Raw genomic sequence first — 57,671 nt, forward strand, 5'->3', positions numbered from 1 at the left:
TTACCCGTTTCCCACAAATAAGTGTCTGGTGAACTAATAAAAGACTTCTGACCTGCATAGCGTGTTTGGCCACGGTCAAGCGGATGTTGGTTCCTTAAAATATCGGCTTCGAAGGTAACTTTAGTCATGTCTGAGGCCTGCCGGTTTTAAAGTTATACGCTATAAACGAACACCAGAACTGGCACAAATACATCGTGATTTTAATATTGCATCAAGTTCATTAGCTCCAGTCCCAATAGAACCAGATTTAACAAAAACAAAGTTAATTGCTGATGCAATAATTATTGAGAGAGATGAGCCAACTATGCAACCTGCACAACATATTAATGAAGTAAAGTTGAAGTCTTGATTTTGAAAATACGGAACTTATCTCATGGATAAAATTTGAAGTGAGATAAAATAATTTGAAGCGATGATTCTTTGTAGAAAGAATATGGCGTCCCTACGGGGATTCGAACCCCGGTTACCGCCGTGAAAGGGCGATGTCCTAGGCCTCTAGACGATAGGGACGTTGAGGATGGCGGTATCTTAAGAAGCCGCCACCAAACTGTCAAGGAGGTAAGGTGACAGTTTGTTCAAAATATAGCAAAACAGTTCAGCAGTCTTCTGGGTATCGTATAAAGCAGAGTGTGCTTCTTTACCATCGAACTCAATTCCAGCTTGAATACATGCTTTTGCAAGCACTGTTTGTCCAAACATTACTGCACTTAAAGTAACTGTATCCATGACTGAAAAACTATGGAACGGGTTTTGGTTTTTTGTACCTGAGCGAGCAATCGCTGCTTGTAAAAAGCCAAGGTCAAAATGCGCGTTATGGCCTACGAGTACTGCATGAGTACAATGTTGCTGTTTACGAACTTCATTGACCGATTTAAAAATACGACGTAAAGCGGTTCGCTCATCTTCAGCCATTGCAATACGCATTGGGTTGAATGGATCAATACCAATAAAGTCGAGCGAACGACGATCGAGGTTAGCCCCTTCAAAAGGGTTAATATGTGCATGAAATGCAGGACCAGGGACAAATTGTCCCTGAGCATCATACACAATTGGAATGCACGCGATTTCTAGCAATGCATCTGTCTGGGCATTAAAACCTGCCGTTTCAACATCGACAACAACAGGTAAGAAGCCACGAAAACGTTGGCCAATGACCGGGACAGAATTTTCTTGTGTCACACTTTTCTCCATTGCAGCGTTTTCCCGGCATGCAGCGGGATGATTTTTTGATTATCTAAATAATCAAAAGATTCGGGAACGAGATTATCTTCTTTAACCAAAGTAATGGTAGAAGTATTACGTGGTAGACCGTAGAAGTCTGCACCAAAATGGCTAGCAAAACCTTCTAGGCGCTCTAATTTACCGACTTGATCAAACGCTTGTGCATAAAGCTCAATTGCGTTTGGTGCACTATAACAGCCTGCACAGCCACAAGCATTCTCTTTTGCATTTTGTGCATGAGGTGCGCTGTCTGTACCTAAGAAAAACTTAGGATTACCGCTTGTTGCAACTTCAAGTAAAGTTGTTTGATGCGTTTGACGTTTTAAAATTGGTAAACAGTAGAAATGCGGTTTAATACCACCGACCAACATATCATTACGGTTAAATAATAAATGTTGTGGAGTGATTGTTGCCGCCACATTACGGTCTTGTTCTAAAACAAAGTGTGCTGCATCACTAGTCGTGATGTGCTCAAGCACAACCTTAAGTTTAGGGAACTGTTTCAATAAAGGTGATAATACCTCATCTAGGAAGCGTTTTTCACGATCAAAAATATCTACATGATTGTGAGTCACTTCACCATGAAGTAATAACGGAACTTGGTGCTCTTCTAATTGCTCAATAACTGCATAAACTTTGCGAATATCACTCACACCATTGTCAGAGTTTGTGGTCGCACCAGCAGGATAAAGCTTAATCGCATTGACATGTTCTGATTCTTTAATTTTACGCACTTCATCTGGTGAAGTGTGGTCAGTAAAATAAAGCACCATACGAGGGTCAAAATTATTGCCTTCCGGAACATGAGCAAGAATGCGCTCGCGATAAGCTAAAGCTTCTTCTACTGTTTTTACTGGCGGTACAAGGTTAGGCATACAGATCGCGCGGGCGAATTGTTTAGCCAAATCTGGAACAGTACGTTTTAATGCTAAACCATCACGTAAATGTGCATGCCAATCATCTGGCTGGAGCAGGGTAATAGAGTTCAAGGCAGTTCAAACTTCGAAATAAAACAAATGATAATCGATAAAGTGTGAAAATGGTAACGAGAATTACGGACAAATGGCAAAATAAAGCGCAGGGAGCTTTAAAAAATAATGTTATATTTTGTTAACGCGAAATATGTAGGAATCGACTAGTGGCGAATAGGGGAAATGTCCATCAATTACTCAAATCGAAAGAAGAAATCGAGTATTTGGTCACACTACATACCCATCGTTACGCCAATATGCCTTTACCAAAGCAGCTAGAAAAAAAATTCTGGTGTTTAAACCTTGATCGTACTCGGCAAAACATCTCTAAGTTTCTAGCAAGTGGAGTACTTACTTATTTAATTTTTATTTTACTGGCCCTTCCAACTGACTACTTGGTAATTGGTGAAACATATATTACTTTAGACTTTATTCATTGTTTGTTGAGTGCAATGAATATTGCACTTGCACTCTTATTATTTTGGATTTTTGCCAAATTTAAAAAACTCTCTAATCACTTTTATTTCGCTGCCTGTGGCATTGTTTTCTTCTCAATTATTACAAGTGCCATGTTGTTGCTCAGTGTCGAAAATATGGCACTTAAAAATCAGTCGATGTTGCTTCTTTCATTTTTATATATGCTTGGTTTTATTCTAAGTGGCATCAAACCATTACATATGCTGTACGTTGGCTTATCAGCAGCAATATTGGTTTTTGTTTTTCTTAATTTATTGAATGTAAATTGTGATTATATTGCCCTCGGTCGGGCCTTGTTCGGCACTTGTATTTTAGGTTTCTCAATTAGCACTATGCTCATCTCAAGAGAGCGAAGTCTTTTTTTAAATAACCAACTTGCTGAAATTAATGAGCAGATTTTACGGATTGAAGCATCTGAACTTCTGCATTTAAGTCAGCAAGATGCGCTTACTCAAATTTCAAACCGTCGTACCTTTGACGAAATGTTTGACTTCTTCTATTACCGTGCAAATCAAGAGAAACGTCCGTTAGCTGTTTTATTTATTGATATCGATTTTTTTAAAAACTATAACGATTTTTATGGACATCAGATGGGGGATAAAGTCATCTCTAGTATTGCGGCAGCAATTAAAAACTCGATTCGTCATGTCGATTTTGTTGCGCGTTATGGTGGTGAAGAGTTCGTTGTACTTTTACCTGAAACACCGGCACAGGGTGCATATGCAGTGGCTGCAAATATTTATAAAGCAATTGAACGGCAAGCCATTCCTCATGCTGCTTCGTTAGTGTCAAAGTATGTCACGATCAGTTTAGGATTTACCGTATATACAGGTGGATTAAAGATGGGACAAGATAAATTGATTCATGCCGCAGATCAGGCTTTATATAGAGCAAAGCAGCTTGGCCGTAATCAAATTTATTATCAGCCTCTACAAGTTGCAGAAATTGCTTAGCTTGAAATTAGACTTAAAAAAGCCACCTATAGAGGTGGCTTTTTTGACGTTATAAGAAAATTATTTTTTCTTATTGTCTAATTGAGGAATCGCAGAACCTTGACCGATTGAAAGCAAACCAGCATCTGTATAGATACCAAGTTTTGCACGTGTATCGGTAATGTCGAGGTTACGCATAGTCAACTGACCAATACGATCCATTGGCGTAAACATTGAATCGCCTTTTTCCATTGTTAAACGTTCAGCTTCATACGTTAAGTTTGGAGATTCAGTGTTCATGATGGTGTAGTCATTACCACGACGAAGTTCAAGGGTCACTTCACCAGTAATCGCTTTAGCAACCCAACGCTGTGCAGTTTCACGAAGCATAAGCGCTTGAGAGTCGAACCAACGACCTTGATAAAGTAAACGACCTAAACGTAAACCATTAATGCGGTATTGTTCGATCGTATCTTCGTTATGAATACCAGTAACCAAACGCTCGTAAGCAATATGAAGAAGAGCCATACCCGGTGCTTCATAAATACCGCGAGATTTCGCTTCGATAATACGGTTTTCGATTTGGTCAGACATACCTAAACCATGACGACCACCAATACGGTTTGCTTCAAGAATAAGCTCAACTGGATTGTTAAAAGTTTGACCATTTAACGCAACAGGAACACCTTCTTCAAAACGTACAGTTACTTCTTCAGGTTTAATTTCAACTTCTTCTTTCCAGAAAGCAACGCCCATAATTGGATCAACGATTTTGATACCTGCATTTAGGTATTCAAGATCTTTTGCTTCGTGAGTTGCGCCCAACATGTTTGAGTCAGTTGAGTACGCTTTTTCTTTTGACATTTTGTAGTCAAAACCGTTGTCGATGAGGAACTGTGACATTTCTGCACGGCCACCAAGCTCATCAATAAAGTTTTGATCTAACCAAGGCTTATAAATTTTAAGATTTGGGTTAGTTAACAAACCATAACGATAGAAACGTTCAATATCGTTACCTTTATAAGTTGAACCGTCACCCCAGATGTTTACGTCATCTTCTTTCATAGCAGTAACGAGCATAGTACCTGTTACTGCACGACCGAGTGGAGTCGTATTGAAATAAGGAACACCACCTGTACTGATATGGAATGCACCACACTGAATTGCAGCAATACCTTCAAGTGCCAATTGTAAGCGGCAGTCAATTAAGCGAGCTTTTACAGCGCCGTATTGTTCTGCTTTCTTTGGAATTGCATCGTAGTCATCTTCATCTGGCTGGCCTAAGTTTGCAGTGTATGCATAAGGCTCAGCGCCTTTTTGTTTCATCCACAATAAAGCAGCTGAAGTGTCTAAGCCTCCGGAGAAGGCAATCCCAACTTTTTTGCCTACTGGTACATGCTGCAAGATCGTTGCATTATCAGTCATTGCTAGTCCTAACTATTTCGAAATAGGCACCCTAATACTTCGGTGACCAAGAGAATTTATTCGCTCAGTACTATATCACTTTTCAAATCGATTTTTTTTCTGTTAGGAAAGGAATTCTTTTTTTTTAATTTGAAAAATAGATTAATATTGGAAAAATATAAAGTTTTACGATAAGTATGACAATTTAGACGAAATGCTAAAAAGGAAAAAAACAAAATATGTTGATTCATCACAATCAAATTTTATCGACATTGCATCGTATTACGGGGTTTATTGTAATTTCAGATCTTATCTATGCGATTTACAATATATTTGTGCATACGCCCAAATACTTTATTGGTAGTATTTTAGGGCTTATTGCAGCAATCGCTACACAGTTCTTATGCGCTAGAAGTGTTAAGACTGGAACTACAAGCAGCCGTATCGGTTCAATTGTGATATCTATCTTAATGCTTAATATGTTCCCTATAGGAACTGTAATTGCTGTTGTGATGCTATTTTTCTCTTTATTTAAATGGGAAAAAGATTCAACGTTTCAATTACCCATAAAAAATTAGATGAAGGGACACAAGCTCGAATAATTGACAATTTCAACACGTAAAAAAATATGTGTGGTCATCCTAACATTTTAAAAAAGTATTAAAGTACTATGCAACAAGTTGCAAAAAATTATTGGGACGCAGCATGACAAGTTACGCCAATTTATTAAAACCATTACATTTAGGCTTTACCACTATTAAAAATCGTGTGGTGATGGGTTCCATGCATACGGGACTTGAAGATCGTTTTTATAATTACCCAAAACTTGCAGCTTATTTTGAAGAGCGTGCAAAAGGTGGGGTTGGTCTGATCGTGACGGGAGGTATTTCTCCAAACCGTCAAGGCTGGTTGGCTCCAGCTGGCGGAACGATGAATAGCTTATTTGACATTCCGCAGCACCGTTTAGTGACTCATGCTGTCCATAAGCATGGCTCAAAAATCTTAATGCAAATTTTACATGCGGGCAGATATGGTTACCAACCGTTTGTAGTGTCTTCAAGTGCTATAAAGTCACCAATTTCACCATTTAAGCCACGTCAACTTTCTGAAAAAAATATTCTCAGCACCATTGAAGACTATGCACAGTGCGCTGATATTGCCAAAAAAGCAGGCTACGACGGCGTTGAAATTATGGGGTCGGAAGGATATCTGATTAACCAGTTTTTAAGTCGCCATGTAAACCAGCGTACTGACCGTTGGGGCGGTGAAATTGAAAACCGTATGCGTTTTCCGGTTGAAATTGTTAAAGCGATCCGCGCAAAAGTTGGTGAAAAATTTATTATCTGTTTCCGTTTATCGCTACTCGACCTTGTGCATGACGGTAACACCATGCAAGAAGTAGTCACTGTTGCTAAAGCTTTAGAAAAGGCGGGTGTCACTTTATTAAATACGGGTATTGGTTGGCATGAAGCACGTGTGCCAACTATTGTAACGTCTGTACCTCGTGCAGCGTTTGTCGATTACACGGCTCATGTAAAACAGCATATTTCAATTCCGGTAATTGCATCTAACCGTATTAATATGCCTGAAACTGCCGAAGAAATTTTGGCAAAAGGCAAGGCAGACATGATTCAAATGGCACGCCCATTATTGGCCGATGCTTTTTGGGTAAATAAAACTGCGACCAACCGTGTTGATGAAATTAATACGTGTATTGCCTGTAACCAAGCATGTTTAGATCATGCATTTAAAAATAAACGTGTGTCTTGTTTAGTGAACCCTCGTGCAGGCCATGAAACAGAACTGGTTTATTTAAAAACTAAACAGCCTAAGCGTATAGCAGTTGTTGGTGGTGGTGTGGCAGGTATGTCTGCTGCCACTGTTGCTGCAAGCCGTGGTCATGCTGTGACCTTGTTCGAAGCCAATACAGATGTAGGTGGTCAGTTCAACTTTGCCAAGGTTGTACCAGGTAAAGAGGAATTTCACGAGACAATTCGCTACTTTAAAGTACAGCTTCAAAAAACAGGTGTAGATGTACGTTTAAACACTCGTGTAAATCGTGAACAACTTGAGCGTGAAGGTTTTGACGAAATTATTGTGGCAACGGGTGTAATACCACGTGCTTTAAAAATTGAAGGAAGTAATTCACCACAAGTTCTTTCCTATGCTCAAGTTTTACAGGGTGCAGAAGTAGGACAAAAAGTCGCAGTGATTGGAGCTGGTGGTATTGGTTTTGACGTATCAGAATTTTTACTTAAACCACCACATCAACCACAGCCTCAACCTTTAGCCGAGTGGCAGCGCGAGTGGGGTGTAGACCCAGATCCGAACTACATTTCTGAAGGAGGGATGCAACCTCCTATAGTTGAACCAGCGATACGCGAAATTTATTTACTGCAACGTAAAACAACACCACTCGGTATTGGTCTTGGTAAGACCTCGGGTTGGGTACATCGCGCCCAGCTTAAAAAGCATGGCGTACGTATGCTGCGCGGCGTGCAATATAAAGCAGTTACCGATGAAGGGCTGTGGATTGAACATAACGGTCAAGACCAGCTTTTACGTGTAGACACTGTTGTGGTGTGTGCAGGTCAAGAGTCTGTAAAAGACTTGATGCCAAAAGAAGGTGAGTCGACTATAGCGAACTACCATATTATTGGTGGTGCAAAGCTTGCAGCAGAGCTAGATGCGAAGCGTGCGATCAAAGAAGGAGCAGAATTAGCCGCTCAACTGTAAAATTGATGAAACAATATGCACTTGAACACAAAGCGATGATATTTTTCTTGAATAAAATGAATAAGCTTTGTATTCTTACGCACATGGAAGCGTGGCAGAGCGGTTTAATGCACCGGTCTTGAAAACCGACGAGGGTGTGAGTCCTCCGTGAGTTCGAATCTCACCGCTTCCGCCAAATTCGAAAAGCCCCTGTTAATAGCAGGGGCTTTTTTTATGCCTAAAATAAAAATTACAACTCTATTTAGCTTAAATATTGCTAATAAATCCTAAAAATTTCATATAAATCAAATATGTATGTTGTATTTGAAAAATGTTTATGTTTTCAATATGTTGCTGTGAGCATGACTATATATCAGAATTGAACAAGTTATTTGTAGAATATTCACTTGTTGATATATGATGATCCCATATTTAGAGGCTGTTTCAAAACATAATTCTATTGTTTAGCGAGCAAGTTCAAGGAATGAATAGTGCTGAATTCAGGCTTCTAAACCCTATATCTGGAAATTATTTCTGGCCAAATATTGCATTTCGACCCAATGGTTGGGAATGTCTCACTCTTTTGTAGGGTAGGCGTTTCCTATTTTAGGATGTACCTATGAAAAAATTATTTAGTGTATTGTTCAGCGCATCTGTACTAACACTGACTGCATGTAATAAACAACCTGCACAAACTGAAAATACTGCAACAACCAAAGACAAAACTGAGTCTGTTCGAACAATTAAACTGGTTTCAACAGGTTCAGATACGGATGTATGGAAATATGTTGCAACGCTTCCTGAGACTAAAGAAGCGGGTATTAAACTTCAAGTTACCAATTTGACTGACTATGTTGTGCTCAATACATCTGTTGCAAATGGTGAACAAGATGTAAATGCGTTCCAGTCGTTCAACTATTTGGCAGCATACAATGCTTCAAATCAAGCTAAAGTTGCTGCTGTTGCAACAACTTACTTGGAACCAATGGGTATTTATGCAGATAAAATTAAAACTGTTGATGAATTCCCACAAGGCGCGACCATTGCAATTCCAAACGATACTGCTAACGAAGCTCGTGCATTAATATTATTACAATCTGCTAAACTGATTAAACTTAAACCAAACTTTGATCCTGTAAAAGGGACTACGAACGACATTGCTGAAAACCCTAAAAATTTACAATTAAAACCAATTCAAATGACTACAGCGGTTCGTGTTAAAAACGATGTAGATGCAATTGTGCTTGGTAATACATTGGCACTTGAAGGTGGCCTCAATGTAATGAAAGATTCTATCTTCCGTGAGCCAATTGATCAGTCTACTAAACTTTATGTCAATTTATTGGGTGTAGCTGAAGCAAACAAAAATGACCCAATCTATACGAAACTTGGTGAACTTTACCACTTACCTAAAGTACAAAAATTCGTGAGTGAAAAATTTGGTGGCACAAAAGTTGAAGTGAACAAACCTGTTTCTGAATTTGCAGACATCAAATAAGTAATTTCTTAATTAGAATTATTTTTAAAAGCTAAGTCACGCTAATCGGGGCTTAGCTTTTTATTTATAATGTTGTTTTTAAGCTAACTTATAATAAAATATTTATTAACTTCATTAGAAAATTAAGTAGGGAAGATATTTAAAGTTAGTTGTTGTGTTAGTATTCATAGTCTGAGAAATTAAATTACTCATAGAGTGGTTTTTTTAAATATATAACTTTTGGAATTGGAAATTGATAATAAGGTAAAAATATGGTGCAAAGCGATATTTTTGATGCAATTAAAAATATTGATGAAGTTCGAAAAATAGATGATCTTTATTTAGTTGTAGATGGAGAGTCCAATTCTGAAGACCCAGTCGAAAGTATAATAGACCTCTTGCGAAAGTAAAAACCACCTCAATCTAAATTTCATGAGATATCAGAAATTAAATCGTTTTTCAGATTCTGAATTCCAGCGCTTGGTTGGTGTACCTCGACCAGTTTTTAGTGAAATGATCGAAGTTTTAAAAGAAGTAGAATCACTTAAAAAGAAATCTGGGCGTCCTCATACTTTAGCTATAGAGGATCAATTATTATTAACACTCAATTACTTACGGAATTACAGCACTCAATTGGAGTTGGCTGCAAATTACCATATCGCTGAAAGTAATGTGAATCGAACCATTAAAAAGGTTGAAGATGCATTGATGAAATCAAGACGGTTTACTCTGCCAAAACGAAGCATTACCACAGCAGACGAACAGTTTAACTGGGTCATTATTGATGCGACAGAATGTTCAATAGAACGTCCGAAAAAAAAATCAGAGTAAGTTCTACAGTGGTAAAAAGAAGAAACATACGCTAAAAGCACAAGTGATCTATCATCCGAACAGCAAACAAATCATAGGGCTAGATATATCGAATGGCAGTCAGCATGACATTAAATTGGCAAGAAGAACGGTTAAAAAATTCAAACATTGTAAATATGTTATGACCGATTTAGGGTACTACGGATTAGAGCAAGATGGCTTTAAATTATTGATGCCAATAAAGAAAAAGAAGAATTTACCCTTATTTGATGTTGAGAAAAAGTACAATAAAATGATTGGAAAAATACGAGTTGTGATCGAACATATTAATAGTCAATTGAAAACATTTAGAATATTAAGTGAACGCTATCGAAATAGACGGAAAAGATTCGGTTTACGCATTAACTTAATCGCTGCACTGGTAAATCGGATGAACTTGCAATAACGACTTTCGCAAGAGGTCTAATATTTGAAATTAATAAAAAGTTTTGGGTTATTACAATTAATCATAATTTTGATGAAATTGAATTAAAGGTCTTCTCTTCCTTACCAAATAAGGCAATACAACAACGATATTCAGATAATTTATCAAGTCTAAAAGGATTAGAAATTGGAACAATGTTCGCTATCGTCAATGAAAGAGGATATACAGATGGGATTAAGCTCATGCTTTACGACCATTCATTGAAAGAATCTAAGAGGAATCCATTTTTTGCTGTATTAACGATTGTTGCTTTGGCTTCTGGGTTGCAATATGAATTAAGAAAAACAGGAGTTGATACATATCTGATTTAGTTCATACATGTATCTATAAAAATTATTCAATAGACCTCTTGCGAAAGTAAAAACCACCTCAATCTAAATTTCATGAGATATCAGAAATTAAATCGTTTTTCAGATTCTGAATTCCAGCGCTTGGTTGGTGTACCTCGACCAGTTTTTAGTGAAATGATCGAAGTTTTAAAAGAAGTAGAATCACTTAAAAAGAAATCTGGGCGTCCTCATACTTTAGCTATAGAGGATCAATTATTATTAACACTCAATTACTTACGGAATTACAGCACTCAATTGGAGTTGGCTGCAAATTACCATATCGCTGAAAGTAATGTGAATCGAACCATTAAAAAGGTTGAAGATGCATTGATGAAATCAAGACGGTTTACTCTGCCAAAACGAAGCATTACCACAGCAGACGAACAGTTTAACTGGGTCATTATTGATGCGACAGAATGTTCAATAGAACGTCCGAAAAAAAAATCAGAGTAAGTTCTACAGTGGTAAAAAGAAGAAACATACGCTAAAAGCACAAGTGATCTATCATCCGAACAGCAAACAAATCATAGGGCTAGATATATCGAATGGCAGTCAGCATGACATTAAATTGGCAAGAAGAACGGTTAAAAAATTCAAACATTGTAAATATGTTATGACCGATTTAGGGTACTACGGATTAGAGCAAGATGGCTTTAAATTATTGATGCCAATAAAGAAAAAGAAGAATTTACCCTTATTTGATGTTGAGAAAAAGTACAATAAAATGATTGGAAAAATACGAGTTGTGATCGAACATATTAATAGTCAATTGAAAACATTTAGAATATTAAGTGAACGCTATCGAAATAGACGGAAAAGATTCGGTTTACGCATTAACTTAATCGCTGCACTGGTAAATCGGATGAACTTGCAATAACGACTTTCGCAAGAGGTCTAATATTAGATATATATGATAAGATATTTAATAAATATATCTGAGAATTAGGACAATCGAAAATTGTTTGAACTAAACTTATGTAAGTACATTTATGAAGAAGAAAAAAAAGAAATTATTGATGAAATTTATTTTGAAAAAATATGCGTTGATAATAATAAAGTTGTAGTAAGTAATTTTAATAATTTGCAACAGGTTGAAAAATCTTTGGAGATTTTTAATAGTTATCTCGGAAAAAATAATTATTGCTATTGTTATATAATGATTGAATCTCGGCATAAGCTCACTACAGAATTAAAAGAAAATAATATAGCAAATCGTTTAATTCTTTCTGAAAACTTTACTTTTAATGCTGAAGAACTCTCTATTGAATTTGATCCAGATTTTGATCTTATAACAAAAAACAACTTAGAAGATTTTGAAAAATTTAAAAAGAAAGAAGAGCTAATGATTCGTCTTTCAAATGAAACTATAGGTAAAAAGAGATGGCTAAATTTTACAAAGCTAGAAAAAAATTGCTGGTTAGATTTTGCTTATTTTAGAATGAACGAAAGAGGGGAACCTTTATCATTAAATATAACAGTTGATGGTAAATACCTACTGTGTGAAGAAGATGTGTATTGTTATTTTGGAGAGGAGGTTTATGGGGTATTAGGATACTTAGGTTATAACTTTAATGCATTTGCTGATGTACTGCGGGATTTGCCTTTAAAAGTTAAATGGATAAATTTTCAGTACTCTAAAGATAATTTTGAGTCGAAAGAAGATTTTTATCATTTAGATGATTTTATTGAAGTGTTAAAAAAATACTCGTCATTAGAAATTTCATATTAGTAACCCGTCAAAATTTAAAAATAAAGCAGAGATAGAGGAAAATATTATATGAGTTCTGAACTTACAGAAGAGTATATTTTTTATATTGAAATAAGTGAATTTAGTGAGTTTGATGATGATGTAACTATTTGGAGCGGATATCTTTCAGAAAATTGTGTAATCACTGATACTCAAGTTGTTTTTCATGGTTTTTTTGGTGAGGGTGAAATAAATAAAGATAAAAAAAGTAAAAAGTATAAGTATGATATCTATGGCATTAATTTATTCTTCTTAAAAGAAAATAACGAATATTTCGGGGTTTTAGGTTCTAGTATTGAATCTTTTGAAGTGAAAGATAATAAATTGATATTAAATTTATGCGAAGAGGAGACTTATTTTGATGAGTTTAAATTTGATTTAATTAAGAAATATCGAAAAAATCAGCTTAGATTACAAGATTGGTGTAATTTAAACGAAGAAGAGAAAAAGAAGTGGATAGAAGTTTCGCATTGGGTTCAACAGTACAAGCCTCTAGACCTAGTAAGTTCAATAGTTATAGATGGTAGAAATATTAAGTCATTTAATGATTTCTTATGCTGTATAGGTGAGGAAGTGAATGGATTGATGGGCTACTTTGGTTCTAGTTTTGGTGGTTTGTCGGATAGTCTCACTGGTGGCATTGGTTGTATAACTGTACCTTTGAACATTACTTGGAAGTATTTTGAAGAAACAAAGTATTCTTTTAATAACTATGATAACCCTGATGATTTTGAATACTTAATTGAACTTTTAAACGAAAAATCTACTTTAAATATTACGTAATGTTAAATAGAGGGTATTGTATATAATATGCATGCTAAAACATTAGATAATAGTTATTTGAATATTGAAAATATTTCAATAGAAAAGTTAAAAAAGCTTTTTAATGAAAATAACGCTCATAATTTAGATATATTTGAAGATGTTAATTCTCTAGTTTTTAAATTAGATAGTATCAGTCTAGCAACTGATCTATATGAAGTATTGGTCTATGTTTGTAAGATAGATATTTTATCAGTGCATAATTTAAAAATAGCATATTACAAGACCATTTTTAATATGGACTATAATATTATTGACGATTTTTTCGTTACTCTAATCGATTGATCTATAACTATATTCATCAAAATGACATCGATTAGTCATCTAAATGAAACTCTGTTGATTAAAAGTAATCCAATTTATTGGGGTAGTTTCCAGACATGCAGAAAAAAAATCTTATAAAGTTCTAAGTTTAGTATTTCTTGTTGCGAGCATGATGGCTATTACTGCCTGCAATGATAGCCAAGATCAGCAATCTACAGTAGTTTCCCCAACCCCTACAGATACCCGTGACCAGCGTTTTCTAACAGCAAAAACAAATGATGTAATTCAAGTTACGATTGCTGATTTGATCCCAACGCAGGGTGCAATTGGTTATGATCAAATTTATTATAAATTAGGGCGTTGGCAAGGTGATTTACAGCGCCCAACTTGGCAAGCAGATCCAGTCAATCAATTAGTTTATTTAAATAAAACCATTGGCAAAAAGTTTAGCGATTATTGTGAAGCGATTGGTGCAAAAGGTCGTGATGATTTTACAAGTCTGCAAGACCTACAAAAGGCCAATTTAAAACAATTGGAGACATTTAACTGTCAAGAACAGCCGGGCACTGAAACGGCTGATTTGAAAACAGTGGTTGTTGGTTATGATGGGCGCCTTTATTTGACCGATGGTCATCATACAATGACCGAATTCCGTGAGCTGCCTGATGGCGGTGGTCAACTTAAAGTATGGGTAAAAGTTGTTGGGAATTATAGCGATAGTAAAACTGCGGATGAGTTTTGGGCGAAAATGCTTGCCAATGGCCAAGCATGGTTAAGAGATGGGAAAAACCAACCAATTTCATATCAACAATTACCTAAAAACTTAGGCCTGAAATCTGCAACTAACCCTGATGGTATGCAAAATAATCCATATCGTTCACTAGTCTATTTCACACGTGATATTGGTTATAGCAAAGTTGCCAATGCAACGGACTATACTGAGTTTTTATGGGAAGATTGGTTTAATAAGCAAATTGCTAATAATCTGGTACATCCTTTAAGTTTCTATCATACCGATGCGAGTGTGTATGGCGCTGCAGATGTATTGGCAACTACTGAAATAAAAAGTGACTTAACTGTATCGGGCAGTGCAACCGGCTATCAGGCAGCGGTTGCTGATTATTCATTATTGATGGGAAGTACCAAACCAACTGATATTATTTATGGTACTTCAACTGCCGCAGATTTGGGCGCATTACAGCTTGTGAAAAATGCTGCTAAAGGTTCTGTTACTGCGACTTCAATTTCTAATCTTGCAGATTTGACCCGTGACGAAATTAAGAAAGATAAAACACCGCGTACAGGTGGAAGTATTTGGTATGCGGTAAATTACAAGTTATGTGGAAAACCTGCTACAGGAACGTGTTGGGGTTGGTAATTCACGAATATTTAATAAGAAAGGAGTGAGTAAATTCACTCCTTTTTTGTATGGGTAAATTCTTAGCATTTAGTCACAATAGAATTGATAATTTAAAAATGAAGAAGCCATATCTTGCTCTTAATTAAGCCCTAAATATTTCGTCTTACAGATGCTATTAAGATTTTCACTATTTTTATAAACCTCAAATTAACAATAACTTGTTGATTATTTAGCCTTACTTTTTTAGTGATCTAATTTAAAGCAAATGTCATTTTGTGTGCTTGACGGCAAGAAACTTGGACACTATTCTTTGCTTGCTGGCCACATTGCCAGTCGGTTTTGACGAACCGCAATCACACGAGTATCAGAATTATTCCTTCTGAGGGATAGTTTTGTGCAGCTCCTCGTCTCCCTCTCGTAGCGGTAGGATGATCTGACCCCATAAAGTTGGACAGTTAGTTAAGCAGTTTTTATAAACTGGTTTCTATATTGTACCGGGGATAAACCTTGTAGCTTCACCTTGATTCTCTCATGATTATAATAATGAATGTATTCTCGTATCGTTTTCTCTAATTCATCAATTGATTGAAATTTTTCTCCATGAAAGCATTCCGATTTTAATATTCCAAAGAAGCTTTCTATTACAGCATTATCTAAGCAATTTCCTTTACGAGACATACTTTGAATTAAACCATGTTGCTTTAATTGCTGTTGGTAATGAGCCATTTGATATTGCCATCCTTGATCTGAATGGAGAATTGGTTTCTCATGTCGCTTAAGTTTAGCTAAGGCATGAATGAGCATATCTTTCACTAACTCATAATTGAGTTTACGTTGGATCCGGAAAGTAATAATTTCCCCATTAAACAAATCTATAATTGGTGATAGATAAAGTTTTTCACCGTTAACATTAAATTCCGTCACATCAGTTGCCCATTTCTGGTTGGGATGGTTCGCTTTAAATTGCCGTTGCATAATGTTATCAGCCACCGTCCCGACACAACCACTTTTATATGAGCGATATTTCAATGCTCTGATACGTGATTTAAGTCCCATGGTTTTCATAAGGCGATATACACATTTATGGTTGATTATTATTCCTGTACTTTTCAGGGCAAGAGTAATTCTACGATAGCCATAGCATCCCTTATGCTTGTGATATATGGACTTAATCTGCTGTTTTAACTCAGTATATTTGTCATTAGAGCGTACAGCTTTCATGTGATAGAAATAAGTACTACGAGCAATCTTTGCAATACTGAGTAAGAGTTTTAATGGATAAATTTGCCTTAATTCTGAAATAACCTGAACAGTGTCTGCAGTACAAAGTGTATTTAAGTACGTTGCTTCAGTTTTAAGGCTTTTAGCTTTTTTAAAAAGGCAACCTCTGCTCGTAAAGCAGTCACTTCATCAATGAGCTCCTGTTGAGATTTATCTTTGTCTTCTTTTATAGGTTTAGTTATTTTGGTTTTATGTTGTTTAACCATATTGGTATAAATCCTCGTAGTATTAAACCCGGCAATCCCTTCTTTATGATACTGAGCGAGCCACCTTCTTAAAATTGACGTCCCGCTCAGATTTAACCGTCTTCTAACTTCTCTTACCGGTATCTTATCAAGAAGCATTTGTACAGCCTTGATTTTAAATTCGGAAGAGTAGTAGGTTTTTTTAGTTTTAACATTCAGGCCATCTTCACCTTGTGCCTTATAGTTTTCAATCCATAAGCGGATGGTTTGGAGATCAACATTAAATTCTTGTGAAAGGATTTTATATCCTTTACTTCCATCTAAATAAGCTTGAATGACTTTTAATTTTAACTCTTTTGAATGCTTCGGAATTGGCATAGGGCACACCTCATAAGTTTAAAAAGTCTAACTTATGGGGTGCAGTTCAGGACGGGAGAGGGACACCTTCGGGTGTGCTGGCCTCGTGTGACCAGTTCGTCAACCCTCTTTCGTTCTGCCACCATAATTTTAATGTTTTGGCAGAACTCCCTATAAAAAGGAGTTGGCTTTGCACATCCATTATTTCTTGGCAGCCTTTGCCAAAAGCTATAACGACACCACTTAAATCATCTTTAAACAGTTTGTTGGCCTTTAAGGTTCTCAGGCTTTAAGTCATTACGGCTCAAAAATTTGTATCAACAATAAAACTTGAGATGTGCCAAGCACAGTCTTTATGGCTTTGCTGTGCCTTTTTTTCTCCCAAAAAGGGCACAGGCTTTTTTCTCGTTTAGAAACAACAAGAATTTATAACGGTAAAACTATGTCAAATGATTTAGAAATCTCTTCCAAAAAATTACACATTATTCGAACAGCTATTGGTCTATTTACAACCTACGGGTTTCATACAGCAGGTGTAGACCTGATTACCAAAGAGTGCGACGTTCCAAAAGCTACGCTATATAACTATTTTCGCTCAAAAGAAGGTTTGATTGAAATGTGCATTGCCTTTCAAAAAAGCCTGCTTAAAGAAGAGGTGCTCGCCATTATTTACTCAAGTCATTACCGCACACCAACTGATAAAATCAAAGAAATTATAGTTTTACATGTCAATTACAACAGTCTGTATCACTTATTACTTAAAGCTTTTTTTGAAATTAAAGTGACTTACCCTCAGGCTTACCGTATGGCAATTGAGTATAGAAAATGGCTGACTAGAGAACTTTTTGATTTGGTATTTTCTCTAGAAACTCGTGATTTAAGACCAAGTGCTGACATGGTTTTAAACTTAATAGATGGCTTAATGTTTGAGTTTTTAAGTACAAATAATTTGGACGAAAGAGATAAAGTTGTGGAGCGGTTTTTGAAAGAACTTTATTAGATTAAAGTCACTTCAAAAGCACAAAGCCAAACAACTTGTTTGGCTCTTATTTTTTAACAGTTAATTCCTATCTATTCAGACTGAGCCAAGTCACGTTCACGGCAAGATAATTCATAATAATTACCTTTTGGTAGAGAACGAATTTTAAAGCCATAGTAAGTACTATCGGTTTCTATTGGAGTAATATTACATTGATTCTTTTTTGCAAATTTCTCAATCAATTTCAAATTAGAAGTTTGCTTAAATACAGCTCCCCAACCTTCACTCACACAACAGCCCACATATTCAGACATATATTCATCTGAAATGAGTACAACATTTTGTCCCATAAACTCATAAGGCTTTTTGAGTTTATATATATCGTTATAGTCTGCTCGTGAAATATTAGGTTTTTTTGCTAAAAAGCCTTTTTGTTTGAGTATTTGGAACTTTAGGAAATCCTGCGGTCCAGTACCAAGTCCTCTATAAACCGAATTATTATCTTCTGCAAAGCTATACGAGCTAAACATACTGACTAAACTTAAAAATAATATTTTTCTCATTTTAAATTTCAAAAGTTATATGAGGTCGTAATTCTTTCATATCTAATAAGTAGCGTAAAGTAAGTAGCTGATTTTGAATTTCTCTCACTGACTTCGTAGGCATACACAGCTCATTTGAGTGACTATTTATATGATTCTTATGATTAAATATTCATAAAATAATAAGTAGGTTACTTAAAAGTTTTAATTTAATTGATTAGATTTTTGCTCATAGATTAATTTAGAAGCTCATTTGATAGTCTTTTTGTATATAATATGTATTCTTTGTATTTTAGATATCTTTATAGAGTAAACATGAAAAAAATATTAATCATTACTATGGCGAGTTCTTTTGGTTTAATCGCATGTTCAACCACTGAAACATCAAGAACGATACAAAGTCCTCAAGTAACCGCAGCTACTTCTGCAATTAAATATAATGGGGTAAAAGCTCCTGTTTCTATTGGTAAGTTTGATAACCGCTCTAGTTATATGAGAGGAGTTTTCTCAGATAATGTAGACCGTTTAGGTGGCCAAGCGAAAACGATTCTTGAGACACATTTACAGCAAACTGGTTATTTCTCAGTTTTAAATCGCGACAATTTATCTGAAATTAAACAAGAAGTAGGTTATAGCAATACTGCTCAATCTATTAAAGGTGCTCGTTACGTGATTACTGGCGATGTATCTGAGTTTGGCCGTAAAGAAGTTGGTGATCAGCAACTATTTGGTATTTTAGGCCGCGGTAAACAGCAAGTTGCTTATGCAAAAGTTAATTTAAATATTATTGATGTAAAAACTTCAGAAGTTGTGCACTCAGTACAAGGTGCTGGTGAATATGCATTAGGCGCACGTGAAGTTTTAGGCTTTGGTTCTACTGCCTCTTACGATTCTACTTTAAATGGTAAAGTGCTCGATTTAGCTGTTCGTGAAGCAGTAAATAATCTTGTAACAGATATTCAAAATAACCGTTGGTCAATTCAATAATTTTGGATATGTGTTAGATGAAAAAAATTGTTTTAAGTAGTGTTCTTGCTTTGGGATTGGTGGGCTGTGCCACTGGTCCTCAATCTTTATATAATTGGGGAAGTTATCCGCATCAAACTTATTTGATGTATACCGCACCTGAAAAAGCGACACCAAGTGCACAAATCACGACATTAGAAGCTGAGATTCAAAAAACTAAAGGTAAGGGCCTAGCTGTTCCGCCGGGGTTATATGCGCATTTAGGGTTATTGTATTTACAAGAAAATAATTCTCAAAAAGCAATCGAGTATTTCCAGCTTGAACGTCAAGTCTATCCAGAGTCTACAGTTTTAATGGATCGCTTATTGCAAAAAATGAATGCGAATGGTGGGAATACAAAATCATGATTAAGAAGTTTCTAATTGCTGGTTTGGTTATTTCTAGCATTACATTTACTGGTTGTGCAGTTACTCCGGCACCGAATAAAGACATAACCGCTTATAAAGCTCACATGCCAAAGTCAATTTTGGTATTGCAACCAGTCAATGATTCACCGGATGTAAAAGCGACTTACAGTTATTGGCCAACCGTAATAGCGCCTGTAGCAGAAGCTGGCTATTATGTTTTTCCCATCTCTGTTGTAGACAACATGTTTAAAGAGAATGGTGTCACCAATGGCAGTGATGCGCAGTCTATTGCTCCTCAAAAATTACAAGAGATTTTTGGTGCAGATGCCGCTTTATACATTCGAATTAAAGAATATGGCTCTAAATATCAAGTGATCCAAAGTGTTGCTACAGTAAGTGCAGATGCAAAACTTGTGGATTTAAAAACAGGCGATGTGATTTGGACTGGTGAGAAAAAGTTATCCCAATCAAGTAGTGATAATAACTCTGGTTTACTTGGTGCTGTAGTCGGTGCTTTGGTTGAACAGATTTCTAGCAACTTTAATGATCGTGCTTATCCAATAGCAAGTATGGTAAATGCTCAACTGTTTACTCCGACTCCTTATAGTCCGGGTACAGGCTTATTATATGGCCCACGCTCACCTCAGTACCAACAAGATGGAATTGCGAAGTAAATTAAAATCTAAATTTGGGTTTTAATTTATTAGACAAGTTGCTTCATATCTTTATGATTTGGAGCGCTTTATAAAAGTTGAGTTTAAGCAGGAGAGTCAGTTGAAAATTGATTTTACCTGCTTAATTCAATTGAAATTAGTTTATTTCTTTACTTTAAAACGGTATTTGCATTTTAGGCAGCGGTAGTCCTGAAATATATTTTTATCGATCATTACACCTGCTTTTTTACCAAAAATATTACCCACTACACCGCCAGTAATACCTGCACTGATTGCACCGACAAATGTGCCTACAGTACCGCCAACAATTACACCTAATGGTCCAGCTACAGTACCAATCGCTGCTCCTATAGAAGCACCTGTTGCAGCACCACCTACGGTACCCGCTGTAGTCCCTGCAGCTGTTAATAAAACACCGCCAGTGGTTTTAAGTAGTTTGTCATGGTCACGTGTTTCAATTTCTGTAGAACCACACTTTGGGCATTGCAGCGTTTTTTCCATAAAATTTTTCCTGTCTTTCATCATTAAGCGACGCAGTGAATGGAGCAAAATCAGTAAAGTGGATAAAAGAGCTATTTATGAAGCGTCTTTTTCTGATTGATGATCGCGATATATCTGGTCAGCCACGATTTTAGCTGAACATTGACACAAATATTTATAGATCATGTAAACACTTGTACCTTAATAATCATCTCTTAAAATGTCTTAAGCACCATTTTTAAAGGGATAGCATATAACTAAAAACTACTAAGTGATGGAGAATTGATCAGACGAGATGCAGATATTTGGTCTGTTGAAATTTGCAAAGAGGTGAGACTTGTTTACAGCCGCTTAAAACAATAAAGGCTTATTCTGTTTGAATAAGCCTTTTAGGACGTTCAGAGTGATTTATCTAACCTTAACACTTTATATAAACCAAGCATTAAAGTAATCCAGATCGGAATTAAAATTACTGATTCTTTAAAGCCTTGAGTCCACATAATGTATAAAATCATGCCGATAAAAGCGAGCACGACATAGTTACTCAAAGGCGAAAATAGAGCAGGAAATTTGGCAACTTTTCCATCTAGTTTCATAGCTTGCTTAAACTTTAAATGGGTAAAGCTAATAATCGCCCAGTTCAAAACTAAAGCTGCAACAGCCATATACATAAGATGGCTTAAAGCTTCTTCTGGTACAAAGTAGTTGAGTAAAACACACCCAAAAATCAGGATAGAAGAGAAGACCACAGCAGCTGTGGGTACACCTTGTTTGCTTACTTTTGCAAAGACTTTAGGGGCATTGCCCTGTACTGCCAGCCCATACAACATTCGGCTGTTGGCATACATGCCGCTGTTATAAACTGAAAGTGCAGCAGTCAAAATAATAAAGTTAAGTAAATGTGCCGCCCAACCAATGCCAAGCTGACTAAAAATCATGACAAAAGGGCTTTTATCTAAACCACCAAGGTCCAGTTGGTTCCATGGAATAAGCGACATAATAATTGCGAGCGAGGCCACGTAAAAAACCAAAATTCGAAAAATAACTTGGTTGATCGCTTGTGGAATACTTTTTTCAGGATTTTCTGCTTCAGCAGCGGTCATTCCAATCAGTTCAATACCGCCAAATGCAAACATTAAAAAGGCGAGCATATAGAACAAACCCGAAAAGCCATGCGGGAAAAATCCGCCATGTTGCCATAGGTTTGAAAAGCTCGCTATAGAATCATTGCCGGCTGTAAGTAATAAATATAAGCCAAACACAATCATTGAAATGACTGCGGTAACTTTAATAATGGCTAACCAAAATTCAGATTCGCCATAAAATTTAACATTGCCTAAGTTCAAGCACGTGACCAGCACAAAGAAAAATAAAACCGAAACCCATGCTGGAATATGAGGCCACCAATAATGTACATATTTAGCCACGGCGGTAAGCTCAGTCATCGCAACTAAAATGTACACAACCCAATAGTTCCAGCCCGATAAAAAACCGGGAAATCTTCCCCAATACTTTTGTGCAAAATAGCTAAAAGAGCCAACTACAGGTTCTTCGACAATCATTTCACCCATTTGGCGCATAATTAAAAATGCAACCAAACCAACAATGGCATAACCCAAAATGATTGAAGGACCAGCAGACTGAATGACTTGTGCAGAGCCTAAAAAAAGTCCTGTGCCCACAGCACCACCCATAGCGATTAACTGGATGTGACGATTTTTAAGTCCACGTTTTAATTGGGAAGATGAGTTACTCAAAATACTATGCGCTGTCTAAAAAAGCTGGCGCTATTGTAATGGATTGAATAGGGATAACCTAGTTTGAAAAGCAATATTGCCTTTATATAAAAAGATTCGCACAAAACTGTACGAATCCTTTTTAGAAAATGATGTTTTTCTTAATTAGAAAGATACCATTTTGCCTGGGTTAATCATTGCACCGATGCCATACATACTTTTTGCGAGTGGAATAACGACAGGGGCAAGCGTACGGCCAAAAATAATATTTTGATGGTCAATGTTAGATAACATTTCAAAGTCATTAGATTGCCCAACAAAGTCATTTGCAATGGCTTTACCAATGCGTACCGTCTGTGCAACACCATGTCCACTCCAGCCGTGAACTGCATAAATCGGGAACTTGTTACCAAACTTACGGCTGTCGACTGCACCATTAACGGTTAAATCAGTAGTGCCACTCCAGACAAAATCCATTTCTAGATTTTTAATTTGAGGGAAAACTGTATGAATTCGATGCTCTAGGTAATTTAAAGTTTTCTCTGGCCCCCAGCATGTGCCAGTACCTTGCCCACCAAATAATAAGCGGTTGTTAAACACAGGACGGTAGTAATCAATCTGGAACTGAGTGTCATAAACCGGATGTCCAAATGGCAGAAGCTCTTTGGTATCAAACTCTAAAGGAGCGGTGGTCGCGACATAAGTGTAAAACGGAATAGTGGTATTGTTCTGCTCAGATAAAAGTTTAAACGAGGCATGGTGTACCGCTAAAACTACAGACTTTTTGGCTTTCACGACTGCATTTGCTGTGTGAACATAAATACCATCTGCCTTTTCTTCTATTGAAATAACTTCTGTTTGTTCATAAACACTACCGCCGTTTTTGCAAAAGCCATAAATTAAACCACGGTTTAGAGCCAACGGATGAATTTGTCCACCTAACTCATCAATTAAACCGCCTGTATAGTAGTCTGACTTAATAAAGTCCATGAGTTCATGTTTACCCACAATACGAGTATGGTCTTCACCTAAGTATTTTCGGGCATCGGCACCTTGGGTTAAGCCAACCAAATGTCCTTCATGAACGGCGGCAGTAATATGCCCGTATTTACGGTCAAAGTTGAGTTGGTATTTTTCAGAGATATCATCAATGAGTTGCATGGCTTCCGTAGAAGTAAAATGCCATAGCTTTTTGGCATCTTCATAACTTAATCGGTCAGCCATTTCTTGAGCTTCCCAGCGTGCTAAACCTGGGGTAAGTTGTCCGCCATTTCGCCCTGAAGCTGCACTACCAATACGGTTTTTTTCTAATAAAACGGTATCTACGCCTTGTTCAGCTAAGTGTAGGGCAGTCGATGAACCTAATAAACCACCACCAATAACCACCACATCACATTCAATATCAGCATTTAAACTGTCAAATGTATGCCAATCGGACAGGGAACTTTCATAGTAGTTTGCTGGGTTATTTACCGAAGTGCCATTAACCGTAGTTGAGTCAAATTTCGCGTGTTTTGGATTTAACCAGCTCCATTCTTTACCCACTTGTAAAGACTTACTTGGTTTATATTCCACATCTTTTAAAAGTTGAGGTTTAGAAATAATTTTCATGACGACGTTCCTTAAAAAATTAATAAGCATTACTAATTGCAATACTTTGTTTTTTAATCGTTTTATAAATGAATAAGAGAATGCCTAAAGTTAACCAGAAGCATCCAAAAATCAGTGAAGATGAGTCGAGATTGAGCCATAAACAAATAATGCTAATGACCGATAACAACGGTAAAAACAGGTTTAGAAATTTATTTTTAAAACCTGAACGTTGTTTATCTTTAATATAAAATTTCATAAAAACTGAGAAGTTTACGGCTGTAAAAGCAACGAGCGCACCAAAACTGATCAGACTAACAACTTGAGCTAAATCTAAGAAAATAGCTGACATTGAAATAAGCCCGACAAATAAAACCGAGAAAAATGGTGTCCCTAAAGAGCTATGGATGGTTCCAAAATACTTTTTAGGAAAAATATTGTCGGACCCCATTATATACAGTAAACGCGAAGCACTGGCATGTGAGGCAAGACCTGAGGCGACTGTGTTCATAATTTGGCCGCATAAGAATATGGACTGAAACAAAGCACCACCCACATAAAGCACAATTTCTGGTAATGCTTCTGAAGGATGATGAAAGCGAACATTGTTTGGAAAATAAAGTTGAATAAACCAAGCAGCTGTGAAGAAAATAAGCCCACCCGCAAGTGTGGTTAACATGACTGCTCGGGGAATATTCTTGGTGGGTTGTTTGGTTTCATTTGAAAGGGTAGTAACTGCATCAAAACCTAAAAATGAAAAACATAAAACCGAAGCACCAGCAACAAGCGGTAATAGCGATTGTTGACCATGCCATAGTGGAGCCAGAGTAAGCACATGCTCATAACCTTGGGTCGAACCAATACCTCGAACCACTAAATATACAAAAATGACCATGAGAATAATCGGAGCAAACACAAATACGAGACTTAAGTTGGCAAGTAACCGAATACGGAAACAGTTGACTAAAGTCACAAGGCCCGCCGATACCAGCACCCAAAACCAATAAGGCATACTCGGAATGAGTGCGGTGAGATAAATTGCAGCCAGCAACACATTAATAAGCGGTAATAACAGATAGTCGAGTAGAGAGCACCAGCCAACGAAAAATCCACTTCTAGGCCCTAAACTTTCTGCAGTATAACTATAGGCCGAACCTGATCTTTCTGAGTTTTTACTAAACCTCGCATAGCTCCAAGCAGTAAGCAGCATCGCGCCTAAAGCAAGTAAATATGCGAGGGGAACATGACCATTGGTAATTCCGGAAACAATACCGAAAGTATCAAAAACCGTCATGGGGGTCATATAGGCAATACCAATAATTGTGACTTGCCATAGTGATAGTTTTTTTAAGGAAGACGCTTTATTTTCCATGTCTTTTCAACCTCAAATTTCGTTGTTTTTGCTTTTCATCCAGAAAGGCGATGCTATTTTTAGGCCAAAACTTCCCCTAGACCTGAATAAACAAGTCTATTTGAAGAAAGTTTGAACAACAGCTAAGGGCTTAAAGTGCTATATCACCTTGATGGCACACTAAAGCGAGAATAAAAGGCCAATATTCTTTTTAGATGACAACCAGCTGGAAAGACTGACATGGTTGCGAGAAAAACTGTTGTTCAGTCTTTTCTTTAAATAATGTCCCGGTTCTGATGCTAATGTCATTTGAAGTAATGACCCGAGATGAATCATTCATAATGACAGTCTTTTGCTTAATATTTTTGAGTTTGGGCATAAGCAGTTTTTCGAGAGCCGAAACTAAAATATCGGTCGCAATGACGCCAATAAAGTGGTCATGAATCATGACAGGGTGGGCAATGGTAATGGTGTAGGCACCATTACAGATATAATCAACATAAGGTCCATGTATGCATGGACTTTTATTTTGTGCAGGTTTATGGAACCACTCAAATGAGCGGAAATCTAAAAAGCGCTGCGCATTTTGATAGTTTTCAAGTTTTGCTTGTTGTAATTGATCTTCTTTTTTATACCACCATTCGAGTGTCCAGTAGTCTTGTTCCTCTTGAGTTGCCGGACTATAACTCGCAAAACCAGTTCCTTGACTGTAATGGCTCTGATTCAGTGCTTTTTTAATTTCCTTTTGCAAAGCAGAGCGTTCTGAAGTTGAAAGTTTAATATCTGTATTTTTTTCAGATGCATGCTTTGACAAAATCTTGCTCGCCTTAGTTGCGAGTTTTTCTGTAATAGAGGTTGTTTCGTCAACCACCGTCTTTAACAAATTTTGTAGCTCTTCTATATCTAACTGTTGGGTCATTCCTATAACTCCTAAAATTCCATATTTCTAACTTGATTATTGATAAGCCATCATATTTATTATTTTTATTCACTCGATAACTTATACCGAAGCATTTGGTCAGTGAGCATTGAAACTATTTTTCGGGCTTGAATCACAGCTTCATTTTCATTGTTTTCCTTAAAAGACGACAAAAGATGGTGATATTGTTTTACAACCTCACGGTGAAAATCATCATCTTGATAAAGTACGGCGATAAGCGGAGCCCATTCAGCCTGAATCGTGAGTTCCTGATTTGCCAGCCTTGCAGATTGGGCAAATGAGGTAAGCGTTAGCAAACAACGTAAATCAAGCTGTGCACGTGTATCTGCTTCAACAGCTTGTTCAAATTGTTCAATTAACTCTTTTATTTTGTTAAGTTCATATTCAGTAGTTCTTTGAGCGGCCAGATAGGCACTATGACTTAAAATTGCACTGTGAAACTCGCCTAAATCGGCAAGATACTCATTTGAAGCTTGGCGCAAAGGATGTTGATTTAAAAGTAAATCAGAAGGTAGCTCACAAACAAAACTTCCACCATTTCTTCCACGACGTGTATCAATTAAACCCTTTACACGTAAAGTATTTAATGCTTCGCGAACAGTGATTGGCGAAACTCCCATTAAGCGTGCTAAGTCTGCTTCATTAGGAAGTTGTTCATTGCTTTTGAGCAAACCAGAGATAATTGCATTTTCCAAGCGTTCTACAACTTGTTCCGAACGAGTTGCTTGAGCAATAGGTGCAAAAATTATCGTATATGCTGACATGGCGAATTCTCTAAAAGCTAAGTCAAAAGACTTAGCTTAATGAAGCGGATAAATAGTTATTAAAACACGCCATAACCATGGACAGCCTGTTCATCTTCAGGCACAGCCGGTATTGCATCCCAAAGTTCAACAATTTTGCCATTATCTACACGCCATAATTCAAAATATGCATGTCGGTTACCAGCAATACTGCCTTCGGAATGTGTCAATACAAATTGACCATCAGCAATGGAGCGATGCGTTTTTGAGTATACCAAACCTTGTCCTTCATTACGGATATTGTTCAAAAAATCAATGACTGCTTTAACGCCATCACCAATATCTGGACTATGTTGAATGAACTGGTCGCCGTCGGTATATTCTTTAAAGGCATCATAATTGCCATCAATTAATGACTTCTTAAAGAAAGACGTCACAATCTCGCGGTTTTTCTCTGGGTCATGGTGAGTTACGATTTCAGTTGGACCATCTAGTTGAGTTCTACCGCTTACATTTGGCGCAGCTTCTGCCACAAGACCATCCCAATGCTCGACAATTTTGCCGTCTTTTACTCGGTAAATATCAAACCCAACCAATGGTTTTTCATCTAAGCCCTGAAAGCGGCCATGAATTGCAACCAAGTCACCATCTGCGAGTACACGTACAGCTTCGTGTTGCATATCTGGGCAGTCTTCTACCAGTTGACGTAAACCTGAAATACCATTTGCAACGAGTGGTGAGTGCTCTATAAAGTCTTCAGAAAAATAACGGTCTAGAGCAGTGGTGTCATGCAAATTAAATAACTCGTGGTGTGCTTTAGTCACCAAGTCTTTCATTTCTTGCTTATTCATTTTGATCTCCTTTCAAAACGCATTGTTATTATTCGTTTGAACTCATCACATGTTTAACACGGGTATATTCTTCAAAACCGTAGCCAGATAAATCTTTACCATATCCTGATTTTTTGAAGCCGCCGTGTGGCATTTCCGCGGTTAAAGGAATATGGGTATTAATCCAAACTGTACCGAAATCAAGTTCACGTGACAGACGTGTTGCGCGAGCATGATCTTTGGTCCAAACACTTGAAGCTAGGCCATATTCAACATCGTTGGCTTTTTCAATGGCATCATTTTCATCTGTAAATTTCTGAACGGTAATCACTGGTCCAAAAATTTCGTTCTGAATAGCATCGTCGTGTTGTTTTAAACCACTAATAACAGTCGGTTCAAAATAGAAGCCTGGGCGGTCTGCCTGTTTTCCGCCTGTTTCAACTTTGGCATGAGCAGGTAAGTTGTCGATAAACGCTTTAACATTCTTTAATTGATTGGCATTGTTAAGAGGACCATAAAGCGCGTCTTGATCATCTGGTTCGCCAAAACGTGTATTTTTTGCAGCTTCAATAAGTTTAGCTAAAAACTCGTCATGAACAGATTCAGCCACAATCACACGTGTTGCAGCAGTACAGTCTTGACCTGCGTTGAAATAGCCTGTTAAAGCAATCATTTCTACGGCTTTATCAAGATCAGCATCTTCAAAAACCAGTACAGGTGCTTTACCGCCAAGTTCAAGATGAGCTTTTGCTAAATTTGCCGCAGCAGAAGCAGCAACTTGTAATCCGGCACGAACTGAACCTGTAATAGAAACGAGAGCAGGGGTTTTGTGTGATACAACTTTTGAACCGACTTGTGCTTGGCCTAACACCACGTTAAATGCACCTTTCGGAAAAAATGGTGCAGCAATTTCTGCAAGTAAGAGGGTACTTTCAGGTGTTGTGTCACTTGGTTTTAATACGACAGTGTTACCCGCTGCCAAAGCAGGAGCAATTTTCCAAATTGCCATCATGAGTGGATAGTTCCAAGGTGTAACCTGACCAACCACACCGACTGGTTCGCGGCGAATAGAAGAAGTTAAACCTTCTAAATATTCGCCAGTTGCTGTGCCATCAAGTAAGCGGGCAGCACCTGCAAAGAAACGAACTTGATCTGCTGATGCACCCACTTCTTCAGATGCAATTAAATGTTTTAACTGACCTGTATTGCGGCTTTGCGCTTCAATCAAACGGTCAGCATTTGCTTCAATAGCATCTGCCAAATTCAGTAATGCTTTTTGACGAGTCGAAGGTGTACTACGTCCCCAAATTTTAAATGCTTCTTTTGCAGCAGCATAAGCTGCATCAACTTCTGCCTCGGTCGCATTCGGCGATTGTGCATAGACTTCACCAGTGACTGGGCTTACCAAATCGAAGAAATCATTTCCTTTGCTAGCAACATATTCGCCGTTAATGAAGTGTTGTAGTTGAGTTTTAGCCATTTTTTATACCTTGTCCTTAGGTTTTAACATATAACATATAATACTATATGTATTATGTTTTAAATTTTCTGTCAAATGCTTTGATGAGGGGATTAAGTAGAAAAAGGGTGAGTTCAACTGAGAAGGTGTTTTAAGTTTTTGATTTTGATTATTTAAAAAAATTAAAAATTTATTGAGGATTATTAGAATAGGTTCATCGTTGGAATGGTGTTTTTAGATTTAACGAGCGGCCATAGAGAATTTTTTGAATGAAAGGAAAATGGATGAGCTCAGTCGTATAGTCAGCTCATCCCATATTTAATTTGAGATTTAACGTAATGATTAGGTCTTATGACTCGCCAGCAAAATGCTAGTTTCACTATTGTAAATACCTGAAATATTTCTAATTCTTTCTAAAACTTTATCAAAGTTTTCTAAGGTGTCGGAGCGTAGCTCGACCAAAATATCCCATTTACCGTTAGTTTTATGCAGACATTCAACCGCGCTTTCCAGACGTAGTTCTTTAATCACAGACTGTGCTTTAGTACCCTCGACCATAATGCTCATCCATGCGCGGATGACATTGCGTTCAGCATTTGGTTTAAAACGAACCGTATATCCAGTAATGATGCCGGAAGACTCGAGATATTCCATTCTCTTTTTAACCGTTGCTCTTGAAACATGAACTTTTTCGGCTATCTCGGTTACAGACATCCGTGCGTTATCTTTAAGTAAACCTAAAATAATTTGATCAATATTGTCCATAATGTCATTGTCAATTATCAGATTGATAAAAAATAATTCATTTTTTACTAAATTACAAATTTTGTGAGTCATTTTGATTTTTAATAATAGACCCATCGATAATCCTAATAATCTTAATTTGATGGGCAAGCCACAATGAATAATTTTGCAGTTTCCAGAAATGACTTTAACGAATGGATGGTTCCAGTATTTGCACCGGCAAATTTTATTCCGGTACGTGGTGAAGGTTCACGTATCTGGGATCAAGAAAATAAAGAATATATCGATTTTGCAGGCGGGATTGCAGTAAATGCATTAGGTCATGCGCATCCAGTGGCAGTCAATGCGTTAACAGAACAAGCAAAAAAACTTTGGCATGTCGGCAATGGTTATACCAATGAACCAGTACTGCGTCTTGCTAAACAACTCACTGAAAATACATTTGCAGACAAAGTATTCTTCTGTAACTCAGGTGCAGAAGCAAATGAAGCAGCATTAAAGCTTGCTCGTAAAGTTGGACTCGACAGCGGTGTCGCAGGTAAAAGCGGTATTGTGGCATTTAACAACGCGTTCCACGGCCGTACTTTATTTACCGTTTCGGCTGGTGGTCAGCCAAAATATTCACAAGACTTTGCACCACTTCCAAACGGCATTAGCCATGTTGCTTATAATGATTTAGAAGCAGCTAAAGCAGTTATTAATGAGCAAACCTGTGCAGTAATTGTAGAGCCTGTACAAGGTGAGGGCGGGGTAATTCCTGCTGATATCGAATTTTTAAAAGGTTTACGTGCATTGTGTGATCAGTTTGGTGCCTTACTTATTTTTGATGAAGTGCAAACAGGTGTCGGCCGTACAGGTGCACTTTATGCTTACATGAACTACGGTGTTACACCAGATGTGCTTACTACTGCAAAAGCATTGGGCGGTGGTTTCCCTGTCGGTGCAATGTTAACAACTGATAAATTTGCGCCGCATTTTTCAGTGGGTACACACGGTACGACTTATGGTGGTAACCCGCTGGCAAGTGCAGTTGCAGGTGCAGTCTTTGAGTTTATTAATACACCAGAAGTACTTAATGGCGTTAAAGAGCGTCATGATTACTATAAAAATGCTTTAAATCAATTAAATGAAAAATACGAAGTCTTTAAAAAAATTCGTGGCGAAGGTTTACTTCTTGGTTGTGTTTTAAAAGATAAATTTGCAGGTAAAGCAAAAGATATTAATAACCTTGCGGGTGAGGAAGGTTTATTAAGTCTGATTGCTGGTCCAAATGTTGTCCGTTTTACACCATCGTTAATTATTCCTTTTGCTGATATTGATGAAGGTCTAAAACGTTTTGAACGTGCAATTGCTCGCTTTGTAGAAATTCAAAAGGATGAACAAGCAGCATGATGATTATTCGCTACATTGAACCTAAGGATGTTAATGATCTTTACCTTTTGGCTCAAAAAGCGGGTTTTGGTTTGACATCTTTGCAGCCAAATATGGAAAAATTGGCTGCACGTATTGAACGGGCTTGTAAAACAGTAGCAGGTGAATTACCAAAAGCAGATCAGGTTTATTTATTTGTTTTAGAAGATACCGACCTGAATAAGGTTGTGGGTGTTTGCGGTATTGAAGTTGCGCTTGGTTTAAAAGAGCCTTGGTACAATTTCCATGTAGGCACCCAAGTGCATGCCTCGGAACCTTTAAGTGTCTATAACGCTTTACCAACTTTGTATTTGAGTAATGACCACACCAACTGTAGCGAGCTTTGTACGTTATTTTTAGATCCAGACTACCGTTTAAATAAAAATGGTAAATTTTTATCTAAAGTACGATTCTTGTTCTTGTCTGCATTTCGTCAATATTTCGAAGAAACCATTGTTGCCGAAATGCGTGGTTATTCCGATGCAAATGGGCAATCACCATTTTGGAATGCGGTAGGCCATAAATTTTTTAATATTGAATTTACCAAAGCGGACTATTTAAGCGGAATAGGGCAAAAGGCTTTTATTGCCGAGCTGATGCCGAGACATCCGCTCTATGTCGATATGTTGCCAGACGATGCTAAAGCGGCAATTGGTATGGTTCATCCAAATACTCGACCAGCCTACAACCTTTTACTTGAAGAAGGGCTTCGTTATAAAGGTTATATAGATATTTTTGACGGTGGCGCGACGCTACAGGCAGATATCGAAAATTTACGCGCTATTAAAGAAAGTCAGATTTTAGCAGTCAAAGTTGTAGACTCTACTCGTCTAAATTTAGGCGATGAGCCTTATATTGTTGCTAATGACGATTATGAAAACTATCGGGCAATTGTGGTGTACAGCTCACCTTATCAGGAACAACTACAGCTAAGCGCCGAACAGGCTCAAGAACTGAACGTTGAAAATGGAGCATTAGTCCGCGTCTTGAGTATTAATGTTAAACAGGATTCAAAACCAAAAGCAGCAAATAGATCGGAAAATACCCAGTATTTGCAAATGGTGGTTAATTAGGCAGTGAGTTTTCATAACTCACCAAATTTCATGTGGAATACTATATTATCCCTGAGTCAAAAAATTGATATGGATATACATCATCTTAATAGAATGAAAGGGACTTATAGGTTCATTTTTATCGATTAAGATGATGAGGCATAACGGGATAATTCTATGGTTAATATTTTATTGTTTTAAATAACTATTTTAAGATTTAAAAATGGAATTTACTAAATTATAAGTGGTTTTAATAATATTTGTAGGATGATTTATTCGGTTCAAGCGAAACTCATAACTCATATTATTAAAACATATTTATAACGGTTGCTATAAATTGGAGTTAATATTACATGAGTAATAATAAAGGAAAGCAGTTCCTGGAAGGAGACCTCCTTGGCAGTCAACATATGACTGGTCAAGAAGAGGAAAAATTGCAACGCTCATTGACAAATCGCCATATTCAAATGATTGCGATTGGCGGTGCAATTGGTACCGGATTATTTATGGGTTCCGGGAAAACATTAAGTGTTTCCGGTACTTCAATTATTTTAACCTATTTAATTATTGGCTTTTTCTTTTTCTTCGTGATGCGAGCAATGGGTGAGTTATTGCTTGCAAATACGAACTTTAAAACATTTGCCGATTTCGCAACCGCTTATTTAGGTCCATGGGCAGGTTTTTTTCTCGGTTGGTCTTATTGGTGTAACTGGATTATTACAGCGATTGCCGATGTAATTGTGATCGGGGGGTACATGCAGTTTTGGTATCCTGATTTACCCGTTTGGATTCCTGCATTTACTTCATTAGCCATATTAACCATACTCAACTTTGTGGCCGTTCGTTTGTTTGGTGAACTGGAGTTTTGGTTCTCACTCATCAAAATTACCGCAATTATTTTATTTATTTTGGCGGGTATTTACTTAATTGGTACCGGATTTACCTCTCCAAATGGGGTCAAGGCTTCGGTGAGTCATTTATTTGAAACAGAGTCGATGTTTCCATATGGTGTAACAGGTTTCTTGGCGGGCTTCCAAATTGCTATTTTTGCATTTGTAGGTATTGAGCTGGTAGGTACAACTGCCGCAGAAACAAAAGACCCGCATACTTCACTTCCAAAAGCCATCAACTCTATTCCTTTACGTATTTTATTATTCTATGTAGGTGCACTAGTTTGTATTATTGCAGTTACATCTTGGGCAAAAGTTTCACCGGAAAAAAGTCCCTTTGTAGAAATGTTCACTCTAGTTGGTTTACCTATTGCAGCCGGTTTAATTAACTTTGTTGTTGCGACTTCCGCTTTATCTTCTGCAAACAGTGGAATCTTTGCGACCAGTCGTATGTTATACGGTTTAGCATTAGACAACGATGCACCTAAAAGCTTTAGTAAGCTGTCAAAAAGAAAAGTTCCAATTCGTGGACTCGTGTTTTCAATGGCGTGCGTAACAGTGGGAACCTCGATTTTATTTATTGTTCCAAATGTCATGACGGCATTTACGATTATTTCAGCGCTCACTTCAATTTTATGTATTTTTACATTTATGCTGATTGTGATGTCATATATTTATTATCGTAAGAAAAGTCCAGAATTACATATTCAATCAAAATATAAAATGCCTGGTGGTTTATTTATGGCATGGATGACTATGTTGTTTTTAGTATTTACTATTGTCATTTTAGCTTTAGATCACGACACTTTAATTGCACTTGAATGCTCACCAATCTGGTTTATTGGTTTATTTATTGCCTATAAATATAAAAAGAAAAAGATGTTGCAGCTTGATATTTTAAAAGCACAAAAGGCTGATTATATTTAAACAAAGTGTAGTGATTTTATTTGTTTAAAAAATAATAAAAAGCCTCATTACGAGGCTTTTTTTATAATCTATTATTTAATATTTGGATCGCCTTTTTTCAAGAAAAAGCGAATTGCCAGTTTTTGCAAGAATGTTCCATAAGGAGGGTGGAAAAGCTGGGTCGGGAAAAATCGATGACGGATAAATACAGTTTTTGCATGTGAAAGTTCACGGAAACCTTCTTCACCATGATATGACCCCATACCTGAGTTGCCGATACCCCCAAAAGGAGCGTCATGGTTAACTACATGCCAACCCCAGTCATTGATGGTCACACCACCTGAATGAGTTTCACGTAAAATTCGGTCGCGTTCTACTGAACTATGTGTAAAGCAATAAAGTGCTAAAGGTCGTTCGTCCGATTTCACGTAGGTAATTGCATCATCTAAAGAATCATATGCAACCACAGGTAAAATAGGGCCAAAAAGTTCTTCTTTCATAATGCGCATGTCTGGCGTGCAATTCAGCACAATCTGTACAGGCATTCTGCGACCTTGTTGGTCAAAGCTGTAAGTATCACAAGGAATAACACGTGCACCTTTTGCTTGTGCATCGGTCAAAATATCTTGAATACGTTTTAAATGGCGGTCATTTACAATCGATGTGTAATTTTCATTGTTTGTGATGTTTTGACCAAACATTTTTATAAAGCTTGATTTCGCAGCATCTACAAATTCCTCAATACTTTCTTTTGGAACCAATGCATAGTCAGGCGCTACACAGATTTGACCACTGTTTGTTGCTTTACCATGGGTAATACGTTTTGCAGCATCAGCGAGCGGGTAATTGCGGCTTACAATTGCTGGTGATTTTCCGCCTAATTCGAGAGTAACTGGAGTCAAATTTTCAGCAGCTGCTCGCATGACGACTTTGCCAATGGCAGGAGAGCCAGTAAATACAATATGGTTAAATGGCAAAGTGGTAAATCTAGCAGGATCTGTAATTTCTTCACCAAAAACCGCCACTTCATCTTCATTGAAAACTTCGGCAAGCATGCGTCGTAGCATGGCATTAGTATTTGGGGTAATTTCCGGCAGTTTAATCATAACTCGGTTGCCCGCAGCTAACGCGGCAATGAGTGGGCCAAGTGCTAAATAAACGGGGAAGTTCCAAGGAACAATGACACCCACCACACCTTTAGGTTGGTATTGCACACTTAAACGATTTGATAAAAATAAAAGCTCGGTACGGCGTTTACTTGGACGCATCCAGCGGCGTAAATGATGAATGGCATGATCGGCTTCCAACACAGAGCCAAGCAAATCTAAAAGTTTAGATTCATCGAGTGATCTTGAGCTAAAGTCAGCATTAATCGCGGTAGCTAAAGCATCTTGATAGCGAATAATTTGTTTCTTAAGCTGATGCAGTTTTGTGCGGCGTGACTCAAGACTTGGGTAGGGATCTGCCTCAAAATTGGCGCGTTGTTTGGAAAAAATAAGTTCCATATGTTCAGTGGCAGAGCCGTTATATTCTTTTAAGGTGGACTGTTCCATTATTATTCCTTCCATACTTTTGCTTATCATACTTTATGCTTGAAGCGTTGTATGGTCGATGTTAAATTGAGACAACAAGAGGTAGTTTAGTGCCATTATGCACGTCACTCTAGGGATGGTGTGAGTTAAATGCCTAAAAATCTTTATAAAAATGCAAATAGTGTTATTGAAGGAAATTATGATAATACATCCTTAGGAGCCAATACATATTTGCTGGGTTTAACCAGTTTATTTGATGAAATGGGCTTGCAAGGTCATTCAATAGTAGAAGTTCTATCGGGCACAAATATTTTGCCAGATGCTATAAATCAACCTTCTTTATATATTTCTCAAGTCCAAAAAATTCAGCTATTTCAAAATATTCAAAAGCTATCAAATGATCCACTCATTGGTCTGCGCGCAGGGCAAAAGCAGCGACTGTCAGATTTTGGAGTGTATGGCTATGCGTTATATTCTTCGCGTAATTTTAGACAAGCAGTCGAGCTTGGCATTCGACATATTAAGCTTGCAGGGCCTATTTTAAAGAAGTCTTTTTATATTCGAGATGATGTTGCCGTTTTTGAAGGGCAGGACATTATTGCACTGGGTAAACTTCTGCCTTTGGTGTGCGAGTTTTGGTTTAGCTCCATGCAAACCTTAATTGAACGGGTGCTTGAAGGACCGTTTCAAGCCAAGAAGCTTTTGTTGCCCTATCCAGCGCCTGACTATGCAGAAGAATATGAAAAAGTTTTTCATTGTCCCGTTCAGTTTAATGCTGTGGTCATGCAATGGCACTTTGATTTAAAGTGGCTCGATGTACCTTGCCCAAATGCTAACCCGATTACTGCTGATATGTGTAAGTCGTTTTGTGAGCGGATGCTAGGTGCTGCTGAACTTGAAGAGCCTGAGCTTGTGAAAACGATTCGTTTAATATTATTGGATGGAACGGGGCTTTTTCCGTCGGCTCAAGAAATGGCTGAACGCTTACATATGTCAAAGCGTACTTTACATCGACGCTTGGCAGGGTTTAATTTGACTTACCAAGAATTGTTAGATGAAACACGGCGCCGTCTTGCTGATGAATATTTGCGAGAGACAACTTTAACCATAGATGAAATTGCTGAGAGAATTGGCTTTTCAGATACTTCTAACTTTCGAAAAGCCTATCGCCATTGGACAGGCATTTCACCAAATGAGTATCGAATACAGTACCTAAATTAGATTAAGGTTTGTTTGTTATTTAAATCGAGAGAGTAACTTTTTCTGCAAAAATGGATTGCAGAGCAAAATGGCAAATAAAATAATAAATATACCGATAATGCTAAACAGATCCGGTAATTCATGCCAAAAAACAAATCCCCATATTCCTGCAAAAATAATAGCAATGTAGTTCATTGGGCCAATTTGTCCTGCCGGGGCTAGGCTGTAGGCATAAGACATAAACAGTTGGCTAATGTTTGCTAAAAGTCCTGCGGCAATGAGCAGGGCTAGTTCATGCCAAGTGAAAATACGCCAATGCCAGAACATTGGAATAGAGGAAATTAAACTACCAAAAATACAGAAGTAAAAAACAATACGCTCAGGCGGCTCTGTACTGGTTAAAGCTCTTACAGTGACAAAGGCCATTGCTGATAAAAAGCAGGCGCCCAAGCCAATAAAAGATAATGCGTTAAATAGACCTTGGTCGGGTTTAGCGACAAATAAAACCCCAATGAGACCAATCACAGCGGCAAAAATCATCGATTTGGTAATTTTTTCTTTTAAGAAAAGCCATGCAATCAGTGGAATAAAGATAGGAGATGAATAACTAAAAACCATAGCGTTTGATAGTTTTAAGTTCGCAATTGCATAGAAAAAACCATACATGGCGGCTAACCCAACTAGACTTCGCCACGTGTGCATCCAGAGTTTATCGGTTTTAATAAAATCTAGACCCTGTTTAAAGAGCATCGGAATAAAAATAAATAAGCCGACTGCATTTCTAAAAAACACGACGGTCGCGTTGTCTACCGTTTGCGAAGCAAAACGAATGCACACTCCCATAATGGAAAATAATAATGCCGATGTCATAAGACAAAGCAGTGCTTTTCCAAGTTGTGTAGTGGGGAGATTGGGAGCAGTCTGATTTTGCATAACGAAATGAGTTTTTAGTTTTCGGTGTTATCTTAGCAGCGATGTAGGCATTGGATGAAATATCATTTGATAATGATTCAATAGTGATACTTAGTAAAATAAAAAAAGAGCCTAGGTCAGCTCTCTTTTAATTTTTAGGGTGCTATTTACAGCTAAAGTTTTCAGCTTTTTCGCTATCACCTTGACCGTTGTAACGAGCAATCAGTGGGTAAGGGCAAAGTGGACGAGTGCGGTCTGGTGCCCAGTCTAGTGGAAGTTCAGTATTCACTTGACCACTCGGATTACCTGCGCCGCGTGCAGTCGCAATGATTTTGTCAGGTGCTTGCCCATATTCCACCCAATTAACTAAAGCAGTCAATGCATCAAATTGGTCGGTCGCAATGCCATCACGGGTATGGTTCATGCCTGGAACTCTAAAGAAACGTGCAAATTCGAGTGCTGTACCTTTCGCATCATTTTTATAGTGTTGTAGCAGTTGATCGTACCAATTTTGGGTGTCATCCACAGAGAAAACGCCATCTGCTGTGCCTTGTACCACAATCATTTTTCCACCGTGATTACGAAGTTTATCTAGATTAAGTTCGTCAGGTGGCATCATGAATGACATCGAACTTTCGGTATACACATCATTGGTTGCCGAGAGTTTTGGATAGTCGGTATCGAAGTTAAAATTAAAGGCAAATTGTCTAGAGTTTTGAGTCACAGTTGGGTCTGGTGGAACCTGAAAAAGAATGCCGACTGCAACGGGGTCACGTGCTGTTCCCACCGAAGATTCGAATTTCCAGCTTGCCCAGTTGCTTCCCACTAAACCGGGGTCGAAAGGCTGGGTTGCATAAAGGGCTTGTCCAGCCGAATTTGCAGGACCACGGTAAATGTTGGCTAATACATCAATTTGTTCGGTGCTTAGGCAGGTGCCATCTCTTGTGCTTGAGCAAACGGGTACATCTTTGTGAATATCAAAAGCTGTACGGCAAGCCTCAACGTCTTGAACCAGTCCATCTGCAACACCGTCTAAAGCATCGCATCGATCTAAAATCGCTTTTGCTAAAACTTTACGCTCTGAAAGGGTCAGGGCGGTATTTAAGTCATTTTCATCTGTTGCGACACGACGAAGCTGTTGTGCGGTGTAGAGTTGAGTCGCGGCTGCACGAGGTAAGTGAAAACCTGGTGTACTTGCTAAAATTCCATCATATTGGTCGCCCAAACGAGTTGCTGCAATCATGGCATGACGTCCGCCGTTCGATGTACCACCTGCATAGGAGCGGTCTGGCAATTTACCATATGCGGCTTTAATTAGGTTTTTTGCCATAGGCGTGAGTTTGGTAATGGCTCCGTAGCCGTAGTTAATTCTGGCTTGAGGGTCTAAACCGAACATTGGATTTTGTGAGGCATTATGTCCGGCATCAGAGGAAATAACCGCAAAACCATCATGCAGGGCATTGGTGAGTGGGCCACCGCTACCAACCTGACCTGTTGCAGGGACTAAATTACCATCGGTTCCGCCATTGCCTTGATAGAGAAAACGGCCGTTCCAGTCTATTGGTAAGCGCATTTCAAAACCAATTTGATAAGTTTGTCCATCAACAGGGCTTACCCGTTGATCCATATAACCTTTAACCAAACAATGAGCGCCAATCGGTTTGTTGGCGACAGTCAATGTGCCTGCTTCTTGAAGGGTAGCTGAGCTAATAACGGTATTGTTGTATTGAAATCCGAGTAAGTCCGTACAGCTTTCTGTCATTTTTACGCCAACAGCAGGAGATAACTGTGGTGGTTTGTTTGTAGAAGGAGCCGATGTGTCATCATTATCACTTCCACAGCCTGCCAAAGAACCAAGCATGGTAAGTACTAAAGCAGAGTGAGTCAAAATTCGTTTATTATTGGTGTAATTCATTTATTCATATCCTTATTGAATGAATGGTCGTAATTAATCTAAAACCAGAAAATTAGCTGTGCTTCGTGCAATCATTTTGTTGTTTTGCCAAGCTTCACTTTCGAGATTCAGTACGGTTTTGCCTTGTTTAATGAATCGGCATTTTGTAATGACTTCGCCCACAGCACAGGGCCTTAAAAAATCCATCGTTAAGTTAATGGTAGTAGCTGGTTTACGGTCATTGGCGAGAAATGCAAAAAGTCCCATCACATCGTCGAGCATGGCGCAGATCATGCCGCCTTCAACGGTGCCGCGTGGATTGGTAAAGCTTTCTAGCGCTGTGTAGTGGATGTTAAGTTCAGTGTTTTGGTCATTCCAATGGATATTGTGTCCACCCAAATGGTGATGAATGGGCGGTAAGTGTTCTAAAGTTTTTTGATCCATAATGAAGGGTCCATGCTGAATTATTTATTTCCCGAAAATAAAAAGAGGTTCTATGTGTAATAGAACCTCCTGTTTTGAATTATTTAAATTTCCATGTGTAGTCGATGTTGAGACGGGTTTCGTTTACAGGTTTGATATTGGCTGTAGAGAGCATGTTGTTGTCATAAATGGCATAGCGCGCGCGTAGACCTAAATTTTTTAACCAGCCACTTTGAACGGTGTAGCCTAAATCAAAGTCTGTTTCTCGCTCTTTTAGATTAGTTCCGCCTAAGTTAGGTGCATAAATATTGTGACCTGTGGTGTAACGGGTCATAAAACGTAAACCCGGTACAAAATCTTTAAAGTCATATTCATAACGGAAGCTATAGGCCTTTTCTTTTGGGTTTAAAAACTCGCCCGGCCATGTATCAATAAGGAGTCCAGTTTCACCACCAGTCAAATACGGGAAAGCGGTATCGCCGTGATGTTGGAAAGTTCCAAAAATAAACTTATGGTTTTGATGTTTGAGTTCGAAATGCGCATGGTAAAGGTCATTATCGACTAAGCCTGCTTTTGCTTGTCCGTCGTCTCGGCTGCGGTAGTAGCGTAATTGTGAACTCAGATTGGACGTATCATTAATTTTATATTGGTGTAATGCACCGACCATAGTTTGGTTATAAAGATTATCAACATCCATGTAAAAAGCGGTGAGTTTTAGTGCAGGATTAAACTGATAGTTTCCACCTAAGTAATAAAGCCCATCAGTTTCAGCACTTTTAAATCGTCCATTTACGCCTGAAATTTTAATTTTTTCATAGTTGGTCGAATCACGATGATTCACTTTATCGAGGTAAGCTGCCTGTAAATCAAAATCTTTAATATCTTTACTGGTGAGTGAAATTCCTCGATAGGTTTGAGGAAGCAAACGAGCAGGTGAAGCCACTAAAACAGGGTTCATTGGCATTAATGTACCGATGCGTAGCTCGGTCTGGCTCATTTTAGCTTTTGCTGTGACGCCAATTTCTCCATAAGAGTCAGCAGGCTCATTGGTACGCGTGTCTCTAGGTAAGTTTCCTGTACCTGCGTATTTTGCGCTGGCATCCAGTTTAAAGCCTGCCGTTGCAAGTACATCCAGCCCAAAACCAACGGTTCCTTCGGTATAGCCTGAATTGGCTTTAAGAATAAACCCTTGTGTCCAGTCCTTGGCAGCAGGGTAAGCGGATTGTTCTTGGTAGTCGCGGTCAAAATAAAAATTTCGTGTGGTGAGTTCTACTGAACTATTATCAATAAAACTGCCAGCCCAGACCGAGCCTGAGAGCATAAGGGTAGAGTACATCCATAATTTCGACATAGCATTTCTTCCTGAAATAACATTTTTTGTTTTCAACAAGGCATAGTTGTTGTGTCTGTCTTATTCGGTTTTTAAATCGAATTATTTTCCGAGCAGTTCTCGGGCCACGATTTCCTTCATAATTTCATTGGTTCCCCCATAAATTTTTTGTACCCGCGCATCTACAAAAAAGCGTGAAATCGGGTATTCCTGCATGTAACCGTAGCCACCGAAAAGCTGAAGTAATTGGTCAATCACTTCACATTGGACATCGGTAATAAAGCATTTCAGTGCGGCAACTTGAGTCACGCTTAACTGGTGTTGTTGATACAGCGCCGCACATTGATCTACAAAGGCTTGGGCGGCTTTCGCTTTGATTTGCGCGTTTGCCAGCACAAAGCGTGTGTTTTGCATTTGACTTAAAGGTTGTCCGAAAGCTTTACGCTCCAGTACATAGTCTTTGGTCAGTTCGATGGCGCCTAAAATCGACCCCAAAGCCATCATGGAAATGCTTAAACGCTCACGCGGTAACTCTTGCATTAAATAAGCAAAGCCTTGTCCTTCTTCACCCAAACGCTGAGTTGCAGGCACACAAACATCATCAAAAAATAGTTCGGCTGTATCTTGGGCATGGAGTCCGATTTTTTGTAAAGAGCGACCTTTTTTAACGCCGTCTAATGCAGCATCCACTAAAAAAATCGAAATGCCTTTTGCTTTGGCTTGCGGATCGGTTTTTGCTACAAGAACAATCAGGTCGGCATGCAAGCCATTTGATATAAATGTTTTTGAACCATTCACACGATATTGGTCATTTTCTAAAATGGCCTGAGTGCGTATAGCCTGTAAGTCTGAACCAGCATTGGCCTCTGTCATGGCAATTGCAGTGACGACTTCACCTGTCACCATTTTGGGTAGCCAATAACGTTTTTGCTCTTCAGATCCAATATTTTGTAGATAAGGAGAGACCAGCTCATTTTGCCCACCAATGGCAACTGCCAAAGACGCAAAGCCAGCTTGAGCAGTTTCTTGAACCAGCATGAGGGAGTAATGAACAGGAGCGCCATAGCCGCCATATTCCTCAGGCACATCGACACACAAAAAACCATTTTCCCCAAGACGAAGCCATAGATCACGTGGGATGAGGCCTTCGTGTTCCCATTGTTCATAATACGGAGCAACCTGTTCTTTTAAGAACCTGCGATAGCTGTCCCGAAATAGTTCAAATTCTGTATCGTGTAGCATGTTGAACCTTTTTTTGGCAAAAGTGAGGCTAAGGCCCAAACCGAAGTTTGAGCTTCCTTTTTTATTTCAATTGCTTATTGTTTTAAGGTGGGCACCCGAATAATCAGCGGGTTATCAGTCTGCTTTTGATAAAGTTCATCAATTAAAGCAGCACGACGCTTGGTAATACTGCTTTGATTGAGGTTGCCTTTATCGGTTACTTCGCCTGCATCGAGTTGAGGTGGCTCGGTCATTAAATAAAGCATTGAGACTGTATTTGAGCTGCCAGTCGCATCTTTATTAAAGGTCGTTAAAAATTGGCGGAACCATTGCTGGACTTTAGGGTGTTGCAATATCTCTATTGCAGAATGTTCACCAAGCTTAAGGCCAGCATATTGAGCACACGCTTCTAATTTTGGAAAAATCAAAAAACCAATAGCATTCAGGTTTGAACCTGTAATGCAGACATCTTGAATCAGTAAGTTACCTTGAATGAGTACTTTATTGCGTAGTGTGCCCACATTCACAAAAGTACCCGTATTGAGTTTAAAGTCTTCGGCAATTCGTCCATCGTACATCAGTCCTTTGGTTGGATCATTGATGTCGACTAAACGAACAGCATCGCCTGTATGGAAAAAGCCTTCATCATCAAAAATAGTGCTCTGCTGGTCTGCCTTTAACCGCCAATAGCCTTTCATGACATGTTTGCCACGAACACAAAACTCAAGTTTGTCACCACATGGCACTAGCTTGATTTCGCATCCCGGAGCAGGGTAACCAATAAAGCCAGCCATCACGCGTGGACCAGTTGTGAAAGCACAAGATGGTGCAGTTTCAGTCATGCCTAAGCCGCTCATAATGCGAATTTTTTCACCGCAATGTTGCTGAGCAATTTTATCGAGTCTGTTCCAGCCCGCTTCTGAAAGCGCTGCACCTGCAAAGAATAGAATTTTAACTTTGGCAAAAAAGCGGTCTCTTAATTCTTCATCTTTTTCTAACGCTTCAGTGAGTTCTTCCCAGCCTTTTGGCACATTTAAATAAACTGTTGGAGAAATTTCTTTGAGGTTACGAATGGTTTCGTCAAATTTTCCTGCAACGGGTTTGCCATCATCAATGTAAATCGTACCGCCATTATAGAGCGCGATGCCGACATTGTGACTGCCGCCAAAGGTGTGGTGCCAAGACAGCCAGTCGAGTAGGACAGGCGGCGTTTCTTCAAACTCAGGGAAAGTTTGTAATAACATTTGCTGATTAACACACAACATTAAATGCGTGGTCGGTACAGCTTTAGGCAATTTGGTTGAACCTGATGTAAACAGAAATTTGGCAATCTGGTTTTCATCAAGGGTTTGATAAAACTCTTGTACATTTGAAACTGGCGTATCTAACAGCGACTGAAAAGACGTGCAGATCTGATCGCCTACAATACCTTTATTGGTTACCACTTCAATGTCGGATGTAATACACGCTTGAATGGCTTTGGCAAAGGCCTGACCATCGCTGGCATAAACCATACCAGGTGTTAGCACTTCAAATACATGTTTGAGTTTGCCAAAGTCTTGAGAAATCAGAGAGTAGGCAGGGGAAATAGCAGAGAAAGGCACACCCGCCAACATGGCACCCATAGAAAGTGTTAAATGTTCGAGGTCATTGCCACTTAAAATAACCAGTGGTCGTTCTTGGCTTAAATTACGGTCATGCAAAGCTTGAGCAATGTGCCATGCGCGTTGTAGAACTTCTGCATAACTTAGTTTGACCCATTCACCTTGAGCATTGCGTTTTGCTGCAAAAATATGGTCGGGTTTGGTTTGTGCAAAATGAATTAATCGATCTGTCAGTTTTTGTGGATACGGTTTTAATTGCTCTTTTGGGCTGATATAGAGCGTTTGATCTTTATAGTGATAATGAATATCGTGTTGCCCTAATTTTACGAACCGTTCGCGGTCTTGTGATTGAGTGGCATTCATTTGCATTTCTTTCACTCCATGGAAAGCGCATCACTGCGCTTTATTTTTTTGCATCATACAATTTTTATTTAATATGTCGGTATTCGCATTAGCCTGACTAAATCGGGTAATGACGTGATTGGGTTTGAATGGTAATCCAGCGTAAATCGGTAAACTCGGCAATAGATGCTTTACTACCAAATCGTCCGTATCCACTTGATTTTGTTCCGCCAAATGGCATTTGAGCTTCGTCATGTACGGTTGCGCCGTTAATATGACAAATACCCGAATCAATCTGTTTAGCCACTTCTAATGCCTGTGAAATATTCTGGCTAAACACTGCTGAAGAAAGGCCGAACTCGCTGTCATTTGCCAGTGCTACACCTTCTTCAATACTTGAAAAACGTTGAACTGTGCATACAGGGCCAAATGATTCTTCGCGGTAAAGCAGCATGTCAGGTTTAATATTGAGCACTAACGTCGGTTGCATGGTGGTGTCTTCAATATGGATACCTAAAGGTAAGTCAGCCCCTTTGTTTTGAGCATCTTCAAGCAAATGTTGAATACGGTTTGCAGCGCGGCGACTTTCTAAAACACCGAGTACATTGTCTTTTGAGGTTGGATTACCTGCCCGAATGGAACGGGTTTTCTCAATCAGTTTTTCAATAAACTGGTCGGCAATATTGTCTTGAACCAAAACACGTTCGGTCGACATACAAATTTGCCCCTGATTAAAGAATGCTCCAAAAGCGACTGCATTTACAGCTTCATTAATATCAGCCTCATTTAAAACCACAACAGGGGCTTTACCACCAAGTTCAAGCAAAACAGGTTTTAAATATTTAGCAGCAGTCTCGGCAATAATTTTGCCGACTTTGGTTGAACCGGTAAAATTAATGCGTTTCACAGCTGGATGAGACACTAAGCGCTCCACGATTTGTGGGGCATCTTCGGCGGCATGTGTAATCACATTCACGACACCTTCACCCAGTCCTGCTTCATGTAACACTTCACCAATGAGACGATGTGTTGCAGGGCAGGCTTCCGATGCTTTTAATACAACGGTGTTACCACAAGCCAAAGGCATGGCAAGCGCACGTGTTGCCAAAATCACAGGCGCATTCCAAGGTGCAATGCCAACAATGACACCGCAAGGAACCCGTACACCCATTGCAAGATTGCCCGGCACATCTGACGGAATCAGGCTTCCGTCAATTTGTGTGGTCATTGCTGCTGCTTCACGTAACATGTTGGCAGCAAGGTGAACGTTAAACCCATACCATGTTGCAGTTGAACCTGTTTCTTGCATTCCAGTTTGAATGAATTGCTCGGTTTTTTGGTCCATTAAATCGGCTGCTTTTAATAAGCGTAAACGGCGCTCGGTAGGCGAGAGTTTCGACCATACTTTAAAAGCTTGCTGCGCTGAATCGATTGCACGATCAACATCTTCGAGTGTTGCAGCAGCAGCTTTAGTTGCCACCGTTCCATCAATTGGACTAATACGCTCAAAAGTTGCCTGATTTGATGCATCAACAGATTGACCGTGAATAAGTAACTGTACATTTTGCATGGGTTGCGTCCTTACATTGCCATTAAAGAATCAAAAGTTAACCAGTACGTTTATAACTCTGTAAACCCGGTTTAATTGATTTTTCATCTAAGAATTGTTTCAAACCTTCTTGGCGACCATTCTCGGTATCTCGGTGGATACATTGATCAAGCTTGGCATATAAGTAATCTTCGTTTTGGTCCCATGTCAGTTCACGGCAACGCTTAAAGCCATTTTTAGCAGTACGAAGAACCACAGGGTTTTTCTCGAGTAAGCAATTTGCAAGTTCAGTTACTTCTGCTTTTAATTGGGCAAGCGGTACACTTTTGTTCACAAGGCCCATGGTTTCGGCTTCTTTACCGCTAAAAGTTTTACCCGTCATGATGTAATACAAAGATGCACGATGACCTACGGTATCTGCCATTGCTTTGCTTACAAGGTTGCCCGGTGGGATACCCCAGTTAATTTCAGATAAACCGAAAGTTGCTTCATCTGCTGCAATTGCTAGGTCACACGCCACTAAAGGTGAGAAACCGCCTCCGAAACACCAGCCGTTAACCATAGCAATCGTTGGTTTTGAATACATACGAAGAAGTTGCCACTGCCAGCGACATGAGTCACGACGAATACGCTCTTGGAAAATTTCTGGTTGAGTGTCGACTTCACGGAAATATTCCTTCAAATCCATACCCGCTGTCCAAGAGTCACCTGCACCGGTCAGAACCAAAACCTTGGCATTTTGATCAAGCTCTAGTGTTTCAAGCACATCAATCATTTCACGATTGAGGGTTGGGCTCATGGCATTTTTCTTTTCAGGGCGGTTTAAAGTGACCCATGCAATTCCATCTTCAACTTTAACATCTACTGTTTCCCAGCGGTTTTCATAACTCATCTTCATACTCCTTGAATGATTTTTTGCTGTTCTGGGATTTAATCTAATATCAGTTAAACTTACATTCAAGTCTTTTTTGGAAAATTTCATAAATATTTTATAATTTGTTGTATTTTAAATATTAATTATTTTAAAAATTAATTTTAAATAAAAATGTGTTGATTTTTTAATAAGTTTAACTGATATTTTTGGTGTGTTTAAAAATAATACACAAAGGGCTAAATGGAACGACTAGTCAATAAAGGACAACACAATGGAAAAAATATCAGGACAGCCTTCAAGGGCAAAAATCACATTGCTACTGTGCTTTGCCATAGCAATTTTTGAAGGCTTTGATCTTCAATCAATGGGGGTAGCCGCTCCACGAATGCGGGCTGAGTTTATGTTGGATAATGCCCAGATGGCGTGGGCATTTAGTGCTGCAATTTTGGGAACACTCCCAGGCGCAATATTAGGTGGTCGGTTTGCCGATATTGTCGGGCGTAAGAAAATTCTGATTTTTAGTATCTTACTTTTTGGAATTATGTCTTTGCTAACCGCCTATGCGGCCAATTTTAGTCTGTTACTACTCATTCGTTTTTGTACTGGTTTAGGAATGGGTGGGGCACTACCCATGATGATTACGCTTGCCTCTGAAGCCGTACCTGACCAGCACAAAGGTACTGCGGTTAGTGTGATGTATAGTGGCATTCCTTTTGGTGGCTTACTCACTTCCGTCGTTGCTATGTCGTTGGCAGGCGATGCAGAGTGGCGTCATATTTTCTATATCGGAGGGATTGCACCTATTTTACTAATCCCACTGATTATGCGCTTTTTACCTGAGTCAAATGATTATCTGCAACGTAAAGTTCAAGCACAGCAAACCACGCCATTCTTTGAAGTTTTATTTGCCAAAGAACGTCGTATGTCGACCATTCAGCTTTGGATAAGTTTTTTCTGCACATTGGTGGTGTTGTACTTTTTGTTGAACTGGTTGCCGTTGCTGATGGGTGCGCAAGGCTTATCGAAACTACAGGCGAACTATGTACAGATGGGCTACAACGTTGGTGGAATTTTAGGTTCGGTTCTGATGGGTGTATTGCTTGATAAATTACGCATGAGTTTTGTGATTAAGCTGATTTATCTCGGCATTTTATTTTCGCTGTGTTGTTTAGCAATTTCTCCGACCGTGGCTTTACTTGCACTTTCGGCAGTGGGTTGTGGTTTATTCATTGTGGGTGGACAATCGGCATTGTATGGTTTGGCTGCCATGTATTATCCAACCGAAATGCGTGGAACCGGAGTTGGCGCAGCGGTTGCAATCGGGCGTATTGGTTCATTTGCAGGGCCTTTAATGGCTGGTTTTTTACTCTCACTTGGACAAAGCTCGACCATTGTGATTGGTTCAAGTATTCCAGTGATTTTAATTGCAGCGATCTCTGCATTACTTCTTGTCAAAAAACCTAAACAGCCTGTACATTTAGTACAAAGCTCAGGTGCTCGCTAAGTTTTAACGAAAGTATGGGGTTAGAACCTCATACTTTCACTACAGATTTTCTTATGATGATTGAAAGGTTATGGTACGTTCGAATTTAGTTCAAAAAAAAGTAGAAGATGAGCCTAAGTTAAGTTACATGATTGCTCGTGTTGACCGAATTATTAGTAAACATTTAACAGAACATTTAAAAGAGCTTGAAATTACCTTACCGCAATTTACCGCACTTTCTGTTTTAGCTTCAAAAAGTAATGTATCCAATGCCAAACTTGCTGAGCGTTCTTTCATAAAGCCGCAATCTGCCAATAAAATTTTGCAAGATTTACTGGTGAATGGCTGGATTGAGAAAAAGCCGGATCCGACACATGGCCGACGTATTTTAATTACCTTGACCGAAAGCGGGATTGAAAAGTTAAACAAATGCAATGAAGTGGTTTTAAAAGTCGAAGAAAAAATGCTTGAAGGTATTGATATTAACCTGGCTTATTTAATTCGTAATAATCTCGATATTATGGTCAATAATCTTAAAAATTTTAAATAAGTGTATTTGTTTAGGTTGAGATAAATTGCTAAGTACTGATTCACACAGAAAATTGATTTCATTTTGCAAATGAACTTGCTAGCATCGAAGTGACGTTTTTGATGATGTGTGGCAACGAATGTCTTCAGGACAACAAGTTTTACTAAAACTAAGAAAAATGATTATTTCAGGGGAACTTGAAGGCGGTGCCAGAATTGCCGAGATTCCTACTGCCGAGTTACTTGGTGTTTCGCGCCAGCCTGTTCGTATAGCCTTTCGGTTGCTCGAACAAGAAGGTCTCCTCATTAAAAACCCAACTCGTGGTTACACGGTTCGTGAAATTTCCGGAAAACTGGTGCATGACGCACTTGAAGTGCGAGGGGTACTGGAAGGATTGGCTGCGAAAACTTTGGCAGAACAAGGTTTAAGCGAAGAGCAGAAAAAGACGTTGCAACATTGCATTCAGGAAACTGAAAAACTCTTTAATGAAAAGGACGAGTTTGGTGATGCTGAACTAGAACGTTATCATCATTTTAATGTCATCTTTCATGACACGATTATTGAAGGCGCGCAAAACGTTGCGCTCATCCAAGCGTTGGCTAAAAACAATCAATTGCCGATGGCTTCTGCTCAAGCCATTACTTATGACCAGAACCAAGCTTTGTCAGAATATCGCCGTTTGCACTATGCACATTTGCAGCATTGTTCGATTTTCGATGCATTGGTAAATCGTCAGGCAGGGCGTGCTGAAACATTAATGCGTGAACACAGTAGTGTGGTAATTTTAGGTGAAACCCTAAGAAATATTCTCAGCGCTTAAGGTAAAAGAAGTTCCTTTATTTTTGAATAAAGGAACTGAGGTATTAAAGCTCAATCACAAGATGTTTAGTTTTTGCACGAGAACAGCAGGGCGTAAACTGATCATTTAAAGCATGTTCTTCATCGGTCATAAATAGATCCCGATGATCTGGCGTACCTTCTACAACGCGAGTAATACATGTGCCGCAAATACCTTGCTCACATGAAACAGGAATATCAAAACCATTCGCAATTAATGCTTCTGTTGCAGTCTGCTCTGGTAATACTTCAATTTGGCGGCCCGTACCTTTCACTTCGATAGTAAAAGCTTCATCGTTAGATGCATCTACCTTTTGCGCGACAAAATGCTCTTGATGTAACTGTTCGCTATGCCAACCCGCTTGCTCGGCAGAATTCATGACAAACTGCATAAATCCTGTAGGCCCACACACATATAAGTGTTTATCAGGTGAAGCTTGGCCCAAAACCTCTGCCATATTACATTCGGTGTTAGGTTGGTCTTGAATATGAAAATGGACTTGGTCACTAAAGTGCTCGGTTAAATTGCCATAAAAGGCAATCATTTCATGACTACGAACAAAGTAGTGCAATTCGAAAGGAGTATTGGCCGACTTAAGCCGATACGCCATCGACAAAATAGGGGTAATACCAATACCACCCGCAAATAAAACCGCTTGTTTGGTTTGAGGGTGAATTTCAAATAAATTACGAGGTTCACCAATTTTTAAATGATCGCCTTCACGATATTCGGTGTGAATGCAACGTGAGCCACCGCGTGAATTGGCATCATGTAAAACACCAATCACATAACGATGCTTTTCACTACAGCAATTTGAAAGTGAATATTGACGAGTGAGGCCATTTTTCAGATGCACATCAATATGTGCACCTGCTTCAAAACTCGGCAGCTCCGTACCATTTGCTGCAACCAATTCAAACGCACGAATAGTCGGGGTGAGCTGGTGAATTTTTTGAATAATAACGTCCATGTCCATGCTCCTTTAAATAATCCGAATGTTTGGAAACTTCTGTGTGAATGTTTCAGGAGGTGTTTTATTTTCTTCGGCAAGTAGTCGGTCAATGACCTTACGGGACTGGACACCGCCTGCATCGATATTGAGCATCAGTAATTTGCGATGTGGATTATTTAAAATGTTTTGTTGCTGTTGCTCCAACATTTCTAAATCTTCAGTAAAGATTTTGCCTTGGCCTTCACGAATTTGATCGGTGAGTTCAGCATTATCTGGCTGGAAGTTGCGTGCCATTCCCCAGAAATACCAATGTGATGTTTCAGTTTCCGGCGTAATAAAATCGACCACGATTGAGGAAACTTTTTTGTCACTTGGTGCGTGATAACCACCCTGTCCAGCATGTGCGACACCTACTTCAATGTGAACATTACTTGGCGCAAAGAAGTGGCAACGTTGCCAACGGTCAACAGGTACATCATCTGCCAAATGATTGCCGCGAAGGGCCATTTGCCAAAATGGAGGTGCGATCACATTTTCCATATAGCGTTCGGTTATGACATGGTCACCGTCAACTTTAGTCACAGGCAGGGCTTCATCAATTTCTTTTTGCCCAATACTGCTTGAGTGAACATAGGTTTCGTGGGTTAAATCCATTAGGTTGTCGATCATTAGGCGATAGTCGCACTGAATGTGAAACAGGCCTCCGCCATAGCTCCATTCGGGATGATCTGCCCATTCTAAAGTTGGCAGTTTTGCTTCATCTGCTAAAGCTTTTTCACCTGGCCATACCCAAATAAAGCCGAACTTTTCAACAACTGCATATGCTTTATTACATGGGAAACCGTTTACACGTTGAGCTGGCATTGAAACGGTCTTTCCGTCACAGCCCATAACTAAGCCATGGTAACCACAGACGAGGTTGCCATCTTCGACATATCCCAGTGAGAGTGGGGCACCACGATGCGGACAAAAATCTTCAACAGCTGCAACTTGGTTTTCTTTAGCACGATAAAAAACGATTTTTTCACCACAGATGGTGCGACCTAATGGTTTATCTTGGATTTCTTCTGGACGGCAAGCTACATACCATGCATTTTTAATAAACATTTGTGACGACTCCTTATCACTTATTGGATCCAATTTATAGTAAATAAAAATATTGGTCAATTGATAAACAGGATCTTTTTTTACATTACTTTCCTTGATTGTTTATATCTTTAATATTAATTCAGATTTTTTTTATTTTTTAAAAGTTTTGGTCATTGAAGTTTAATTTGGATCCATATTTATTGGGTTAAAAGAGGGATAAGGAGAAATCCTTTGAGTTGTAAAATTGAAAATAGATAAATTTTTATGGATCCACATTTGTAATTTTAAATAAATTATACTTATATTTTTCAGCTATTTAATTTGATGGTTATTAAATTTTAAAAATATTGTTGATTTTTTGGATCCAAATATTCAGTATAGAAAAAGAGCAGGATGCTCCAAAAAACAAATATTCCTCTAGGTCATGATGGATACGGATATGCATAACCACCCAATCGCTCATATTAGCAATGTCGTGTGTATCTCTTATCCACATTGGGAGATGCATAAATGGAAAGAGATGTTCTAAGTGAGATCAATCAAAATAATATGAGCCGTTATCAATGGTTCATCATTTTGATCTGTATTTGTCTCAATATTATTGATGGCTTTGACGTGATGGTAATGGCATTTACTGCTCCATCAGTGTCAGCAGAATGGTCACTTTCAGGGGCACAAATTGGCTTATTGCTGAGTTCAGGTCTTTTTGGGATGGCTGCCGGTTCAATTTTTCTTGCGCCTTTAGCCGATAAAATCGGTCGCCGTTTACTTATCTTGGTTTGTTTAGTGATTGCAGGTCTTAGCATGTTGTGCTGTGCTTTGGTGCAAAGTCATGGCATGTTGGCAGCACTTCGGTTTATTACCGGAATTGGGGTAGGCGGGATTCTTGCGAGTAGTAATGTCTTGGCAAGTGAGTATGCCAATGCACGCTGGCGCAGTCTCGCAGTGAGCTTAATGTCTACAGGTTATGGCATTGGTGCGACACTAGGCGGAGTACTCTCACTGGCCTTGATTGAGCATTTAGGTTGGCGTTCAATCTTTTTGGCAGGGGGGATCACAACCATAGTGATGTTGCTGATTAGTGCCTGGTTATTACCTGAATCTTTAGATTATTTGTTGGCAAAAAGACCAAAACAGGCATTAGAACGTATTAACGCAACAGTAAATCGTATGGGGTTAACTGCTTTAAAAGCTTTACCTTATTACGGCCAGAATAATCAAAAAAATACAGGTGATATTGGTAAATTATTTTCAGGGCAGCAGGGGTTGCAGACACTTTGTCTTTGGTTTGCATTCTTTTTAGTGATGTTTGGCTTTTACTTTGTCATGAGCTGGACACCAAAAATTCTGATTTCAATGGGAATGTCGCCTGAACAAGGTGTAAGTACCGGCATTTTAATTAGTATTGGCGGTATTTTCGGGGCGGCCATTATTGGTTTATTGGCATCGCGCATGAAAGTCTTTTATGCCTTAAGTCTGTTTTTAGGGCTAACCTCGGCATGTGTTTTCCTATTTGTTGCTGTCTCATCTCAAGTCAGCATTGCACTCATAGTCGGTTTATTACTTGGCACCCTCATTAACGGTTGTGTGGCAGGTTTATATTCTATTTCTCCAACAATTTATGATGCTGAAATCCGTAGTCGCGGCGTGGGTTATGCCATTGGTTTTGGTCGGATTGGGGCAATTTTATCGCCAACGGTCGCAGGCATTTTCTTAGATAAAGGTATTGCACCTGCAACGCTGTATGCCTATTACGGTGTGGTGTTTATTTTGGCTATTTTCCTGATTTTGAGTTTGGGTAGCGCTTTTTACCGCAGTCAAAAAGAGCAAAACTTCTCACTTAAAACAGCACCTTAATCCACTAAAAATTAAATAGTTGAGTTAAAAAATGAAAAAGACACCATTATGGGTGGGGGTATGCTTGTGCCCATTATTTAGTCAAGTTGTGCATGCCGAGTTTATAGCAGACAGTAAAGCTGAGCTGACACTGCGTAATTTTTACTTTGACCGAGACTATAAAAAAGACCCATATCCGTATACCGCAGCTAGAGATTGGGCACAGGGTTTAATTTTTAAAGGACAGTCGGGTTATACCGAAGGGACAGTTGGGTTCGGTGTTGATGTACTTGCAATGGCGGGTTTTAACCTAATGGGAAATCGGGCAGATGACTATGCACGTAGTGGCTTACTCCCAGTGAATACCGATAACTCACGTGATGATTATTATGGAAAAATAGGCATTACAGCGAAGGCTAAATTTAGAAAAAATGAGCTTTTTGTGGGCGATTTGGTTCCACAATTGCCAACCATATTTTCATCACCAGCGCGTTTGTTCCCTCAGACTTATCGCGGTATTCGCTTTGTTTCAAATGAAATTCCAAATCTTCAACTCGAAGGTTTTTATGTCGACGAAGTGCGGCAGCGCGATTCCATTCGTTATACCGATGTTGGAACAGACAATATCAACCATCGATTTGACAAAGCTGCCACCACTGACTCGTTTTATACTTTAGGTGGAAGTTATCAGTTAAAAGACTATCGTTTACGGGCTTACCATGCTGAACTCAAAGATATTTATCAGCAACAATTTTTGGGTTTTAACGGAAAGCAGCCTTTAAATGACCAGCTTAATTTTTTAAGTGACGTGCGGTTTTTTAATAGTGAGGAAACTGGAAGTAAAAAAATAGGAGAGGTTGATAACCGTCATATTAGCGGCCTATTTGGTTTGAACTATCAAAATCATACGGTTTCTTTGGGTTATATGCAGTCATTTGGTTCGACTGGTTTGCCATTTTTGTCGGGAACAGAAAGTCCAGTTGTGCTTGATTTTATGAGTTCGGACTACTCAAATAAAGATGAAAAAGTCTATTCGATTCGTTATGAATATGACTTTAAAAATGCGCGGATGGGGGATGTTTCATTGAATGGACTGCGCTTTATGACCCGTTATGCCAAAGGTGAAGATATTGATTTGCTGCAATATGGTGATCAGCGTTTTAAAGAAGAGTCGATGGAGTTTGATTTGGGCTATAAAATTCCTGAAGGTAAATTAAAAGGCTTAGGAGTGCGGGCCCGCTTTTCTCACTACCGTAATGATATGCCAACGAATATGACCTTCCACTCGGCAAATGAAACGCGTTTGAATGTTGATTACACCTTTAAATTTTAATGGTTAATATTTAACTAAATTCAAGACAAGTTAAAACATTGTGACCATCAATGTTTTAACTTTAGTTATCAACTTCACAAAATCACTCTATAATACCGCCAATCTTATTAAAGCCCATTGAGTTGTTCATTAAACACATGGCTTTAATCTCTCATTTTTTTAAGTCAATTTCTTCGCTGTGATTCGGCTTATTTTTCAATATTTAGAATTTTATGTGTCTGTGCTGACACATAAAAATATTTAGGTGCCAGCATGGAAATCAAGGTTAATTATCTCGACAATCTTCGACAGGAAGCTAAGTTCGATGACTTTACGGTAATTGCCGATCAACCAATTCGCTACAAGGGTGACGGTTCGGCACCGGGCCCATTTGACTACTTTTTAGCATCGTCAGCATTGTGTGCAGCGTACTTTGTAAAAGTGTATTGTGCAGCTCGAGATATCCCAACCGATAATATTCGTTTATCGCAAAATAATATTGTTGATCCTGAAAACCGCTATAAGCAAACCTTTAAAATTCAAATTGAATTACCAGCCGATATTTCAGAAAAAGATCGCCAAGGGATTTTACGTTCGATTGACCGCTGTACTGTTAAAAAAGTCATTCAAACGGTTCCTGAATTTATTATTGAAGAAGTTGAAAGCATTGATGCAGATGCACAAGCATTGTTATTGCCAAGTTTAACTTCAGAAAACCATACCTATATTCAAGGTAAAGATCTACCATTAGAAGAAACCATTGCCAATATGTCTGCTATTTTGGCAAATTTGGGCATGAAGATAGAAATCGCGTCTTGGCGTAATATTGTCCCAAATGTATGGTCGTTACACATTCGTGATGCACAGTCTCCGATGTGCTTTACCAATGGTAAAGGTGCCACTAAAGAAAGTGCTTTGGCATCTGCATTGGGCGAGTTTATTGAGCGTTTAAACTGTAACTTCTTCTATAACGACCAGTTCTGGGGTGAAGATATTGCCAATGCTGAATTTGTGCATTATCCAGATGAAAAATGGTTTAAACCGGGTCCAAATGGTGAATTACCTAAAGAAATCTTAGATGAATATTGTCTTGAGATTTACAACCCAGATGATGAGTTACTTGGCACGCATTTATATGATACCAACTCAGGCAATATAGAGCGTGGCATTTGCTCGCTACCTTTTGTGCGCCAGTCTGACGGTGAAGTTGTATATTTCCCATCAAATTTAATTGAAAACTTGTACTTAAGTAACGGTATGAGTGCAGGCAACACTTTGGCAGAAGCTCAAGTTCAATGTTTGTCTGAAATTTTTGAACGTGCTGTAAAACGTGAAATTTTAGAAGGTGAAATTGCACTTCCAGATGTTCCTGAAGACGTATTAGCAAAATACCCAAGTATTGTGGCTGGTATTAAAGGCTTAGAAGAGCAAGGTTTTCCTGTATTAGTTAAAGATGCATCATTAGGCGGTCAGTTCCCTGTAATGTGTGTAACTTTAATGAACCCGCGTACGGGTGGGGTGTTTGCATCTTTCGGTGCGCATCCAAGTTTTGAAGTTGCGTTGGAACGTAGTCTGACCGAATTACTTCAAGGCCGTAGTTTTGAAGGCTTAAATGATTTACCTCAACCGACTTTCCAAAGTAATGCAGTGACTGAGCCGAATAACTTTGTTGAGCACTTTATTGACTCAAGCGGTTTAGTTTCTTGGCGCTTCTTTAGCTCTAAATCTGACTATGACTTTGTTGAATGGGATTTTTCTGGCGAAGGCGAAGAGTCGAATGCAGAAGAAGCTGCAACTTTGTTCGGTATTCTCGAAGAGATGGGTAAAGAAGTGTATATGGCAGTCTATGAGCACTTAGGTGCGACCGCTTGCCGTATTTTAGTTCCTGATTATTCAGAAATTTATCTTGTTGAAGATCTGATTTGGGACAATACCAATAAGGCACTTGCATTCCGTGAAGATATTTTAAATTTGCATCGTTTGGATGATGAACAGCTTGAGGCGTTGGTTGAGCGCTTAGAGGAATGTGAGCTAGACGATTACACTGAAATTACCACACTCATTGGCATCGAATTTGATGACAATACAGTTTGGGGACAGCTCACAATTTTAGAACTGAAATTGCTCATTTATGTTGCATTACAACAATTTGAAGAAGCAAAAGAGCTTGTCGAAACTTACTTGCAATATAACACCAACACCGTTGAGCGTGGTTT

At 38.7% G+C, this 57,671-nt stretch carries 50 protein-coding genes, 2 tRNA genes and 4 pseudogenes (2 of these 56 only partly in view); 29 read left to right on the forward strand and 27 right to left on the reverse strand.

Annotated features, from left to right (window positions below; all coding sequences use genetic code 11):
* Positions 1-140, reverse strand: a pseudogene (locus tag CSB87_RS15100) (TonB-dependent receptor) (its annotated part extends 1,273 nt beyond the left edge of the window); the annotation flags it as partial.
* Between CSB87_RS15100 and CSB87_RS20095 the strand changes: the two are divergent.
* Positions 131-349, forward strand: a pseudogene (locus tag CSB87_RS20095) (hypothetical protein); the annotation flags it as partial. The pseudogenes CSB87_RS15100 and CSB87_RS20095 sit on opposite strands and share 10 nt — an antisense overlap.
* 85 nt (positions 350-434) lie before the next feature.
* Here the strand turns inward: CSB87_RS20095 and CSB87_RS15110 are convergent.
* The 3 genes from CSB87_RS15110 to pyrC all read right to left on the reverse strand — a co-directional run bounded on the left by CSB87_RS15110 (position 435) and on the right by pyrC (position 2,210).
* Positions 435-510: transfer RNA gene (locus CSB87_RS15110), tRNA-Glu, on the reverse strand.
* 18 nt (positions 511-528) lie between these two features.
* On the reverse strand, positions 529-1,191 hold the full coding sequence (gene rnt / locus CSB87_RS15115) for a ribonuclease T (RefSeq protein ID WP_001982681.1): 663 nt from the start codon (positions 1,189-1,191) through the stop codon (positions 529-531).
* Positions 1,176-2,210 (reverse strand): dihydroorotase, encoded by a 1,035-nt coding sequence (gene pyrC, locus CSB87_RS15120; RefSeq protein WP_001084867.1) that lies wholly within the window; start codon positions 2,208-2,210, stop codon positions 1,176-1,178. Before pyrC ends, rnt begins: the two co-directional genes overlap by 16 nt.
* A gap of 149 nt (positions 2,211-2,359) precedes the next feature.
* Here pyrC and CSB87_RS15125 point away from each other — a divergent pair, with 149 nt between their 5' ends.
* A complete protein-coding gene (locus tag CSB87_RS15125; protein WP_004888139.1) occupies positions 2,360-3,622 on the forward strand; it encodes a GGDEF domain-containing protein in 1,263 nt (420 codons plus the stop codon).
* A 60-nt stretch (positions 3,623-3,682) separates the two neighbouring features.
* Here CSB87_RS15125 and argG read toward each other — a convergent pair whose 3' ends face one another.
* On the reverse strand, positions 3,683-5,026 hold the full coding sequence (gene argG, locus CSB87_RS15130) for an argininosuccinate synthase (RefSeq protein ID WP_002049558.1): 1,344 nt from the start codon (positions 5,024-5,026) through the stop codon (positions 3,683-3,685).
* Between the two features lie 218 nt (positions 5,027-5,244).
* On the opposite strand from argG, the gene CSB87_RS15135 reads away from it, so the two are divergent.
* From CSB87_RS15135 to CSB87_RS15185, 13 genes and pseudogenes are all read left to right on the forward strand, one after another.
* A complete protein-coding gene (locus CSB87_RS15135; RefSeq protein WP_004888134.1) occupies positions 5,245-5,583 on the forward strand; it encodes a hypothetical protein in 339 nt (112 codons plus the stop codon).
* Between the two features lie 127 nt (positions 5,584-5,710).
* Positions 5,711-7,741, forward strand: coding sequence for an NADPH-dependent 2,4-dienoyl-CoA reductase (locus tag CSB87_RS15140; protein WP_004888131.1), 2,031 nt, complete (start codon positions 5,711-5,713; stop codon positions 7,739-7,741).
* Between the two features lie 85 nt (positions 7,742-7,826).
* Positions 7,827-7,916: transfer RNA gene (locus CSB87_RS15145), tRNA-Ser, on the forward strand.
* Between the two features lie 423 nt (positions 7,917-8,339).
* Positions 8,340-9,218: a MetQ/NlpA family ABC transporter substrate-binding protein gene (locus tag CSB87_RS15150; protein ID WP_004888128.1), complete on the forward strand. Its 879-nt coding sequence runs from the start codon at positions 8,340-8,342 to the stop codon at positions 9,216-9,218.
* A gap of 251 nt (positions 9,219-9,469) precedes the next feature.
* Complete coding sequence (locus tag CSB87_RS19890; protein ID WP_171338745.1) at positions 9,470-9,607, forward strand: hypothetical protein; 138 nt, start codon at positions 9,470-9,472, stop codon at positions 9,605-9,607.
* 22 nt (positions 9,608-9,629) lie between these two features.
* A protein-coding gene (locus tag CSB87_RS15155; protein ID WP_076611894.1) for an IS5-like element ISAba27 family transposase occupies positions 9,630-10,452 on the forward strand; the annotation gives its coding sequence in 2 pieces (ribosomal slippage) (positions 9,630-10,010 and positions 10,012-10,452; 822 coding nt in all).
* A gap of 77 nt (positions 10,453-10,529) precedes the next feature.
* Positions 10,530-10,619, forward strand: a pseudogene (locus tag CSB87_RS20275) (hypothetical protein); the annotation flags it as partial.
* Positions 10,620-10,625: 6 nt separating this feature from the next.
* Positions 10,626-10,802 carry a hypothetical protein gene (locus tag CSB87_RS20280; protein ID WP_416224452.1) on the forward strand — a complete coding sequence of 59 codons (177 nt, stop codon included), beginning with the start codon at positions 10,626-10,628 and terminating at the stop codon, positions 10,800-10,802.
* Positions 10,803-10,874: 72 nt separating this feature from the next.
* Positions 10,875-11,697 (forward strand): IS5-like element ISAba27 family transposase gene (locus CSB87_RS15165; RefSeq protein WP_076611894.1). Its coding sequence is split into 2 segments (ribosomal slippage): positions 10,875-11,255 and positions 11,257-11,697, totalling 822 coding nucleotides; the frame shifts between segments, so codons are not numbered across the junction.
* 81 nt (positions 11,698-11,778) lie between these two features.
* Positions 11,779-12,549 carry a hypothetical protein gene (locus CSB87_RS15170; RefSeq protein WP_004888125.1) on the forward strand — a complete coding sequence of 257 codons (771 nt, stop codon included), beginning with the start codon at positions 11,779-11,781 and terminating at the stop codon, positions 12,547-12,549.
* 48 nt (positions 12,550-12,597) lie between these two features.
* On the forward strand, positions 12,598-13,350 hold the full coding sequence (locus tag CSB87_RS15175) for a barstar family protein (protein WP_000093650.1): 753 nt from the start codon (positions 12,598-12,600) through the stop codon (positions 13,348-13,350).
* A gap of 27 nt (positions 13,351-13,377) precedes the next feature.
* A complete protein-coding gene (locus tag CSB87_RS15180; RefSeq protein ID WP_004888124.1) occupies positions 13,378-13,674 on the forward strand; it encodes a hypothetical protein in 297 nt (98 codons plus the stop codon).
* A gap of 148 nt (positions 13,675-13,822) precedes the next feature.
* Entirely contained in the window at positions 13,823-15,031 is a 1,209-nt protein-coding gene (locus CSB87_RS15185) for a ParB/Srx family N-terminal domain-containing protein (RefSeq protein WP_050488921.1), read from the forward strand.
* A gap of 441 nt (positions 15,032-15,472) precedes the next feature.
* On the opposite strand, the pseudogene CSB87_RS20285 reads toward CSB87_RS15185, so the two are convergent.
* Positions 15,473-16,851, reverse strand: a pseudogene (locus CSB87_RS20285) (IS3 family transposase).
* Positions 16,852-17,278: 427 nt separating this feature from the next.
* Here CSB87_RS20285 and CSB87_RS15200 point away from each other — a divergent pair.
* Positions 17,279-17,836, forward strand: coding sequence for a TetR/AcrR family transcriptional regulator (locus tag CSB87_RS15200; RefSeq protein WP_004888122.1), 558 nt, complete (start codon positions 17,279-17,281; stop codon positions 17,834-17,836).
* Between the two features lie 71 nt (positions 17,837-17,907).
* Here CSB87_RS15200 and CSB87_RS15205 read toward each other — a convergent pair whose 3' ends face one another.
* On the reverse strand, positions 17,908-18,378 hold the full coding sequence (locus CSB87_RS15205) for a hypothetical protein (RefSeq protein WP_004888120.1): 471 nt from the start codon (positions 18,376-18,378) through the stop codon (positions 17,908-17,910).
* 294 nt (positions 18,379-18,672) lie between these two features.
* Here CSB87_RS15205 and CSB87_RS15210 point away from each other — a divergent pair, with 294 nt between their 5' ends.
* From CSB87_RS15210 to CSB87_RS15220, 3 genes are read left to right on the forward strand one after another with little or no spacing between them, the layout of a single operon-like run.
* Positions 18,673-19,344, forward strand: a complete 672-nt coding sequence (locus CSB87_RS15210; protein ID WP_002048002.1) for a CsgG/HfaB family protein — start codon at positions 18,673-18,675, stop codon at positions 19,342-19,344.
* 17 nt (positions 19,345-19,361) lie between these two features.
* Entirely contained in the window at positions 19,362-19,730 is a 369-nt protein-coding gene (locus tag CSB87_RS15215; RefSeq protein WP_002047997.1) for a DUF4810 domain-containing protein, read from the forward strand.
* Positions 19,727-20,404 carry a DUF799 domain-containing protein gene (locus tag CSB87_RS15220; RefSeq protein WP_004888114.1) on the forward strand — a complete coding sequence of 226 codons (678 nt, stop codon included), beginning with the start codon at positions 19,727-19,729 and terminating at the stop codon, positions 20,402-20,404. The genes CSB87_RS15215 and CSB87_RS15220 overlap by 4 nt, the downstream gene beginning before the upstream one ends.
* Positions 20,405-20,545: 141 nt before the next feature.
* On the opposite strand, the gene CSB87_RS15225 is transcribed toward CSB87_RS15220, so the two are convergent.
* From CSB87_RS15225 to CSB87_RS15265, 9 genes are all read right to left on the reverse strand, one after another.
* Entirely contained in the window at positions 20,546-20,905 is a 360-nt protein-coding gene (locus CSB87_RS15225) for a hypothetical protein (RefSeq protein WP_000416091.1), read from the reverse strand.
* 377 nt (positions 20,906-21,282) lie between these two features.
* Positions 21,283-22,641 (reverse strand): amino acid permease, encoded by a 1,359-nt coding sequence (locus CSB87_RS15230; RefSeq protein WP_079377170.1) that lies wholly within the window; start codon positions 22,639-22,641, stop codon positions 21,283-21,285.
* Between the two features lie 144 nt (positions 22,642-22,785).
* Positions 22,786-24,231, reverse strand: coding sequence for an NAD(P)/FAD-dependent oxidoreductase (locus CSB87_RS15235; protein ID WP_006582057.1), 1,446 nt, complete (start codon positions 24,229-24,231; stop codon positions 22,786-22,788).
* Positions 24,232-24,250: 19 nt separating this feature from the next.
* The gene (locus CSB87_RS15240; RefSeq protein WP_000428065.1) at positions 24,251-25,582 is read right to left on the reverse strand and encodes an APC family permease; all 1,332 of its coding nucleotides are present in this window, start codon (positions 25,580-25,582) and stop codon (positions 24,251-24,253) included.
* 190 nt (positions 25,583-25,772) lie between these two features.
* Positions 25,773-26,480, reverse strand: a complete 708-nt coding sequence (locus tag CSB87_RS15245; RefSeq protein WP_004888105.1) for a cache domain-containing protein — start codon at positions 26,478-26,480, stop codon at positions 25,773-25,775.
* Between the two features lie 65 nt (positions 26,481-26,545).
* Positions 26,546-27,265 (reverse strand): FadR/GntR family transcriptional regulator, encoded by a 720-nt coding sequence (locus CSB87_RS15250; RefSeq protein ID WP_004888103.1) that lies wholly within the window; start codon positions 27,263-27,265, stop codon positions 26,546-26,548.
* 59 nt (positions 27,266-27,324) lie between these two features.
* A complete protein-coding gene (locus tag CSB87_RS15255; protein WP_002053578.1) occupies positions 27,325-28,095 on the reverse strand; it encodes a nuclear transport factor 2 family protein in 771 nt (256 codons plus the stop codon).
* 28 nt (positions 28,096-28,123) lie between these two features.
* Positions 28,124-29,554 carry a gamma-aminobutyraldehyde dehydrogenase gene (locus CSB87_RS15260; RefSeq protein ID WP_004888102.1) on the reverse strand — a complete coding sequence of 477 codons (1,431 nt, stop codon included), beginning with the start codon at positions 29,552-29,554 and terminating at the stop codon, positions 28,124-28,126.
* A 321-nt stretch (positions 29,555-29,875) separates the two neighbouring features.
* Positions 29,876-30,298, reverse strand: coding sequence for an Lrp/AsnC family transcriptional regulator (locus CSB87_RS15265; protein ID WP_009501788.1), 423 nt, complete (start codon positions 30,296-30,298; stop codon positions 29,876-29,878).
* A gap of 135 nt (positions 30,299-30,433) precedes the next feature.
* Here CSB87_RS15265 and CSB87_RS15270 point away from each other — a divergent pair, with 135 nt between their 5' ends.
* From CSB87_RS15270 to CSB87_RS15280, 3 genes are all read left to right on the forward strand, one after another.
* On the forward strand, positions 30,434-31,669 hold the full coding sequence (locus CSB87_RS15270; protein ID WP_004888101.1) for an aspartate aminotransferase family protein: 1,236 nt from the start codon (positions 30,434-30,436) through the stop codon (positions 31,667-31,669).
* Positions 31,666-32,760: an arginine N-succinyltransferase gene (gene astA, locus CSB87_RS15275; protein WP_004888100.1), complete on the forward strand. Its 1,095-nt coding sequence runs from the start codon at positions 31,666-31,668 to the stop codon at positions 32,758-32,760. Before CSB87_RS15270 ends, astA begins: the two co-directional genes overlap by 4 nt.
* A 332-nt stretch (positions 32,761-33,092) precedes the next feature.
* The gene (locus tag CSB87_RS15280) at positions 33,093-34,556 is read left to right on the forward strand and encodes an amino acid permease (RefSeq protein ID WP_004709911.1); all 1,464 of its coding nucleotides are present in this window, start codon (positions 33,093-33,095) and stop codon (positions 34,554-34,556) included.
* A 71-nt stretch (positions 34,557-34,627) separates the two neighbouring features.
* Here the strand turns inward: CSB87_RS15280 and CSB87_RS15285 are convergent, their stop codons facing one another.
* Complete coding sequence (locus CSB87_RS15285) at positions 34,628-36,088, reverse strand: coniferyl aldehyde dehydrogenase (protein WP_004888096.1); 1,461 nt, start codon at positions 36,086-36,088, stop codon at positions 34,628-34,630.
* A 129-nt stretch (positions 36,089-36,217) separates the two neighbouring features.
* Here CSB87_RS15285 and CSB87_RS15290 point away from each other — a divergent pair, with 129 nt between their 5' ends.
* Entirely contained in the window at positions 36,218-37,288 is a 1,071-nt protein-coding gene (locus CSB87_RS15290) for an AraC family transcriptional regulator (protein WP_004888095.1), read from the forward strand.
* 15 nt (positions 37,289-37,303) lie between these two features.
* On the opposite strand, the gene CSB87_RS15295 is transcribed toward CSB87_RS15290, so the two are convergent.
* The 8 genes from CSB87_RS15295 to CSB87_RS15330 all read right to left on the reverse strand — a co-directional run bounded on the left by CSB87_RS15295 (position 37,304) and on the right by CSB87_RS15330 (position 47,440).
* On the reverse strand, positions 37,304-38,200 hold the full coding sequence (locus CSB87_RS15295; RefSeq protein WP_031952415.1) for a DMT family transporter: 897 nt from the start codon (positions 38,198-38,200) through the stop codon (positions 37,304-37,306).
* A 142-nt stretch (positions 38,201-38,342) separates the two neighbouring features.
* On the reverse strand, positions 38,343-40,094 hold the full coding sequence (locus CSB87_RS15300) for a tannase/feruloyl esterase family alpha/beta hydrolase (protein ID WP_004888092.1): 1,752 nt from the start codon (positions 40,092-40,094) through the stop codon (positions 38,343-38,345).
* Between the two features lie 33 nt (positions 40,095-40,127).
* The gene (locus CSB87_RS15305) at positions 40,128-40,517 is read right to left on the reverse strand and encodes a PaaI family thioesterase (RefSeq protein ID WP_004888091.1); all 390 of its coding nucleotides are present in this window, start codon (positions 40,515-40,517) and stop codon (positions 40,128-40,130) included.
* A gap of 79 nt (positions 40,518-40,596) precedes the next feature.
* On the reverse strand, positions 40,597-41,847 hold the full coding sequence (locus CSB87_RS15310; protein WP_004888090.1) for an OprD family porin: 1,251 nt from the start codon (positions 41,845-41,847) through the stop codon (positions 40,597-40,599).
* An 81-nt stretch (positions 41,848-41,928) separates the two neighbouring features.
* Entirely contained in the window at positions 41,929-43,068 is a 1,140-nt protein-coding gene (locus CSB87_RS15315) for an acyl-CoA dehydrogenase family protein (protein ID WP_004888089.1), read from the reverse strand.
* Between the two features lie 74 nt (positions 43,069-43,142).
* Entirely contained in the window at positions 43,143-45,029 is a 1,887-nt protein-coding gene (locus tag CSB87_RS15320; RefSeq protein WP_170318184.1) for a feruloyl-CoA synthase, read from the reverse strand.
* Positions 45,030-45,111: 82 nt separating this feature from the next.
* Positions 45,112-46,563 (reverse strand): aldehyde dehydrogenase, encoded by a 1,452-nt coding sequence (locus CSB87_RS15325; RefSeq protein ID WP_004888087.1) that lies wholly within the window; start codon positions 46,561-46,563, stop codon positions 45,112-45,114.
* A 37-nt stretch (positions 46,564-46,600) separates the two neighbouring features.
* Entirely contained in the window at positions 46,601-47,440 is an 840-nt protein-coding gene (locus CSB87_RS15330; RefSeq protein ID WP_002040868.1) for a p-hydroxycinnamoyl CoA hydratase/lyase, read from the reverse strand.
* A 247-nt stretch (positions 47,441-47,687) separates the two neighbouring features.
* Here CSB87_RS15330 and mhpT point away from each other — a divergent pair, with 247 nt between their 5' ends.
* The 3 genes from mhpT to CSB87_RS15345 all read left to right on the forward strand — a co-directional run bounded on the left by mhpT (position 47,688) and on the right by CSB87_RS15345 (position 50,248).
* Positions 47,688-48,920, forward strand: a complete 1,233-nt coding sequence (gene mhpT, locus CSB87_RS15335; RefSeq protein ID WP_000411717.1) for a 3-(3-hydroxy-phenyl)propionate transporter MhpT — start codon at positions 47,688-47,690, stop codon at positions 48,918-48,920.
* A gap of 70 nt (positions 48,921-48,990) precedes the next feature.
* On the forward strand, positions 48,991-49,449 hold the full coding sequence (locus CSB87_RS15340; RefSeq protein WP_004888086.1) for a MarR family winged helix-turn-helix transcriptional regulator: 459 nt from the start codon (positions 48,991-48,993) through the stop codon (positions 49,447-49,449).
* Positions 49,450-49,555: 106 nt separating this feature from the next.
* Complete coding sequence (locus CSB87_RS15345; RefSeq protein WP_079377001.1) at positions 49,556-50,248, forward strand: GntR family transcriptional regulator; 693 nt, start codon at positions 49,556-49,558, stop codon at positions 50,246-50,248.
* A 43-nt stretch (positions 50,249-50,291) separates the two neighbouring features.
* Here the strand turns inward: CSB87_RS15345 and CSB87_RS15350 are convergent, their stop codons facing one another.
* Positions 50,292-51,236: a PDR/VanB family oxidoreductase gene (locus CSB87_RS15350; protein WP_004888083.1), complete on the reverse strand. Its 945-nt coding sequence runs from the start codon at positions 51,234-51,236 to the stop codon at positions 50,292-50,294.
* A gap of 12 nt (positions 51,237-51,248) precedes the next feature.
* Positions 51,249-52,325, reverse strand: coding sequence for an aromatic ring-hydroxylating oxygenase subunit alpha (locus CSB87_RS15355; RefSeq protein WP_004888080.1), 1,077 nt, complete (start codon positions 52,323-52,325; stop codon positions 51,249-51,251).
* A gap of 492 nt (positions 52,326-52,817) precedes the next feature.
* Here CSB87_RS15355 and CSB87_RS15360 point away from each other — a divergent pair, with 492 nt between their 5' ends.
* The 3 genes from CSB87_RS15360 to CSB87_RS15370 all read left to right on the forward strand — a co-directional run.
* Positions 52,818-54,164, forward strand: coding sequence for an MFS transporter (locus CSB87_RS15360; RefSeq protein ID WP_004888078.1), 1,347 nt, complete (start codon positions 52,818-52,820; stop codon positions 54,162-54,164).
* 31 nt (positions 54,165-54,195) lie between these two features.
* Complete coding sequence (locus tag CSB87_RS15365; RefSeq protein WP_004888076.1) at positions 54,196-55,476, forward strand: OprD family outer membrane porin; 1,281 nt, start codon at positions 54,196-54,198, stop codon at positions 55,474-55,476.
* A 252-nt stretch (positions 55,477-55,728) separates the two neighbouring features.
* A protein-coding gene (locus CSB87_RS15370) for an OsmC domain/YcaO domain-containing protein (RefSeq protein WP_004888074.1) crosses the window boundary here: on the forward strand, positions 55,729-57,671 show its 5' portion. It continues 256 nt past the right edge of the window; 1,943 of the gene's 2,199 nt are visible here — the first part of the coding sequence; it begins with the start codon at positions 55,729-55,731; its stop codon lies beyond the right edge, outside the window.

The organism is Acinetobacter sp. AR_0276 (assembly GCF_003000705.1).
Lineage (GTDB): Bacteria > Pseudomonadota > Gammaproteobacteria > Pseudomonadales > Moraxellaceae > Acinetobacter > Acinetobacter nosocomialis.

Coding starts and splice junctions, on each gene's coding strand:
- argG (WP_002049558.1), bottom strand. CDS start 5,026: ATGACTGATAATGCAACGATCTTGCAGCATGTACCAGTAGGCAAAAAA.
- CSB87_RS15355 (WP_004888080.1), bottom strand. CDS start 52,325: ATGTTTATTAAAAATGCATGGTATGTAGCTTGCCGTCCAGAAGAAATC.
- CSB87_RS15315 (WP_004888089.1), bottom strand. CDS start 43,068: ATGCTACACGATACAGAATTTGAACTATTTCGGGACAGCTATCGCAGG.
- CSB87_RS20280 (WP_416224452.1), top strand. CDS start 10,626: ATGTTCGCTATCGTCAATGAAAGAGGATATACAGATGGGATTAAGCTC.
- CSB87_RS15305 (WP_004888091.1), bottom strand. CDS start 40,517: ATGGATCAAAAAACTTTAGAACACTTACCGCCCATTCATCACCATTTG.
- CSB87_RS15240 (WP_000428065.1), bottom strand. CDS start 25,582: ATGGAAAATAAAGCGTCTTCCTTAAAAAAACTATCACTATGGCAAGTC.
- CSB87_RS15200 (WP_004888122.1), top strand. CDS start 17,279: ATGTCAAATGATTTAGAAATCTCTTCCAAAAAATTACACATTATTCGA.
- CSB87_RS15310 (WP_004888090.1), bottom strand. CDS start 41,847: ATGTCGAAATTATGGATGTACTCTACCCTTATGCTCTCAGGCTCGGTC.
- CSB87_RS15350 (WP_004888083.1), bottom strand. CDS start 51,236: ATGGACGTTATTATTCAAAAAATTCACCAGCTCACCCCGACTATTCGT.
- CSB87_RS15340 (WP_004888086.1), top strand. CDS start 48,991: ATGGTACGTTCGAATTTAGTTCAAAAAAAAGTAGAAGATGAGCCTAAG.
- CSB87_RS15260 (WP_004888102.1), bottom strand. CDS start 29,554: ATGGCTAAAACTCAACTACAACACTTCATTAACGGCGAATATGTTGCT.
- CSB87_RS15285 (WP_004888096.1), bottom strand. CDS start 36,088: ATGGAACAGTCCACCTTAAAAGAATATAACGGCTCTGCCACTGAACAT.
- CSB87_RS15365 (WP_004888076.1), top strand. CDS start 54,196: ATGAAAAAGACACCATTATGGGTGGGGGTATGCTTGTGCCCATTATTT.
- CSB87_RS15300 (WP_004888092.1), bottom strand. CDS start 40,094: ATGAATTACACCAATAATAAACGAATTTTGACTCACTCTGCTTTAGTA.
- CSB87_RS15135 (WP_004888134.1), top strand. CDS start 5,245: ATGTTGATTCATCACAATCAAATTTTATCGACATTGCATCGTATTACG.
- CSB87_RS15210 (WP_002048002.1), top strand. CDS start 18,673: ATGAAAAAAATATTAATCATTACTATGGCGAGTTCTTTTGGTTTAATC.
- CSB87_RS15235 (WP_006582057.1), bottom strand. CDS start 24,231: ATGAAAATTATTTCTAAACCTCAACTTTTAAAAGATGTGGAATATAAA.
- CSB87_RS15225 (WP_000416091.1), bottom strand. CDS start 20,905: ATGGAAAAAACGCTGCAATGCCCAAAGTGTGGTTCTACAGAAATTGAA.
- CSB87_RS15325 (WP_004888087.1), bottom strand. CDS start 46,563: ATGCAAAATGTACAGTTACTTATTCACGGTCAATCTGTTGATGCATCA.
- CSB87_RS15290 (WP_004888095.1), top strand. CDS start 36,218: ATGCCTAAAAATCTTTATAAAAATGCAAATAGTGTTATTGAAGGAAAT.
- CSB87_RS15280 (WP_004709911.1), top strand. CDS start 33,093: ATGAGTAATAATAAAGGAAAGCAGTTCCTGGAAGGAGACCTCCTTGGC.
- CSB87_RS15215 (WP_002047997.1), top strand. CDS start 19,362: ATGAAAAAAATTGTTTTAAGTAGTGTTCTTGCTTTGGGATTGGTGGGC.
- CSB87_RS15175 (WP_000093650.1), top strand. CDS start 12,598: ATGAGTTCTGAACTTACAGAAGAGTATATTTTTTATATTGAAATAAGT.
- mhpT (WP_000411717.1), top strand. CDS start 47,688: ATGGAAAAAATATCAGGACAGCCTTCAAGGGCAAAAATCACATTGCTA.
- CSB87_RS15150 (WP_004888128.1), top strand. CDS start 8,340: ATGAAAAAATTATTTAGTGTATTGTTCAGCGCATCTGTACTAACACTG.
- CSB87_RS15360 (WP_004888078.1), top strand. CDS start 52,818: ATGGAAAGAGATGTTCTAAGTGAGATCAATCAAAATAATATGAGCCGT.
- CSB87_RS19890 (WP_171338745.1), top strand. CDS start 9,470: ATGGTGCAAAGCGATATTTTTGATGCAATTAAAAATATTGATGAAGTT.
- CSB87_RS15265 (WP_009501788.1), bottom strand. CDS start 30,298: ATGGACAATATTGATCAAATTATTTTAGGTTTACTTAAAGATAACGCA.
- CSB87_RS15185 (WP_050488921.1), top strand. CDS start 13,823: ATGATGGCTATTACTGCCTGCAATGATAGCCAAGATCAGCAATCTACA.
- CSB87_RS15270 (WP_004888101.1), top strand. CDS start 30,434: ATGAATAATTTTGCAGTTTCCAGAAATGACTTTAACGAATGGATGGTT.
- CSB87_RS15295 (WP_031952415.1), bottom strand. CDS start 38,200: ATGCAAAATCAGACTGCTCCCAATCTCCCCACTACACAACTTGGAAAA.
- CSB87_RS15205 (WP_004888120.1), bottom strand. CDS start 18,378: ATGAGAAAAATATTATTTTTAAGTTTAGTCAGTATGTTTAGCTCGTAT.
- CSB87_RS15250 (WP_004888103.1), bottom strand. CDS start 27,265: ATGTCAGCATATACGATAATTTTTGCACCTATTGCTCAAGCAACTCGT.
- CSB87_RS15140 (WP_004888131.1), top strand. CDS start 5,711: ATGACAAGTTACGCCAATTTATTAAAACCATTACATTTAGGCTTTACC.
- rnt (WP_001982681.1), bottom strand. CDS start 1,191: ATGGAGAAAAGTGTGACACAAGAAAATTCTGTCCCGGTCATTGGCCAA.
- astA (WP_004888100.1), top strand. CDS start 31,666: ATGATGATTATTCGCTACATTGAACCTAAGGATGTTAATGATCTTTAC.
- CSB87_RS15180 (WP_004888124.1), top strand. CDS start 13,378: ATGCATGCTAAAACATTAGATAATAGTTATTTGAATATTGAAAATATT.
- CSB87_RS15255 (WP_002053578.1), bottom strand. CDS start 28,095: ATGAATAAGCAAGAAATGAAAGACTTGGTGACTAAAGCACACCACGAG.
- CSB87_RS15330 (WP_002040868.1), bottom strand. CDS start 47,440: ATGAAGATGAGTTATGAAAACCGCTGGGAAACAGTAGATGTTAAAGTT.
- CSB87_RS15245 (WP_004888105.1), bottom strand. CDS start 26,480: ATGACCCAACAGTTAGATATAGAAGAGCTACAAAATTTGTTAAAGACG.
- CSB87_RS15220 (WP_004888114.1), top strand. CDS start 19,727: ATGATTAAGAAGTTTCTAATTGCTGGTTTGGTTATTTCTAGCATTACA.